The sequence below is a fragment of the Burkholderia sp. 4M9327F10 genome, assembly GCF_005503145.1.
Lineage (GTDB): Bacteria > Pseudomonadota > Gammaproteobacteria > Burkholderiales > Burkholderiaceae > Paraburkholderia.
The window spans coordinates 1-41,761 of sequence record NZ_SCNV01000067.1; the positions used below are offsets into that span (position 1 = coordinate 1).

At 63.8% G+C, this 41,761-nt stretch carries 41 protein-coding genes; 22 read left to right on the top strand and 19 right to left on the bottom strand.

The genetic code is table 11. The features are described 5' to 3' along the window. Positions 1-198 precede the first annotated feature (198 nt). Positions 199-1,605 carry a D-arabinitol 4-dehydrogenase gene (dalD, locus tag FFS45_RS35425; RefSeq protein ID WP_137959289.1) on the bottom strand — a complete coding sequence of 469 codons (1,407 nt, stop codon included), beginning with the start codon at positions 1,603-1,605 and terminating at the stop codon, positions 199-201. 396 nt (positions 1,606-2,001) lie between these two features. Here dalD and FFS45_RS35430 point away from each other — a divergent pair, with 396 nt between their 5' ends. The 7 genes from FFS45_RS35430 to FFS45_RS35460 all read left to right on the top strand — a co-directional run bounded on the left by FFS45_RS35430 (position 2,002) and on the right by FFS45_RS35460 (position 10,136). After that, positions 2,002-2,991 (top strand): AraC family transcriptional regulator, encoded by a 990-nt coding sequence (locus tag FFS45_RS35430; RefSeq protein WP_137959290.1) that lies wholly within the window; start codon positions 2,002-2,004, stop codon positions 2,989-2,991. Positions 2,992-3,078: 87 nt separating this feature from the next. Beyond that, a complete protein-coding gene (locus tag FFS45_RS35435; protein WP_171029842.1) occupies positions 3,079-4,041 on the top strand; it encodes a substrate-binding domain-containing protein in 963 nt (320 codons plus the stop codon). Positions 4,042-4,104: 63 nt separating this feature from the next. After that, positions 4,105-5,628 carry a sugar ABC transporter ATP-binding protein gene (locus tag FFS45_RS35440; RefSeq protein ID WP_137959291.1) on the top strand — a complete coding sequence of 508 codons (1,524 nt, stop codon included), beginning with the start codon at positions 4,105-4,107 and terminating at the stop codon, positions 5,626-5,628. Beyond that, a complete protein-coding gene (locus FFS45_RS35445; protein WP_137959292.1) occupies positions 5,615-6,622 on the top strand; it encodes an ABC transporter permease in 1,008 nt (335 codons plus the stop codon). The genes FFS45_RS35440 and FFS45_RS35445 overlap by 14 nt, the downstream gene beginning before the upstream one ends. 46 nt (positions 6,623-6,668) lie before the next feature. Continuing rightward, entirely contained in the window at positions 6,669-7,757 is a 1,089-nt protein-coding gene (locus FFS45_RS35450) for an alcohol dehydrogenase catalytic domain-containing protein (protein WP_137959293.1), read from the top strand. A gap of 100 nt (positions 7,758-7,857) precedes the next feature. Then, positions 7,858-9,402 (top strand): FGGY-family carbohydrate kinase, encoded by a 1,545-nt coding sequence (locus FFS45_RS35455; protein ID WP_137959294.1) that lies wholly within the window; start codon positions 7,858-7,860, stop codon positions 9,400-9,402. Then, positions 9,399-10,136: an SDR family oxidoreductase gene (locus tag FFS45_RS35460; protein WP_137959295.1), complete on the top strand. Its 738-nt coding sequence runs from the start codon at positions 9,399-9,401 to the stop codon at positions 10,134-10,136. Before FFS45_RS35455 ends, FFS45_RS35460 begins: the two co-directional genes overlap by 4 nt. A gap of 50 nt (positions 10,137-10,186) precedes the next feature. Here the strand turns inward: FFS45_RS35460 and kynA are convergent, their stop codons facing one another. Genes kynA through kynB form a run of 3 tightly spaced genes read right to left on the bottom strand, consistent with a single transcriptional unit; the run spans position 10,187 to position 13,119 of the window. Next, entirely contained in the window at positions 10,187-11,185 is a 999-nt protein-coding gene (kynA, locus tag FFS45_RS35465; protein WP_137959296.1) for a tryptophan 2,3-dioxygenase, read from the bottom strand. A gap of 10 nt (positions 11,186-11,195) precedes the next feature. Beyond that, positions 11,196-12,446, bottom strand: coding sequence for a kynureninase (gene kynU, locus FFS45_RS35470; protein WP_137959297.1), 1,251 nt, complete (start codon positions 12,444-12,446; stop codon positions 11,196-11,198). A 28-nt stretch (positions 12,447-12,474) separates the two neighbouring features. Further along, positions 12,475-13,119 (bottom strand): arylformamidase, encoded by a 645-nt coding sequence (gene kynB, locus FFS45_RS35475; RefSeq protein WP_137959298.1) that lies wholly within the window; start codon positions 13,117-13,119, stop codon positions 12,475-12,477. A 131-nt stretch (positions 13,120-13,250) separates the two neighbouring features. On the opposite strand from kynB, the gene FFS45_RS35480 reads away from it, so the two are divergent. Then, a complete protein-coding gene (locus tag FFS45_RS35480) occupies positions 13,251-13,766 on the top strand; it encodes an Lrp/AsnC family transcriptional regulator (protein ID WP_137959299.1) in 516 nt (171 codons plus the stop codon). Between the two features lie 34 nt (positions 13,767-13,800). On the opposite strand, the gene FFS45_RS35485 is transcribed toward FFS45_RS35480, so the two are convergent. After that, on the bottom strand, positions 13,801-14,310 hold the full coding sequence (locus FFS45_RS35485; protein ID WP_137959300.1) for a flavin reductase family protein: 510 nt from the start codon (positions 14,308-14,310) through the stop codon (positions 13,801-13,803). A 245-nt stretch (positions 14,311-14,555) separates the two neighbouring features. Here FFS45_RS35485 and msrA point away from each other — a divergent pair, with 245 nt between their 5' ends. Continuing rightward, complete coding sequence (gene msrA, locus FFS45_RS35490; RefSeq protein ID WP_137959301.1) at positions 14,556-15,104, top strand: peptide-methionine (S)-S-oxide reductase MsrA; 549 nt, start codon at positions 14,556-14,558, stop codon at positions 15,102-15,104. 61 nt (positions 15,105-15,165) lie between these two features. Here the strand turns inward: msrA and FFS45_RS35495 are convergent, their stop codons facing one another. From FFS45_RS35495 to pdxH, 3 genes are all read right to left on the bottom strand, one after another. Further along, positions 15,166-16,431 carry a DUF72 domain-containing protein gene (locus tag FFS45_RS35495; RefSeq protein ID WP_137959327.1) on the bottom strand — a complete coding sequence of 422 codons (1,266 nt, stop codon included), beginning with the start codon at positions 16,429-16,431 and terminating at the stop codon, positions 15,166-15,168. A gap of 190 nt (positions 16,432-16,621) precedes the next feature. Continuing rightward, complete coding sequence (locus FFS45_RS35500) at positions 16,622-17,836, bottom strand: cyclopropane-fatty-acyl-phospholipid synthase family protein (protein WP_137959302.1); 1,215 nt, start codon at positions 17,834-17,836, stop codon at positions 16,622-16,624. A 150-nt stretch (positions 17,837-17,986) separates the two neighbouring features. Then, positions 17,987-18,628, bottom strand: a complete 642-nt coding sequence (gene pdxH, locus FFS45_RS35505; protein WP_137959303.1) for a pyridoxamine 5'-phosphate oxidase — start codon at positions 18,626-18,628, stop codon at positions 17,987-17,989. A gap of 319 nt (positions 18,629-18,947) precedes the next feature. Between pdxH and FFS45_RS35510 the strand changes: the two genes are divergently transcribed. Next, a complete protein-coding gene (locus tag FFS45_RS35510) occupies positions 18,948-19,820 on the top strand; it encodes a tRNA threonylcarbamoyladenosine dehydratase (RefSeq protein WP_137959304.1) in 873 nt (290 codons plus the stop codon). A gap of 32 nt (positions 19,821-19,852) precedes the next feature. On the opposite strand, the gene trxA is transcribed toward FFS45_RS35510, so the two are convergent. Next, the gene (gene trxA / locus FFS45_RS35515; RefSeq protein WP_137959305.1) at positions 19,853-20,701 is read right to left on the bottom strand and encodes a thioredoxin; all 849 of its coding nucleotides are present in this window, start codon (positions 20,699-20,701) and stop codon (positions 19,853-19,855) included. Between the two features lie 114 nt (positions 20,702-20,815). Next, positions 20,816-21,697: a pirin family protein gene (locus FFS45_RS35520; protein ID WP_137959306.1), complete on the bottom strand. Its 882-nt coding sequence runs from the start codon at positions 21,695-21,697 to the stop codon at positions 20,816-20,818. Between the two features lie 159 nt (positions 21,698-21,856). Here FFS45_RS35520 and vapB point away from each other — a divergent pair, with 159 nt between their 5' ends. From vapB to FFS45_RS35535, 3 genes are all read left to right on the top strand, one after another. Beyond that, positions 21,857-22,093 (top strand): type II toxin-antitoxin system VapB family antitoxin, encoded by a 237-nt coding sequence (vapB, locus tag FFS45_RS35525; protein WP_137959307.1) that lies wholly within the window; start codon positions 21,857-21,859, stop codon positions 22,091-22,093. Further along, positions 22,093-22,494: a type II toxin-antitoxin system VapC family toxin gene (locus tag FFS45_RS35530; protein ID WP_137959308.1), complete on the top strand. Its 402-nt coding sequence runs from the start codon at positions 22,093-22,095 to the stop codon at positions 22,492-22,494. The genes vapB and FFS45_RS35530 overlap by 1 nt, the downstream gene beginning before the upstream one ends. An 80-nt stretch (positions 22,495-22,574) precedes the next feature. Beyond that, entirely contained in the window at positions 22,575-23,456 is an 882-nt protein-coding gene (locus tag FFS45_RS35535; RefSeq protein ID WP_137959309.1) for an EamA family transporter, read from the top strand. 117 nt (positions 23,457-23,573) lie between these two features. Here FFS45_RS35535 and FFS45_RS35540 read toward each other — a convergent pair whose 3' ends face one another. Together FFS45_RS35540 and tsaE are read right to left on the bottom strand one after the other, a co-directional pair. Continuing rightward, positions 23,574-25,148: an N-acetylmuramoyl-L-alanine amidase gene (locus tag FFS45_RS35540; RefSeq protein WP_137959310.1), complete on the bottom strand. Its 1,575-nt coding sequence runs from the start codon at positions 25,146-25,148 to the stop codon at positions 23,574-23,576. Continuing rightward, positions 25,130-25,690: a tRNA (adenosine(37)-N6)-threonylcarbamoyltransferase complex ATPase subunit type 1 TsaE gene (tsaE, locus tag FFS45_RS35545; protein ID WP_137959311.1), complete on the bottom strand. Its 561-nt coding sequence runs from the start codon at positions 25,688-25,690 to the stop codon at positions 25,130-25,132. The genes FFS45_RS35540 and tsaE overlap by 19 nt, the downstream gene beginning before the upstream one ends. Positions 25,691-25,707: 17 nt before the next feature. Between tsaE and queG the strand changes: the two genes are divergently transcribed. The 3 genes from queG (at position 25,708) to xerD (ending at position 28,504) form a co-directional block, all read left to right on the top strand. Beyond that, positions 25,708-26,988, top strand: a complete 1,281-nt coding sequence (gene queG / locus FFS45_RS35550) for a tRNA epoxyqueuosine(34) reductase QueG (RefSeq protein ID WP_137959312.1) — start codon at positions 25,708-25,710, stop codon at positions 26,986-26,988. A 113-nt stretch (positions 26,989-27,101) separates the two neighbouring features. Then, positions 27,102-27,572, top strand: coding sequence for a methylated-DNA--[protein]-cysteine S-methyltransferase (locus tag FFS45_RS35555; protein ID WP_137959313.1), 471 nt, complete (start codon positions 27,102-27,104; stop codon positions 27,570-27,572). Next, positions 27,569-28,504, top strand: a complete 936-nt coding sequence (gene xerD, locus FFS45_RS35560; RefSeq protein ID WP_137959314.1) for a site-specific tyrosine recombinase XerD — start codon at positions 27,569-27,571, stop codon at positions 28,502-28,504. The genes FFS45_RS35555 and xerD overlap by 4 nt, the downstream gene beginning before the upstream one ends. 68 nt (positions 28,505-28,572) lie before the next feature. Here the strand turns inward: xerD and FFS45_RS35565 are convergent, their stop codons facing one another. Next, complete coding sequence (locus FFS45_RS35565; RefSeq protein ID WP_137959315.1) at positions 28,573-30,135, bottom strand: AMP-binding protein; 1,563 nt, start codon at positions 30,133-30,135, stop codon at positions 28,573-28,575. 140 nt (positions 30,136-30,275) lie between these two features. On the opposite strand from FFS45_RS35565, the gene ybaK reads away from it, so the two are divergent. Next, positions 30,276-30,767 carry a Cys-tRNA(Pro) deacylase gene (ybaK, locus tag FFS45_RS35570; protein WP_137959316.1) on the top strand — a complete coding sequence of 164 codons (492 nt, stop codon included), beginning with the start codon at positions 30,276-30,278 and terminating at the stop codon, positions 30,765-30,767. Positions 30,768-31,009: 242 nt separating this feature from the next. Beyond that, a complete protein-coding gene (plsY, locus tag FFS45_RS35575) occupies positions 31,010-31,645 on the top strand; it encodes a glycerol-3-phosphate 1-O-acyltransferase PlsY (RefSeq protein ID WP_137959317.1) in 636 nt (211 codons plus the stop codon). Positions 31,646-31,845: 200 nt separating this feature from the next. Here plsY and FFS45_RS35580 read toward each other — a convergent pair whose 3' ends face one another. Beyond that, positions 31,846-32,331 (bottom strand): YajQ family cyclic di-GMP-binding protein, encoded by a 486-nt coding sequence (locus tag FFS45_RS35580; RefSeq protein WP_137959318.1) that lies wholly within the window; start codon positions 32,329-32,331, stop codon positions 31,846-31,848. A gap of 173 nt (positions 32,332-32,504) precedes the next feature. Between FFS45_RS35580 and murB the strand changes: the two genes are divergently transcribed. After that, positions 32,505-33,545 carry a UDP-N-acetylmuramate dehydrogenase gene (gene murB / locus FFS45_RS35585; protein WP_137959319.1) on the top strand — a complete coding sequence of 347 codons (1,041 nt, stop codon included), beginning with the start codon at positions 32,505-32,507 and terminating at the stop codon, positions 33,543-33,545. 153 nt (positions 33,546-33,698) lie between these two features. Here the strand turns inward: murB and argF are convergent, their stop codons facing one another. Then, a complete protein-coding gene (argF, locus tag FFS45_RS35590) occupies positions 33,699-34,628 on the bottom strand; it encodes an ornithine carbamoyltransferase (RefSeq protein WP_137959328.1) in 930 nt (309 codons plus the stop codon). Positions 34,629-35,057: 429 nt separating this feature from the next. On the opposite strand from argF, the gene FFS45_RS35595 reads away from it, so the two are divergent. Further along, complete coding sequence (locus FFS45_RS35595) at positions 35,058-35,399, top strand: DUF3579 domain-containing protein (RefSeq protein ID WP_137959320.1); 342 nt, start codon at positions 35,058-35,060, stop codon at positions 35,397-35,399. A gap of 235 nt (positions 35,400-35,634) precedes the next feature. Here FFS45_RS35595 and rpsT read toward each other — a convergent pair whose 3' ends face one another. Beyond that, entirely contained in the window at positions 35,635-35,913 is a 279-nt protein-coding gene (rpsT, locus tag FFS45_RS35600) for a 30S ribosomal protein S20 (protein WP_006050052.1), read from the bottom strand. 539 nt (positions 35,914-36,452) lie between these two features. On the opposite strand from rpsT, the gene murJ reads away from it, so the two are divergent. Beyond that, positions 36,453-38,003 carry a murein biosynthesis integral membrane protein MurJ gene (gene murJ, locus FFS45_RS35605; protein ID WP_137959321.1) on the top strand — a complete coding sequence of 517 codons (1,551 nt, stop codon included), beginning with the start codon at positions 36,453-36,455 and terminating at the stop codon, positions 38,001-38,003. Then, a complete protein-coding gene (locus FFS45_RS35610; protein WP_137959322.1) occupies positions 38,000-38,851 on the top strand; it encodes a SirB1 family protein in 852 nt (283 codons plus the stop codon). Before murJ ends, FFS45_RS35610 begins: the two co-directional genes overlap by 4 nt. Before the next feature lie 136 nt (positions 38,852-38,987). Here the strand turns inward: FFS45_RS35610 and FFS45_RS35615 are convergent, their stop codons facing one another. From FFS45_RS35615 to kdsB, 3 genes are all read right to left on the bottom strand, one after another. Beyond that, the gene (locus FFS45_RS35615; RefSeq protein ID WP_137959323.1) at positions 38,988-39,746 is read right to left on the bottom strand and encodes a 3-hydroxyacyl-CoA dehydrogenase; all 759 of its coding nucleotides are present in this window, start codon (positions 39,744-39,746) and stop codon (positions 38,988-38,990) included. Positions 39,747-40,112: 366 nt separating this feature from the next. Beyond that, the gene (adk, locus tag FFS45_RS35620) at positions 40,113-40,778 is read right to left on the bottom strand and encodes an adenylate kinase (protein ID WP_137959324.1); all 666 of its coding nucleotides are present in this window, start codon (positions 40,776-40,778) and stop codon (positions 40,113-40,115) included. 218 nt (positions 40,779-40,996) lie between these two features. Beyond that, the coding region (gene kdsB, locus FFS45_RS35625; protein WP_137959325.1) for a 3-deoxy-manno-octulosonate cytidylyltransferase at positions 40,997-41,761 on the bottom strand (765 nt) is incomplete at its 5' end.

The window sequence follows — 41,761 nt, forward strand, 5'->3', positions numbered from 1 at the left end:
GGGCAACAGCAGGGCAACAGCAGGGCAACAGCAGGGCAACAGCAGGGCAACAGCAGGGCAACAGCAGGGCAACAGCAGGGCAACAGCAGGGCAACAGCAGGGCAACAGCAGGGCAACAGCGGGACAGCCCCGCTGACACGTGGCGCCATTCGAACTGCGGGCGCAGGCAGGGGGCGCGGTGGGCGCGCCCCCCAAACCTCATGCGCGGCTGGCCAGCCACGCATCCACGCGGGCCAATGCACCGCGTAACGCCTTCTCCAAATGCGGCGTCTGCGCCATGCTGCCCCACAGCAGCCGATCGGCGCAGAACGCCTGCAGCGGATCGGGCGCGGCAAAGAAGCCGCGCGCCACATGCTCGTCCATCACGCCATCTTGATACGCATACGGCAATTTGCCGGCCTGCCAGCGCTCGAGAAAGCGGAAGAACAGCGCCGGCAGCACCGCAGTGGCGGCCGGCTCGACGCCGCGCTCGAAGCATTCGGCGAGTGTCGGCGCAATGAAGCCGGGGATCTTCGAAAAGCCGTCGGCTGCGACGCGCTGGTTGGTGTCCTGAATATGGGGATTGCCGAAGCGATCCAGCACGATATCGCGGTAGCGCGCCAGATCGAGCGGGCTCGGCGTGAGGCAGGGGATCACGTCCTGGGTGACGTAATCGAAGGCGAACTGGCGGATTTCCGGGTCGTGCGTGCCTTCGTGGATGTAGTTCAGCCCCACCAGCGTCCCCGCCCACGCGATGCAGCTATGGGTGGCGTTGAGGATGCGGATCTTGGCCTCTTCGTACGGCACGACCGACTCGACCAGTTCCGCGCCGACCCGTTCCCACGCCGGACGTCCGGCACAGAAACGGTCTTCGATCACCCATTGGATAAACGCCTCGCCCATCACCGGCACCGCGTCGTCGAAACCGGTGGCGGCCAGCACGCGTTCGCGCACGTCGGGGGTAGGCCGCGGCGTGATACGGTCGACCATCGAGCTCGGCGAGGTCGTGTTGGCGTCGAACCAGGCGCGCAGCGCGTTGGCGTTGCGCTGCTCCAGAAACTGGCTCATTCCCGCATGAAAGCGTTCGCCGTTGCTGCGCAGGTTGTCGCAGCTTTGCAGCGTCACCGGGCCGGCATTGCGCTGCATGCGCGCTTCGAGAATCGCCGCCAGCGCGCCGTAGATGGTGGTGCGCGCGCCCTTGAGGTCGGCGGCGAGATCGGCAAGGGAGGTGTCGAGCTGGTCGTGCTCGTCGAGGTAGTAGCCGCCTTCGGTCACGGTGAACGCGATGATCTTGCAGGCTGGATCGGCGCCGGCTGCGATCAGGCCGTCAAGGCTCTCGGACCACGGCACGACGCGTTCGATTGAACGCACCGTCTCATACGCCCGCTCACCGGCAGGCGTCACGGTTTCGAGCGTATAGACGCCGTCTTGCGCCGCGAGCGCGTCGAGCACGGGATTCATGTCGCCGCGAATATTGCCCACCGTGAGCGACCAGCGCGCTTCGCCTTCCTTGCGTAGCTCGTTCAACCGGTGCAGATACCACGCCTGATGGGCGCGATGAAACGATCCTGCGCCTATGTGCAAGATCACCTGGGCGTCCGCGACGCCGCCTTGGCCGCTACTCATGTGCGTCTCCTGGAAGTGCTTCGCGCACGGTCTGGGCGTGCGCTTTCTGATTCGGAGCATTTGCTCTGCATGTGAGCGAATGATCGTACCCGGCGAATCGAAAGTCAAGGCGGCAAACGCCTCAATCTGTGGCGCAGCGCCGCGTGGCGGGCCTTGTACGGACTGGGCAGGGAGTGCGCTGCGTTGTGTGGAGCGACTTCGCGGGGCTGCTGCGTTGCATCAAATTTGACCTTCAAAGCGTCCGGACTAACCCGAATGCAAAAAAGTATCGGTCCGCGGTTTCATTTTTAGTGGTGCGCCGCGCCTTTGGGGGTTAACTTTCACTACACAAACCGAAGCCCGGCGGTGCACTCAAAACCAGCGCTGCAGCCAGGCCGCTTCAATGGAGGAAGACACGTGCAACCCGATCTCGAACTCGTGGCTGTGCGCCGCGACGAATCGTTCAAGGCGTGGTACCACGGTTATCCGTACCGTACGGTGCGCTGGCATTTTCACCCCGAATACGAAATCCATCTGATCGTGGCGACCACGGGCAAGATGTTCGTCGGCGATCACATCGGCAGCTTTGCGCCCGGCAATCTGGTGCTGATGGGGCCGAACCTGCCGCACAACTGGGTGAGCGACGTGCCCGAGGGCGAGACCATCGAGCAGCGCAATCTGGTCGTGCAGTTCGGCCAGGAGTTTGTCGCGCATTGCATGGAGAGCTTTCCCGAGTGGCGCCAGGTGGAAGCCTTGCTGGCCGACTCGCGGCGGGGCGTGTCGTTTGGCGCGCAGACCAGCGCGGTGATCCGGCCGCTCTTTCTCGAACTGCTGGAGGCGCGCGGCTTGCGGCGCATCGTGCTGTTTATGTCGATGCTCGAAGCACTGGTGAGCGCTCAGGATACCGAACTGCTGGCGAGTCCGGCGTATCAGGCCGATCCGACCGGGTTCGCTGCGACGCGCATCAATCATGCGCTGTCGTATATCGGCAAGAATCTGTCCTCTGAGTTGCGCGAGTCGGATCTCGCCCAACTGGCGGGCCAGAGCGTCAGCGCGTTCTCGCGCTATTTTCGCCGCCATACCGGCATGCCGTTCGTGCAGTACGTGAACCGCATGCGCATCAATCTCGCCTGCCAGTTGCTGATGGACGCGGAGTTGAGCGTGACCGACATCTGCTACAAGGTCGGCTTCAACAACCTGTCCAATTTCAACCGGCAGTTCCTGATCGCCAAGGGCATGGCGCCCTCGAAATTCCGCCGCTACCAGCAGTTGAACGACGCGAGCCGCGACGCCTCCGAAGAAGCGGCCGCCCGTGGCGCCGGCATCGCCAATGCGCCGGCAATCGTGCCGGCCGTCCAGACCCATAGCCACACGCGGACCGCCCCGGCCGCCTATCCACCGACGTAACGCCTCACCTCACCCGTGTTTCAACACTCATCGCGTGGCTCAAGACCGCGCGAGGGATGTACTCATCCTCAAAATCTGGAGACAGCCATGACGCAAACCACGCTGAAGCAGCTTCCGTTCAATTCCATCGCGCATCGTGCGCGCCTGTCGGCGATGTGCGCGGCGCTCGCGCTTGGCATGTCGCTCGTCGGCGCGAGCGCTGCCCATGCTGCGCCGCTGAAGATCGGCATGACGTTTCAGGAACTGAACAATCCGTACTTCGTGACAATGCAAAAGGCGCTCAACGATGCGGCGGCATCGATCGGCGCGGATGTGGTGGTCACCGACGCGCACCATGACGTGAGCAAGCAGGTGAGCGACGTCGAAGACATGCTGCAGAAGAAGATCGACATCCTGCTGGTGAACCCGACGGATTCGACCGGCATCCAGTCGGCAGTGGTCTCGGCCAAGAAGGCTGGCGTGGTGGTGGTTGCCGTGGATGCGAACGCGAACGGTCCGGTCGATTCGTTCGTCGGCTCGAAGAATTTCGACGCCGGTCAGATGTCCTGCGATTACCTCGCCAAGTCGATTGGCGGCAGCGGTGAAGTGGCGATTCTCGACGGCATTCCGGTGGTGCCGATCCTGGAGCGCGTGCGCGGCTGCAAGGCCGCGCTCGCCAAGTTTCCGAACGTGAAGATCGTCGATACGCAAAACGGCAAGCAGGAGCGTGCCACCGCCCTGACCGTCACCGAGAACATGATCGAGGCGCATCCCAACCTCAAGGGTCTTTTCAGCGTGAACGACGGCGGCTCGATGGGCGCGCTCTCGGCCATCGAATCGTCGGGCAAGGACATCAAGCTGACGAGCGTGGACGGCGCGCCTGAAGCGATTACGGCGATCCAGAAGCCGAACTCGAAGTTCATCGAAACCTCCGCGCAATTTCCGGCCGACCAGGTGCGCACTGCGCTTGGCATTGCGCTCGCCAAGAAGTGGGGCGCCAATGTGCCGAAGGCCATCCCGGTCGACGTGAAGCTGGTCGACAAGAGCAACGCGAAGGGCTTTAGCTGGTAAGCCGTATGCGAGCGGCGCGCCCATGCAGCATGCCGTGCCGCTCGTGCAGCAAAGGAGGACCCGATGGACTCGATACTCAAGCTTGACCGTATTACCAAGAGCTTTCCTGGCGTGAAGGCGCTGCAGGGCATTCACCTCGAGATTGCGCGCGGTGAGATTCATGCGCTGCTCGGCGAGAACGGCGCGGGCAAGTCAACCTTGATGAAGATTTTGTCCGGCATTTATCAGCCCGACGAAGGGACCATCACGCTGGATGGCGAGGAGCGGCACTTCGCCAGCTATCACGATGCGGTGGCCGCCGGCGTGGGCATTGTGTTCCAGGAGTTCAGCCTGATTCCATACCTGAACGCGGTGGAGAACATGTTTCTTGGCCGCGAGTTGCGCAATGGCGTCGGCATGCTCGACCGGGCACGGATGCGGCGCGCCGCGGCGGAGATTTTTGCGCGGCTGGGCGTGACGATCGATCTCTCGGTGCAGATCCGCGAGTTGTCGGTCGCGCAGCAGCAGTTCGTGGAAATCGGCAAGGCGCTCTCGCTCGATGCGCGCATCCTGATCCTCGACGAACCGACGGCGACGCTCACGCCTGCCGAAGCCGGGCATCTGTTCGCGATCATGCGTGAGCTGAAGCAGCAGGGCGTGGCGATGATCTTCATCTCGCACCACCTCGAAGAGATCTTCGAAGTGTGCGACCGCATTACCGTGCTGCGCGACGGGCAATACGTTGGCATGACGGAGGTGGCGCAGACCGACGTGGAGCGGCTCGTCGAAATGATGGTGGGGCGGCGCATCGAAAGCAGTTTTCCGCCCAAGCCGCCGCTGCGCAGCGATGCGAAAGTCGTGCTCGACGTGAATGCATTGCAGTTGCAAAAGGACGGACCGGTGAATCGCTTCTCGCTGCACGAAGGCGAGATTCTCGGCTTCGCCGGACTGGTCGGCTCCGGCCGCACTGAAACCGCGCTGGCGGTGATCGGCGCGGATCCTGCCCACGTCAAGGACATTCGCATCAATGGCGTGGTGGCTAACCTGTCGGACCCGGCCGACGCTTTGCGGGCCGGCGTCGGCATCCTGCCGGAGAGCCGCAAGACCGAAGGGCTCATTACGGACTTCTCGATCAAGCAGAACATCTCGATCAACAATCTAGGCAAATACCGCTCGCTGCGCTTCTTTATCGACCAGCGCAGCGAAGCGCGCGCCACCGCCGACATCATGAAGCGCGTCGGCGTCAAGGCGCCGGGTATGCATACCGAAGTCGCCACGCTCTCTGGCGGCAATCAGCAGAAAGTGGTGATTGCGCGCTGGCTCAACCATCACACCAACATCCTGATCTTCGACGAACCGACGCGCGGCATCGACGTCGGCGCGAAAGCGGAGATCTACCTGCTGATGCGCGAACTCACTGCGCGCGGTTACTCGATCATCATGATCTCGTCCGAGTTGCCGGAAGTGGTCGGCATGTGCGACCGCGTGGCCGTGTTTCGTCAAGGCCGCATCGAAGCGATCCTCGAAGGCGACGAGATCGACTCGAACGCCGTGATGACCTATGCCACAGCCGGCTCTTCTCGTGGAGCAAGCCATGAACACGCCTAATCCTTCTTCATCGCCCAAGACATCCGCCGTTGGCGGCAACACGGCCGGTGCGCCGGTTCGTCTCTCGTGGGCCGTCCTGAAACGCTCGACGGTGTTCTATCCGTTCATCGGTCTGCTGGTGGTGTGCCTCGTTATGGTGTTCGCGAGCAACAGCTTTCTGTCGGCGGCGAATATCGAGAACGTACTGCGCCAGGTGTCGATCAACGCCATCATCGCGGTCGGCATGACCTGCGTGATCCTGACGGGCGGCATCGACCTCTCGGTGGGGTCCGTGATGGCGCTCTCGGGCACGCTCGCAGCGGGCCTGATGGTTGCAGGGATGAATGCGGTGGCGGCGCTGGTGGTGGGCATTGCGGTGGGCCTCGGCTTCGGCGCGGCGAACGGTTTTTTCGTCGCTTATGCCGGTATGCCGCCGATCATCGTCACACTAGCGACCATGGGCATTGCACGCGGCCTCGCGCTGATCTACACGGGCGGCTATCCGATCGACGGCCTGCCCGACTGGGTCGGCTTCTTCGGTAGCGGCAAGGTGCTGGGCGTGCAGGCGCCGGTCGTCATCATGCTGGTGATCTACGCGATTGCGTGGGTGCTGCTCGAACGCATGCCGTTTGGCCGCTACGTCTATGCGATCGGCGGCAATGAGCAGGCCACGCGGCTCTCCGGTGTGCGCGTGGCGCGCGTGAAGCTGATCGTCTACATGCTGGCGGGGCTGACCTCCGCCTTCGCTTCCATCGTGCTGACCGCGCGCCTGATGAGCGGTCAGCCGAACGCCGGCATCGGCTTCGAACTCGATGCGATTGCCGCGGTGGTGATGGGTGGCACATCGATTTCCGGCGGACGCGGCTCGATCATCGGCACGTTGATCGGCGCGCTGCTGCTCGGTGTGCTGAACAACGGCCTGAACATGGTCGGCGTGAACCCGTATGTGCAGAACGTGATCAAGGGCGGAATCATCCTGCTCGCGATTTATATCAGCCGCGATCGCCGCAAGTGATCTCCCGCTTCGACCGATTGATTTTCCTTTCTCGCAGGACAAGGCAATGACGACTCAAGACAATACGCAGAACATGACAGCCATCGTCTGTCATGCACCTAAAGATTATCGCGTCGAACGGGTAGCCAAACCCAGGGCACGCGCGCATGAACTGGTGATCCGCATCGCGGCGTGCGGCATTTGCGCGAGCGACTGCAAGTGCCACTCCGGCGCCAAGATGTTCTGGGGTGGTCCCAGCCCCTGGGTGAAAGCGCCGGTGATTCCGGGGCATGAGTTCTTCGGCTTTGTCGAGGAACTGGGCGAGGACGCGGCCGAACATTTCGACGTGAAGGTGGGCGACCGCGTGATCGCGGAACAGATCGTGCCGTGCGGCAAATGCCGCTATTGCAAATCCGGCCAGTACTGGATGTGCGAAGTGCATAACATCTTCGGCTTTCAGCGCGAGGTCGCGGACGGCGGCATGGCCGAGTACATGCGCATCCCGCCGACCGCGATCGTGCACAAGATTCCTGATGGCATCTCGCTGGAAGACGCGGCAATCATCGAGCCGCTCGCCTGCGCGATTCATACGGTCAACCGCGGCGATCTGCAGCTCGACGATGTGGTCGTCATCGCGGGCGCGGGACCGCTCGGCCTGATGATGACGCAGGTCGCGCATCTGAAGACGCCGAAGAAACTCGTGGTGATCGACCTGGTGGAAGAGCGTCTTGCGCTCGCCCGCGAGTATGGCGCGGACGTCACCATCAATCCGAAGCAGGACGATGCGCTGGTGATTATCCAGTCGTTGACGCAGGGTTATGGTTGCGATGTCTACATCGAAACCACCGGTGTGCCGGCAGGGGTCACTCAGGGCATGGACCTGATTCGCAAGCTCGGACGCTTCGTCGAGTTTTCAGTGTTCGGCAGCGAGACTACAATGGACTGGTCGGTGATCGGCGACCGCAAGGAACTCGACGTGCGCGGCGCGCATCTGGGACCGTACTGCTACCCGATTGCTATCGATCTGCTGGCGCGCGGGCTGGTGACGTCGAAGGGCATTGTGACGCACGGCTTTTCGCTCGAAGAATGGGACGAGGCGATCAAGATCGCGAACTCGCTCGATTCGATCAAGGTGCTGATGAAGCCGCGCGCCTGACCCGATGCCCGGGCGCAGCGCCGGAGCACCCGCCAGTGCACTCTGGCGCGCTCGTGCGGACATAAGCGCACGCAACAGGCGGCACAAGAACGGAGACAGTATGGATTACGTTATCGGCGTCGATATCGGCACCCAGAGCACGAAAGCGCTGCTGGTCGATCAGCACGGCGCGATCGTCGCGCAGCACGCGAGCAGCTACCAGCCGGATACCCCGAAGCCGCTCTGGGCCGAGCAGTGGCCGGCGGTGTGGCTGAAGGCGGTGGTGCTCTGCATTGCGCGCTGCGTCGAACAGGCCAAGGCGAAAGGCGTAGCCGCCGCGTCGATCAAGGCCGTTTGCGTGAGCAGCCTGTACGGCGGCTCGGGCATTCCGGTCGACAGCGAAATCCGCCCGCTTTATCCCTGCCTGATCTGGATGGACCGCCGCGCGACCGATCAGGTCGAATGGGTGCGCAAGCATGTCGACCTCGAACGTCTCTACGCGATTACCGGCAACGGCGTGGACAGCTATTACGGCTATACGAAAATGCTGTGGCTGCGTGAGCACGAGCCGGATGTGTGGTCGAAGACGCGCTACTTCCTGCCGCCCAATGCTTACCTGATCTACCTGCTGACGGGCGAAGTCGCAGTGGATCACAGTTCGGCGGGCAACATCGGCGGCGTCTACGATATTGCGCGGCGCGACTGGTCGGACGAGGCGCTCGACATGCTCGGCATTCCGGCCACCATGATGCCGGAGCGGCTCGTCGACTCATCCGAAGTGGTGGGCAGCCTGCTCTCGCAATGGACCGATCAGCTCGGCCTGAAGGCCGGCACACCTGTGGTCGCGGGCGGAGTCGATGCGGCCATGGCGACCTTTGCAGCGGGCGTCACGCGCGCCGGCCAGCATGTTGCCATGATCGGCACCAGCATGTGCTGGGGCTACATCAACCAGAACGTCGATGCGCACCATGGCCTGATCAGCATGCCGCACGTGTTCAACGGCCAGCACGATATCTACATCTTCGGCGGCGCGATTACGGCGGGCGCATCGGTCACGTGGTATCGCGAGCAGTTCTGCCATGCCGAAACCGAAGCGGCGCGTTCGTCGCCGCACGGCGATCCGCATAAGCTGCTCGAAGAGGCCGCCGAAAAGATTCCCGCGGGTTCGGACGGCGTGCTGTTTCTGCCTTATCTGATGGGCGAGCGCAGTCCCGTATGGGATGCGAAGGCGAGCGGCGCGTTTGTCGGCCTGAGCCTGTTTCATACGCGGGCGCATTTGTATCGTGCCGTGCTGGAAGGCGTGTCGTTTGCGCTCAAGCACAATATCGAAGCGGGACGCAAAGGCGCGCAGTCGCTCGACGACAAGCTGATCGTCGTAGGTGGCGCAGCGCATTCCGACCTGTGGATGCAGATCATTGCCGACATCACCGGCTATACCGTCTTCACCATCGAGCAGGAAGTGGAGGCCGCAATGGGGGCCGCGCTGCTGGCGGCGGTGGGCGTCAAGCTGGTGTCGCACGAGGCGGCGCAAGGCGGATGGGTCACGCTCATCGAGCGGGCCCGGCCGGCCCCCCAGCGTGTCGCTTTGTATGCCGAGCGCTTTGGCGTCTACACTGATTTGTACCCTGCCTTGAAACCGGTCATGCACCGGCTGCAACCCACATGAAAACGACCTTCGATTTTTCCGGGCGCTCGGTGCTGGTGACGGGCGCGTCGAGCGGTATCGGCCGCGCTACCGTCGAGTTGCTGTGCGAGAGCGGCGCAAGCGTTGTGGCGGCGGCGCGTAACGTCAACGAACTGGCGCGCCTCGCGGAGGAGACTGGCTGCGAGCCGCTGGTGCTCGATGTCGGAGATCCGGTCGCGATTGACGATGCCCTCGCCGGTCTCGATGCATTCGATGGTCTGGTGAATTGCGCGGGTATTGCGCTGCTCGAACGGGCGGTCGATACGAGCGCAGCGAGTTTCGATCACGTGATGGCGGTGAACGCGCGCGGTGCGGCGCTGGTGGCGCGGCATGTGGCGCGTGGGATGATCGACGGCAAGCGGCAGGGCAGTATCGTCAACGTGTCGAGCCAGGCGGCGCTTGTTGCGCTCGACGATCACCTTAGTTACTCCGCATCGAAGGCGGCGATGGATGCGATCACGCGGGCGTTGTGCATTGAACTCGGGCCGCATGGGATTCGCGTGAACAGCGTGAATCCGACGGTGACGCTCACGCCGATGGCCGTGCAGGCATGGAGCGATCCGGCTAAACGCGGGCCAGCGTTGCAGGGGATTCCGTTGCGGCGGTTTGCGGAACCGCGTGAGGTGGCGGAACCGATTGTGTTTTTGTTGAGCGATGCGGCGGCGATGATTAGCGGGGTGGCGTTGCCGATTGATGGGGGGTATACGGCGCGCTGAGCAACACGCGCGCCGTATTTGAGACTGGGTGCGATTATCGGGTGGGTGGACTAAAGCATCGTCCTCACATGCCACAACTCCGGAAACAGCACCACATCCAGCATCTTGCGCAGATACACCGCCCCACTCGTGCCACCAGTCCCCTGCTTGAAGCCGATAATCCGCTCAACCGTCGTCACATGCCGAAAGCGCCATTGCCTGAACGCATCTTCGAGATCGACCAGTTCCTCGGCCATCTCATACAGCTCCCAATGCTGTGACGGATTGCGATAAACCTCGAGCCATGCCGCTTCCACCGACGCGTCGTGCGTAGTCGGCTGCGTCCAGTCGCGCTCTAGCCGCTCAGGCGCAATCGCGAAGCCGCGCCGCGACAGCAACCGGATCACTTCGTCATAGAACGAAGGCGCTTCCAGCGTAGCCTTGACTTCGGCAAGTATGTCGGACCGATGCGCATGCGGCTTTAGCATCAGCTCATTCTTGTTGCCCAGCAGGAACTCGATCTGCCGGTACTGATGCGATTGAAACCCGGACGAGCTGCCCAGATACGGCCGCATCGCGGTGTATTCGGAAGGCGTCATTGTCGACAGCACATTCCACGCCTGCACCAGTTGCTCCATGATGCGCGAGACCCGAGCCAGCATCTTGAAGGCGGGCGGCAAGTTGTCCCGATGCACCGCATCGAGCGCGGCACGCAGTTCGTACAACGCGAGCTTCATCCACAGTTCGCTCGTTTGATGCTGGATGATGAACAGCATCTCGTTGTGATCGGGCGAGAGCGGATGCTGGGCGGAGAGGATCGACCCCAGCGACAGGTAATCCCCATAGCTCATCGACTTCGAAAAATCGAGCTGGGCGTTGTGCCAGCCATCGCTGTCGCCATCGCCGGCCGCCGCCGGCGCGTATGGTGCTTGCGGTGCTTGCGGTGCCGAGGCCGCGTGAGCCGCCGCAGCGCCGCTGCCGTGGCCAAAGGGGCATCCACCTTGAATCGGCGCCGCACCGGATGCTTCCGGCGAACCGGGAATCCCCGGCGTCTGGATAGAGTCGGTCATCGCGCGCTCCTCAGGTCACCGCACCGCGAGCGGCAAATTCAGGCGCACGCCAGGCCTCGGTGGCGAGTACCTCATGCAGCGTTTCGACGGCGTCCCACACATCGACAAAGCGCGTGTACAGCGGCGTAAAGCCGAAGCGCAATACACGCGGCTCGCGATAATCGCCGATCGCGCCGCGCGCGATCAGCGCCTGCATGACTTCATAACCGTGCGGATGTTCGAAGCTCGCATGCGAGCCGCGCTGCGCGTGGTCGCGCGGCGTGACAAGCGTGAGCGGAAACTCGGCGCAGCGCGCTTCGACCAACTGGATGAACAGATCGGTCAGCGCCAGCGACTTGCGGCGGATCGCCTGCATATCGGTTTGCAGAAACACATCCAGCCCGCATTCGACGAGCGCCATCGACACCATCGGCTGCGTGCCGCACAAGAAGCGCCCCACGCCGTCGTCCGGTTTGTAGACCGGGTTCATCTCGAACGGCGCGCGGTGGCCCCACCAGCCCGATAGCGGTTGCGCAAACGCATTCTGATGGCGGTGCGGCACCCATACGAAGGCCGGCGAACCAGGGCCGCCGTTCAGATACTTGTAGGTACAGCCCACCGCATAGTCAGCGCCGACGCCGTTCAGGTCCACCGGCACTGCGCCCGCCGAATGCGCGAGGTCCCACAGCGCAAGCGCGCCCTTGTCGTGAATCAGCTTCGTCAGCGCGGCCATGTCGTGCATGTAGCCGGTGCGGTAGTTCACGTGCGTGATCATCGCAATCGCGGTATCGGCGCCGATTGCCGCCGGCAGTTCGGCAGGGTCGTCGACGAGGCGCAACTCGTAACCGCGGTCGAGCTGCTCGATCAGACCTTGGGCGATATACAGGTCGGACGGGAAATTCGAACGCTCGGAGACGATCACGCGCCGCTTCGGATCGCGTTCGTTGGCGACGCGCACGGCGGCCGAGAGCAGCTTGAACAGGTTGATCGAAATCGTATCGGTGACCACCACCTCGTTGTGCGCCGCGCCGATCAGCGGCGCGAGCTTGTTGCCGAGGCGCCGCGGCAGCGCGAACCAGCCCGCGCTGTTCCAGCTACGGATCAGTCCTTCGCCCCACTCGGCGGCGATCACGGAGTGCGCGCGCTGCGCAGCCGCCGAAGGCGGCACGCCGAGCGAGTTGCCGTCGAGATAGATGGTGTTCGCTGGCAGCGCGAACTGCTCGCGCAGCGGACCCAGCGGGTCGGCGCGGTCGAGCGCTACGGCTTCGTCACGGTTTTTCATGGTGGTCCAGAGTAAAAAATCAGCGGGATCAGGTGAGGTCGGCGGCGGGCAGGGCGCGCAACACGGCGCGCACCGGGCTCGCATCGAGCGTGGCGAATTTGAGCGGCAGCGCGATCAGCTCGTAGTCGCCGGGCGCCACGTCATCCAGCACAATGCCTTCGAGAATCGCCATCCGGTGCGCGCGGATGCGGTGATGAGCGTCCATGGTCTTCGATTCCTGCGGGTCCAGCGACGGCGTGTCGATGCCGATCAGCCTGGCCCCGTGCGCCGCCAGCAGGTCGATCGTCTCGGGTGCGACCGCGCAGAACCCGCTGTCCCACGCCGTAGTGGGCGCATGCCGGTACGTGCGCAGCAGCACGCGCGGCGGCAGGCGGTCGAGCGCGCCGCGCACGTGCCCGGGGGTGACGAGCGGCGTGGCGCCGATGCAGTGGATCACACGGCAGCGGCCCAGATAGGCGTCGAGCGGTACCGCGCCGATGGCGGCGCCCTCGGCGTCGTAGTGGAGCGGCGCATCGGTGTGTGCGCCGGTGTGCGGCGAGAGCGTGAGCCGGGCGACGTTGACCGGCGAGCCGGCCTCCATGCGCCAGACCCGCTCGATCGTGACCGGCGTATCGCCCGGCCAGACGGGCGTTGCGGCGTCAATGGCGGGGGTGATGTCCCAGAATGTAGTCATGTCTCCGATGTGCCTTGCAGTCTATGGCAGGAATGATAGGCGGGGCTTCGCGAAATGTGCTTGCGAAAAAATCTCGTTTTTTGGGCTCCCTTGGAACATAATTTGATTTAAATAGGAAAGGGAGACCGAATATGAACGCGATCTCGCTCGACGCCACCGATTGCCGTATCTTGACGGTGCTTCAGCAAGAGGGAAGGATCAGCAATCTCGACCTGGCGGAGCGGATCTCGCTCTCGCCCTCGGCCTGTTTGCGCAGGCTGCGGCTGCTGGAAGAGCAGGGGGTTATCGAACGTTACCGGGCGTGCCTGAACCGCGAGGTGCTGGGCTTCGAACTGGAGGCGTTTGTGCAGGTGTCGATGCGCAACGACCAGCAAAACTGGCACGAGCGCTTCGCCGAGGCGTTGCGGGACTGGCCGGAGGTGGTCGGGGCTTTCGTCGTGACGGGCGAAACCCACTACCTGCTGCGGGTGCTGGCGCACAACCTGAAGCACTATTCGGATTTCGTGCTGCAGCGGCTCTACAAGGCGCCCGGCGTGATGGATATCCGCTCGAACATCGTCCTGCAGACGCTCAAGGAGGATTCGGGCGTGCCGGTGGCGCTGGTGCCCGGGGCGATGGCCAGAACCAGCGTGACGGCGGGCGACTGACGGGAAAGGCGGAGAAAGGGTTGGCTGCGGCCGCCTAGAGCGGCTTCAGGCCGTGGAACTGCCCGTTCTGAAACACCAGCGGCGCGACCTCGCCCGCGTCCTCGCGGATGCCGCAGCGTTCGACTTCGCCCACAAAAATGACGTGGTCGCCTTCTTCATAGCGGCTGCGGTTGTGGCATTCGAACCACGCCAGCGCGCCGTCGAGCACCGGCATGCCCGAGTCGCCCGCGGCGTGCGAGACGCCTTCGAAGCGGTCGCCTTTGACGGTGGCAAAGCGCTTGCACAGATCGAGTTGCGACGCGGCGAGCACGTTGACCACATAATGACTGTTCGCCTGGAACACCGGCATCGACGCCGAGCGGGTCGCGAGGCTCCACAGTACGAGCGGCGGCGCGAGCGATACCGAATTGAACGAGCTGGCGGTGATCCCGATCAACTGTCCCGATTCCGCCCGGGTCGTAATAACCGTGACGCCGGTGGCAAACTGGCCCAGCGCCTTCTTGAAGGCGACCTGGTCGAAATTGGGTGGCGTGGCGCGCTTCATTGGACGCGGGTCCACTGGGCAGGCCGGGCGGCCGCGGGTCGTGCGCGAAGGGAATGGATTGAATCGAAAGTCATGTAGAAAATCGGCGATTTGCCCCAATTTTAACGGAATCGCGGACGAACTGGCCGCGAACCTTGGCCGCTATCGGTACCGCTAGCCGCTGCGACCGGCGTGGCCGGTTGAGCGTGGCCCGGCCAACGTGGCCCGGCCCGAACGCGGGTGGCAATCAACTAGGAGCATGCAGCATGAGTCAGACAGGTGAAGTCGCCACCCTCGGTGGCGGATGTTTCTGGTGTCTCGAAGCAGTGTTTCTCAGCGTCGACGGCGTCAATGCCGTGGAGTCCGGCTACGCCGGCGGCCACGCGGAGCGGCCGACCTATGAGCAGGTGTGCGACGGCAACACCGGCCACGCGGAAGTCGTGAAGGTCGACTTCGATCCGGCGCGCATCAGCTACCGCGAAATTCTCGACATTTTCTTCGCGATCCACGATCCGACCCAGCTTAACCGCCAGGGCAACGACGTCGGCACGCAATACCGCTCGGTGATCTTCACGCATTCGGAAGCGCAACGCGAGACGGCGCTGCAGGCGATCCGCGAGATTGCCGCCGAAGGCATCTACGACGGGCAGATCGTCACCCAGGTGCTGCCGCTCGACGGCAACTACTGGCCGGCCGAGGCTTATCATCAGAACTATTTTGCGCAGCACCCGAATCAGGGCTATTGCTCGTTCGTGGTGGCGCCGAAGGTCGCGAAGTTTCGCCAGAAGTTCGCGCATCGGGTGAAGGCGGACTAAGCATAACGGCGGGGGCGGCTGCGCGCCCCTGACTGTGGGGGCCGCACGGCGCAAACTGTGTCTATGCCGGCTCGTGCGCCGGTGCAGCGTGCGCGCCGCCGCCTGCGCTTTCGTCCTTCAGACGCACGTAGGCTTCGATAATCGCCCGCGCCAGTTTCACACAGGTCAGCGGCGCCGATCCTTCCGCCTTGTTGTTCACCGCAATCACCACCGGCTGCCCGGCGATCGCATAACGGGCGGCCAGTTCGGCCAGCGCCGTGCGCGTGGCCGGATCTTCGTCGACCAGCCGGTCGAACGGCTCGTACTTGGCCTTCGCCTGTTCGTACTTGAAGCCGCCGTGCAGGCTCCAGCGCACGATCAGCGGGCCGGCCGGCTCGCCGTCGAGCAGCGCGAGCGCGGCCGCCTGGCGCAGCGGCTCCGGCATGCGCGCATGAATCCCCACGCAATACCGCACCCCAGCCGCTTTCAGCGTGCGGATGAAGCGCGGCGTCAGCAGGCAGGCGTCGCGAATCTCGACCGCGTAGCGCGTGCCTTCGGGCAAGGGCGGCAGCGCCGCAAGGAAGGCCGCGAGTTGCTCGATAAAGCCCGCCGGGTCGGCCAGCATCTGATCGGGCAGCGGCGAGAACTGGAACACCAGCGCGCCGGCCTTGGCGCCGAGGCCGTCGAGACATGGCCGCACGAACTCGTCGGCGGCCAGTTGGGCGTTCAGGAAGCACGGGTTGAGCGAGACCGGTTCGCCGCGCTCGGCGCGCACCGTGGCGTCCGTGACGAGAGCGGGCGCCTTGATGATGAAGCGGAAGTGTTCCGGCACCTGCTGCGCGTAGCGCAGGTAGTCGGTAACCGTGAGCGGCGCATAGAACGAGCGGTCGATGCTGACCGTGCGCAGCAGCGGATGCAGGCCGTAGGCGCTGAGGCCGTCGCGCGACAGTTTGCTGTTGCTGTAGTCGTCGCCGTAGACAATCCCCTTCCAGCCCGGAAACGACCACGTCGAGGTGCCCAGGTGAATCTGCGGCGGCAACCCGGCGGCGATTTCCAGTATCTCGGCAGAGGGTTCGGCCGCCAGCACTTCGCGGGCGCGGCGCTTTTTGGGGGCGGCGGTGGGCGCTTCGCGCGATTCGGCGTTGGTTTTGGCTTCCGGTTCCGTCTCGGCTTCGGTGGCCTCGGGCTCGTCTTCCTCTTCCCACAGCGAGGCGGCGAACGCATTGCGTGCCTGGCGCGTCCGGTTCGTGCCCGAAGCAATGCCTGAGTTGCTGCCTGAATTGCTGCCTGAGTTGCTACCCGGCGCAGCTTGAGAGGCGGGCGCAAGCACGCTCGCCTCGACCGGCATGCCGAACAGATCCAGTTGCCCGGCGTCGGCCTCCGGCGTGGTCTTCTCTCCGTAAGCGTCAGTGCCCGTTGCCGCATGCGTCACTGACGGAAATTCGCGTGCTCCGCCTTCGTCCATCGATTTCCGGTCTTGCTGTCAAAGGTTGCGCCGGAGCGGCTGCGCGGCGGTGCTGTGCTCCGGCGCAACCGCCTCACAGCGGTTTGTCGTACATGTATCGCCGCGACCACGGCAAGGTCTTTGCGCTGCGGCCGCTCTTGCGGCACACCACCTGGTAGATCGACACGTCGTCGTTCTCGAACGCATACGCGCAGCCGGCCAGATACACGCGCCAGATGCGGAATTTTTCGTCGTCGACGAGCTTGTGCGCCTCTTCCGCGTGGGTTTCGAAATTTTCCGCCCAGATATCGAGCGTGTGCGCATAGTGACGGCGCAGGCTTTCGACGTCAACCGCTTCGAGGCCGCCGCGCTGCATCGATTCGAGTGCGAGACTGATATGCGGCAGTTCGCCGTCCGGGAACACGTAACGGTCAATGAACTCGCCGCCGCCAAGCGCCGTTTCGCCGCTGTCCGAATCGCTCGACGTGATGCCGTGATTCATCGCAATGCCGTCGTCCACCAGCAGATCGTGGATTTTTTGGAAATAGCCCGGCAGATTCTTGCGGCCGACGTGCTCGAACATGCCCACACTCGTGATGCGGTCGAACTGGCCTTCCACGTCGCGGTAGTCCTGCAGACGGATCTCGATCTTGTCTTCGAGACCGGCGGCCTTGACGCGCGCAGTCGCCAGATCGAACTGGTTCTGCGACAACGTGACGCCCAGACACTTCGCACCGAATTTCGACGCCGCCCTCAGGACGAGCGCGCCCCAGCCGCAGCCGATGTCGAGCAGACGCTGACCGGGCTGCAACTGGATCTTGGTGAGGATGTGGTCGATCTTCTTGATCTGCGCCGTGGCGAGATCTTCATCGCCGTTTTCGAAGTACGCACACGAGTACACCATGTTCTCGTCGAGCCACAGCTTGTAGAACTCGTTGGAGACGTCGTAGTGATACTGGATGGCCTTCTTGTCCGACGATTTCGAGTGATTGAAGTAGCGCCGCACGCGCGCCAGCTTGCTCGCACTGGTGACGGTGCTGCGCGCCAGCGAGTAGCCGATGTTGATGATGTCCGACAGCTTGCCTTCGATGTCGATCTTGCCTTTGACGTACGCTTCGCCGAGATTGTCGAGGCTGGGCTCGAGCAGATACGGCAACGCGGTCGCGCTCTTCACATGCAACGTGACCTGAGGCGCGGCAAACTGCCCGAAGTCATGTTGCTGGCCATCCCAAAGCACAAGGCGTGCTGGCAGGTTCGCCTTGGTTTTTACGTCTTCCACCCACTGCGCCAGCTTTTTCTCCCAGAACATGTGATTTCTCCGTGTCCGATGAAATACAAAGCAAAGCTCTTCAGGTTGCTACGTGCCGTGGCCCGATTCCCAGGCCTCGATGGCCGCGCAATCCTGCCGGTGCGCGCGCTACTTCTACGGCAGATCGGGCGCGCCGGCGTTGATTGAGTTTCAGGGCGACAGCCGGGCGATCTGCCACTCGCCGCCTTCTGCCGCACGCGTGTAGAGCAGCCGGTCGTGCAGGCGCGACGGCCTGCCTTGCCAGAATTCTATGGCGTCCGGCGCGAGCCGGTAGCCGCCCCAGTGCGGTGGCCGCGGCGGATGCTCGCCGTATTGCGCGCTGATTTGCTTCTCGCGCGCTTCCAGCACCGCGCGGTTTTCGATCACCTGACTCTGCTCCGACGCCCACGCGCCGATCCGCGAACCGAGCGGACGCGAGTGGAAGTACTGGTCGCTTTCGGCCGGGCTCGTTTTCACGACCGCGCCTTCAATGCGCACCTGGCGCTCCAGTTCGATCCAGTAGAACAGCAGGCTCGCGTGCGGATTGTCCGCGAGCTCGCGGCCCTTGCGGCTATCGTAGTTGGTGAAGAACACAAAGCCGCGTTCGTCGACGCCCTTGATGAGCACGATCCGGGCCGAGGGGCGGCCGCGCGAATCGACCGTCGCGAGCGTCATGGTATTCGGCTCGGGCAGTTTCGCCTCGACGGCCTGGGCAAACCATGTGTCGAATTGGCGAAACGGGTTCGGGTCGACATCCGCGACATCCAGTGAACCCAGCGAATAGTTTTTTCGAAGTTCGGCGAGTGAGGTCATGTTCTTATGCAGACGCTTCAGTTAGGCCAGTATAGCTAAGGTAGGAATTTCCTGCGTGCGCCGCGACAATGGGCAGGGCGCCTCGCAGGCAGGACGTGAGCGTCGGTTATGACGCGTTCAGGCAAAATAGCGGATTCGCGCCGGCGTGTGTTTCTCGCCTGTGTGGCCGGGTGCCGTTTGCTTGCGCTTCGACAGCTTTTGTCTGCTTTTCGGTTTGCTGACTGATGTGCTGTTGTGTCGGTTGGCTCATGCGCTTTCCGGCGCTCATTTCGCCGCTTTTTTGTTTGCTTCCATGTCCGTCCCCGACGAGCCCCAGACCATGTCGACGCCTAGTCCTGCCGTTGTTTCCGATCTTACTACCAGCCCCGGCGGCTTTGAAGCCGCCGACCATGCGCGGCGTTTTGGCGGCATTGCCCGGCTGTATGGCGCACCGGCGCTGGCGGCGTTCGAGCGCGCGAGCGTCGCGGTGATCGGCATCGGCGGGGTGGGCTCGTGGGTGGCGGAGGCGTTGGCGCGCAGCGCGGTGGGTTCTCTGACCCTGATCGATCTGGATAACGTGGCGGAGAGCAACACCAACCGGCAGATCCATGCGCTCGACGGCAACTACGGCAAGCCGAAAGTCGAAGCGATGGCTGAGCGGATCAGGCAGATCAATCCGCTATGCAAGGTGCGCCTCGTCGAGGACTTCATCGAGCCGGACAATTTTGCGGCGCTGCTGGGCGGCGGTTTCGACTACGTGGTCGATGCGATTGACAGCGTGCGCACCAAGACCGCGCTGATTGCATGGTGTGTCGAGCAGGGGCAGCGGTTGATCACGGTGGGCGGTGCGGGCGGCCAGCTCGACCCGACGCGCATCCGTATCGACGATCTGGCGCTGACGATTCAGGACCCGCTGCTTTCGAAAGTGCGTGCGCAACTGCGCAAGCAGCACGGTTTTCCGCGCGGACCGAAGGCGAAATTCAAGGTGAGTGCGGTGTATTCGGACGAGCCGCTGATCTATCCCGAAGCGGCGGTGCCGGCCGGCGCCGATGAGCAAACCGAGGAACTGGCGACGCCGCTGCCGTCCACGCCGGCCGGTCCGGTCGGGCTGAACTGCGCGGGATTTGGCTCTAGCGTATGCGTGACGGCGAGCTTTGGCTTCGCCGCGGCTGCGCATGTGCTGCGCGCGCTGGGGCAGGGCGCGGCAACTTAGGCGGGAGGCCGGGCTAAGCCGGCCCCGTCAGATCAGAACAGCGCTGCGCTCAGCTTGCGCCGCCATTGCGAGACGATTTCCGGCTGGTGCGCCGCCAGATCGAATACGGACAGCATCGTCTTGCGGCCGATGTCGTCGCGGAACGTGCGGTCGCGCTGCACGATGGCGAGCAGATGCTCTAGCGCCCCGGCGTAGTTGCGGCGGGCGATCAGGGCGCTCGCGAGGTCGAAACGCGCTTCCAGGTCGCCGGGCTCGGCAGCCACGCGGGCTTCCAGCGCGTCGGTGGGCGGCAGGTCAGCCACCGCGTCCAGGGCGTCGAGGCGCGTCTTGATCGCGTTGAAGCGGGCGTCGATGCCTTGCGTGGTTTTCGGCGCCAGCAGATCCACCTGGTTGCGCGCTTCGTCGATGTGATTGTCTTCCAGCAGAAGCTCGATCAGATCGAGGCGCGCGTCGTCGTAGCCCGGGTCATACGCGAGGGCGGCTTTGAGTGCGTCGTACGCGTCTTCGCGGCGGCCCTCGGCAATCGCCACCTGCGCTTCGGCGCGCGCGGCGTCGGCGCCCTGCGGCACCAGCCGGTCAAGGAACTCGCGCAACTGACCCTCCGGCAGCACGCCGACGAACTGGTCGACGGGGCGTCCATCAGCAAATGCCATGACATGCGGAATGCTGCGCACCTGAAAATGCGCCGCCAGTTCCTGGTTTTCGTCGACGTTCACCTTCACGAGTTTCCACTTGCCGGCGTACTCGGCCTCGAGTTTCTCCAGCATCGGGCCGAGCGTCTTGCACGGGCCGCACCACGGCGCCCAGAAGTCGACCAGCACGGGGGCAAGCGTCGAGGCGGTGATGACATCCTTCTCGAAAGTGGCCAGGGTTGTTTCCATTGCATCCTCGTCGGTATAACGGTTCGTGCCTGTATATGGGGGCGAATGCCGCGGGTTCAATGTCTGCCCGCCGCAGATTCAGAGCGTGCTGGGCGCGCGATGCGCCGGGCGTGCTTAATGCGCCTTGCGTTCGGGCAGCGGAATCCACTCCGTCTCACCGGGCACCTGGCCCATTTCCTGGTGGGTCCATGCGAGCTTCGCCTGCTCGATTTTCTCACGCGAACTGGCGACGAAATTCCATTCGATAAAGCGTTCGCCGTCCAGTTTTTCGCCGCCGAGCACCATCACGGTGGCGCCGTTGCTGCTGGCGAGCGTGACCGTTTCGTCGAGCGCCAGCACGGCCATCTGGCCGACTTCGAGCGGCGCGCCGTCGATCTCCAGATCGCCGTCCACCAGATAGACGCCGCGCTCCTCGTGCTCCGGCTCAAGTGCGAACGCGCCGCCCGGCGTGAAATAGGCGGCCACATACAGCGTGCCCGAGAAGGTCGTCACCGGCGAGGTCTCGCCGAACGCCGTGCCGGCGATGACGCGCAGCCTGACGCCGTTGCGTTCGATTTCCGGCAGCGTGGCGGCGGGGTGGTGCTCGAAGGACGGCTCGACCTCTTCGTGGTCGAGCGGCAGCGCGACCCAGGTCTGGATGCCGTGCATGGTCTGGCCTTGGGCGCGGTCCTCGGCGGGCGTGCGTTCCGAATGGACGATGCCGCGGCCGGCGGTCATCCAGTTGACGTCGCCGGGGACGATTTTCTGCTCCGAGCCGATGCTGTCGCGATGCATGATGGCCCCTTCGAACAGATAGGTGACGGTGGCGAGGCCGATATGCGGATGCGGCCGCACGTCGAGGCCGACGCCCGGCGCGAGCGTGGCGGGGCCCATGTGGTCGAAGAAGATGAACGGCCCGATCAGGCGCGCGGCCATCGCCGGCAGCACGCGGCGTACCGTCAGGTTGCCGACATCGCGCAGGTGGGGCTTGAGGACTGCTTTGATCGAGGAGGACATGGGGCAGGCTCAGGGTGGGTGGAGGATGCGGTCATTCTACTGGTGTGCGGGGGATGATGCTGTTTGGGAGGACAGATGCACTATGTACACACATGTATTTACATTGCCGGCTTCGAAGCCTATAGTACATCCATGTACATCCGTAGTTGGGAGTTCAATATGCATACGACCAAAGTCTTCAGGAATGGCAATTCGCAGGCCGTGCGCATTCCTGCTGAACTGGCTTACGAGCGTAGCGATCTCGAGGTCGAGATCGAGCGTGTCGGCGACGAACTGCACATCCGTCCAATGCGGCGTCCGCTAGCGGGCGTGTTGAAAAAATTCGCGAAATTCGGGCCGGATTTCATGGTGGATGGGCGCGGTGACCATGAGCAGGCCGAGCGCGAGGATCTGTAATGCCGCGTTACATGCTCGACACCAACATGTGCCTCTACCTGATGAAGAACCAGCCGGAGCAGGTCGCCGAGCGTTTTGCCGAGTGTTTTGTCGGCGATGTGGTGATGTCGGCGATTACGTATGCCGAGCTGGAATTTGGCGTGACCGTCTCGGCGAACCGTGCGCGTGAGCGGCGAAATCTCGCTGCCCTGATCGAAGACATTCCGGTGCAGCCGTTCGACAGCGCCGCGGCAAGCGCCTATGGGCCAATTCGGGAGGCTACCCGTGAGCGCAAGCAGGACCAGCTCGACAAGCTGATTGCGGCGCATGCCTTATCAATGGACGTGGTGCTGGTGACCAACAACGAACGGGATTTCGTCGCCTATCCGGGCGTGAGAATCGAAAACTGGCTCAACGCCTGAAGCCCTTACCCCAGCGTGGGCTATTGGGCCACTGGCTCCGCTAAACTGTCGGTCTTCCGAAAAGAACCAAGGAGACGGCCATGGCGCCGAAGGACTTGCTGCTGGCGCTGGTGGTGGTGATCGCCTGGGGCGTCAACTTCGTGGTGATCAAGGTGGGCCTGCACGGCGTTCCGCCGATGCTGCTCGGGGCGCTGCGCTTCACCCTTGCCGCGGTGCCCGCGGTGTTTTTTGTCAAACGTCCGCAGATGCCGTGGCGCTGGCTCCTCGCCTACGGCGCGACCATCTCGTTCGGCCAGTTCGCGTTTCTCTTTTCCGCCATGTATGTCGGCATGCCGGCGGGGCTCGCCTCGCTGGTGCTGCAGGCGCAGGCTTTCTTTACGCTGATCTTCGCTGCACTGTTTCTGCACGAGCGGTTCCGCGCGCCTAACGTCATCGGCCTCGCCATCGCGTCCGGCGGTCTCGCCGTAATCGGCATGCAGGGCGGTCATGCCATGACGCTCGCCGGCTTTGTGCTCACACTATGCGCGGCCGGCTCGTGGGCGCTCGGCAACATTGTCACCAAGAAGGTCGGCAAGGTCGACCTGGTGGGACTGGTGGTGTGGGGAAGCCTGATTCCGCCTTTGCCGTTCTTTGCGCTCTCCTACGCGTTCGAAGGTCCGCAACGGATCGCCGCTGCGCTGTCGGGTATCGGCGCCGCCTCGGTCTTCGCGGTCGTGTATCTCGCCTTTATCGCGACGCTGCTGGGCTACAGCCTGTGGAGCCGCCTGCTCTCGCGCTACCCGGCAAGCCAGGTGGCCCCGTTTTCGCTGCTCGTGCCGATTATCGGCCTCGCGTCCGCCGCGCTTCTTCTGGACGAGCAGTTGACCTCACCGCAGATCGCGGGCGCCGCGCTCGTGATGGCTGGCCTCGCGGTGAACGTGTTCGGCGGCTGGCTGATGCGGCGCCTCGCGCTGGCGCGCTGAGCTTAGGCGCCGCGTACGGAAGTCTGCGGACGCGAACAGGACCTGGGGTCACACCGCGCCCCTCAAAGACAAGCGGCCGCACGCAGCGGCCGTTTCTACTCATAGGCGCACTTCGCCTCAGGTCATGCGGCTTTTCGCCAGCGGCGGATTCGCCGCGAAATACCGCTTGATGCCCTTCAGGATCGCCGAGGCCATCTGGTCGCGATAGGCGTCGTCGTTCAGACGCCGCTCTTCGTCCGGATTGCTGATGAACGCCGTTTCGACGAGGATCGAAGGAATATCCGGCGCCTTCAGCACGGCAAAGCCGGCTTGCTCTACCGAGCCCTTGTGCAGCTTGTTGATGTCGCCGATCTCGTTGAGCACGAAGTTGCCGTAGCGCATCGAGTCGCGAATCTGCGCGGTGGTCGACATATCGAACAGCGCGCGATTCACCGCGGCGTCATCCGATTTGATATTGATGCCGCCGATCTGATCCGACGAGTTTTCCTTGTTCGCCATCCAGCGGGCCGCCGCGCTCGACGCCCCGTGTTCCGACAACGCGAATACCGACGAGCCGCGTGCGAGCGGCGTCGTGAACGCATCCGCGTGGATCGACACGAACAGGTCCGCGCCGACGCGCCGCGCTTTTTGCACGCGCACGTTCAGCGGCACGAAGAAGTCGTCGTCGCGCGTCATCATGGAGCGCATGTTGGGTTGCGCATCGATCTTCGCGCGCAGCCTCTTGGCGATGTCGAGCGCGATGTGCTTCTCGTAGGTGCCCGCACTGCCGATGGCGCCCGGGTCCTCGCCGCCGTGGCCCGGATCGATGGCCACGGTCAGCAGGCGCACCGTATTGCCCTTGCCCGATTTCGGCGAGGTGAAGGCGTAGGTGTCGTCGGTGCTGTCGTCGCCGCTGCCATTGTTGGCGAGCGCCGCCGACGGCGCCGCAGGTTTGCCGGGGGTGGGAGCCGGTGCCGGTGTCGGGATCTGGGCGAGCGCATGCGGCGCGGGAACGGGCACGGGCGCCGGCGCCGTGTGCACCGGCGAGTGCGGCACGTCGGCTGCGCCGCCGCTGTTTTGCGCGTAACGGTCGAAGAACGCCTCGCTGTTGTCGGCGACCGGCGGGGTGGTGGCCGGGCCGCTCAACGTGCTGGGCGGCGCGCTGTTTTCGTCGAGGCGCTGCTGCTTGTGCTCGCTTTGCGCGATCAGGTCCATCAGCGGATCGGGGGCGACTGCCGGGTACAGGTCGAACACCAGCCGGTACTTATACGAGCCGACCGGCGGTAGCGTGAATACCTGCGGCTTCACCGAACCCTTCAGGTCGAACACCATCCGCACCACATGCGGCTGATACTGCCCAACGCGCACCGCCTGAATCTGCGGATCGTTCGGCGTGATCTTCGAGACCAGATCCTTGAGCGCCTGGTCGAGATCGAGGCCGTTCAGGTCCACCACCAGCCGGTCGGGGCTTTGCAGCAACTGCTGGGTGTTCTGCAGCGGCTGATCGGATTCGATTGTCACGCGGGTGTAGTCGCGGGCCGGCCAGACCCGTACGCCGAGCACCGAACTGGCCCAGGCGAGGCGCGGCGCGACGAGGCCAAGCACCAGCGACGAAGCGCCGGCGCGCAGAATCTGCCGGCGCCGCCAGTTGTGCGACGCGGTAGCCGCAGACTCGATCGAGCGAAATGGCTTGATTAACATCTTTCTAGACATGCTTTTCCTGATTCGCTATACGCCCGGGCGATCAGCAGCCGGCCGTCGCCGTCGACTTCGAGCGAGAAAACAAGATCCGGCACGCCTAGCAGGCCGCCCGCGCGTTGCGGCCATTCGACGAGGCAAACCGCGCCGCTGTCGAAATACTCGCGAAAGCCGGCGTCGGCCCATTCGGCCGGATCGGTGAAACGGTACAGATCGAAGTGATAGAGCTCAAGTTCCCCATCGGGTCTTTCGACCGCGTACGGTTCGACGAGCGTATAGGTGGGGCTGCGCACGCGCCCGGTGTGGCCGAGGCCGCGCAGCGTGGCGCGCACGAGGGTGGTTTTGCCGGCGCCGAGGTCGCCGGTCAGTTGCACCTGCAGACCCTGGAAAGCCGCGTTGCCGTGGGGTGCCCGCTGCGCGGCGAGGCGCACGCTCTCGAGCGCTTGCGCGAAGCGCACACCAAACGCATTGGTGGCGGCTTCGTCTGCGAGCGCAAAGTGACGCTCTAGCAGAACGGCGGCAGGCGGTTGGATCGAGAGATCGGAGTTGTCGGGCATTCTCGTAAAATGGCGTGATGAACCGAAGTCCGGAGTCCCCCGTTTCCTGCACGCCTGCGTCCCATGACGATGCGCGTGCCATGCGTCACCTGGATGAAGCGACGCTGGCGGCGCTTGCCCTGCGCATCAAAACGTGGGGCCGCGAACTAGGTTTCGGGGCGGTCGGCATCAGCGACACCGATCTCTCCGCTGCCGAGGCGGGTCTCGCTGCTTGGCTCGAAGAGGGCTGCCACGGCGAGATGGATTATATGGCCAAACATGGGATGAAACGCGCGCGTCCCGCGGAGCTTGTGGCCCATACGCGACGCGTCATCAGCGCGCGGATGGCCTATTTGCCCGCTGTTTTGCCGGCTCATTTGCCCCCTCATTTGCCGGACGGCGCAGAGGATGGAAAGCCGGGCGAAAGCGCGCTGCAGGAAACGCGCAACTGGCGCGCCGATGAACATGCCCGGCTTGGCGACCCGAGCGCCGCCGTGGTCTCGATCTACGCGCGGGGCCGCGATTACCACAAGGTGATGCGCAACCGCCTGCAGCAGCTTGCCGACAGGATCGAAGCGGAAATCGGCGCATACGGGTACCGCGTGTTCACCGACTCGGCCCCGGTTCTGGAGGTCGAGCTGGCCCAGAAAGCCGGAATCGGCTGGCGCGGCAAGCACACGCTGTTGCTGCAACGCGACGCCGGCTCGCTGTTCTTTCTCGGCGAAATCTACGTGGATGTGCCGCTGCCGACCGATGCCGAAACCGCACCGGCCGAGTCCCCGCAAACGCCGGGCGCGCATTGCGGCAGTTGCACGCGTTGCATCGATGCCTGTCCGACGGGTGCGATCGTCGCGCCCTACAAGGTCGACGCGCGCCGTTGCATCTCCTACCTGACCATCGAACTGAAAGGCAGTATTCCACTGGAATTGCGGCCGCTAATCGGCAACCGTGTGTATGGCTGCGACGATTGCCAGCTTGTTTGTCCGTGGAACAAGTTTGCCAAGGCGGCGCCGGTTGCCGATTTCGACGTGCGGCACGGCCTCGATCGCGCGACGCTGGTCGAACTGTTCGACTGGAGTGCGCAGGAGTTCGATACCCGCATGCAGGGCAGTGCGATTCGCCGCATCGGCTACGAGTCCTGGCTGCGCAATCTCGCGGTCGGCATGGGCAACGCGTTGCGTGCCGATCCGGCGAATCTTGCCGCTGATGCGCGCGCCGCGATTGTCGAGGCCTTGCGACGGCGCGTGGACGATCCGTCGCCGCTGGTGCGCGAGCATGTGGAATGGGCGCTTGAAGCTGCCGCACTTAGCCCGGCTTGAAGCGCGGCGTGAAGCCCGCTTGAAGGTCAGCAAGCAGGCGGCGTACAGTAGGGGAGTTCCGGCGTGGCAAAGGGTCGCGTCTGGAGGGGTTAAGCAAAACGGACCAGCACATCATGTTCAACGCAGTGATCGACGCACCGTTCGGCAAGGTCGGCATTCGTCTCGAAGCCGACGCCGTGCGTGAGATCGTCTATTTGCCGGATTCGGTGGACAGCATCGCACCTGAAACAGCGCTTGCCAAAGAGGCCGCGCAGCAGATCGAGCGTTATCTGGAGCGCGCTTCGGCGGGCTTCGACCTGCCCCTGGCTGCGGTGGGCACCGCGTTTCAGCGGCGCGTGTGGGCGGCAATCAGCGAGATTCCCCCCGGTGTCGTGCTGACGTATGGGCAGCTCGCGAGCCGGGTGGGCAGCGTGCCGCGGGCGGTCGGGCAGGCGTGCGGCTCGAACTATTTTCCGCTGGTGATTCCGTGTCACCGGGTGGTCGCCTCGGGCGGCCTTGGCGGCTTCGCGCATCATGCGGGGGACAACTTCTTTAGCAATGTGAAGCGCTGGCTGCTGGCGCACGAGGGCGTGCCCTACGCATGAGCGACACCATTCTTGCCGACGCCCCCGCGGCGTCTCCATTGTTCGTGGCGAGCAACGCCTCAATCGATGCATTCTGCGACGCGCTCTGGCTCGAGCATGGCCTCTCGCGCAATACGCTCGACGCCTACCGGCGCGATCTGCGCCTCTTCTGCGAGTGGCTCGCGCAGAGCCGCAACGCTTCACTCGATACGGCGAGCGAAGCGGACCTCACCGCCTATAGCGTGGTGCGGCAAAAGGACAAGTCGACTTCGTCGAACCGGCGGCTCTCGGTGTTCCGCCGCTACTACGCGTGGGCCGTGCGCGAGCATCGCGCCCAGCTGGACCCGACGCTGCGCATTCGCTCGGCCAAACAGCCGGCGCGCTTTCCTGCGACGCTGAGCGAAGCGCAGGTCGAAGCGCTGCTAGGCGCGCCCGATATCGATACATCGCTTGGCCTGCGCGACCGCACGATGCTGGAGCTGATGTATGCAAGCGGCCTGCGCGTGACCGAACTGGTCACGCTGAAAACGGTGGAAGTGGGCCTCAACGAAGGCGTGGTGAGGGTGATGGGCAAGGGTTCGAAAGAGCGCCTGATTCCATTTGGAGAGGAGGCGCACGGGTGGATCGAACGCTATCTGCGCGAGGCGCGGCCGGCGCTGCTCGGCGCCCGCGCGGCCGATGCGCTGTTTGTCACCACCCGCGCCGAGGGCATGACGCGCCAGCAGTTCTGGAACATCATCAAGCGCCACGCAGCGGCTGCCGAGGTGCATGCGCCGCTGTCGCCGCATACGCTGCGGCATGCGTTCGCTACCCATCTGCTAAATCACGGCGCGGATCTGCGCGTGGTGCAACTGCTGCTGGGCCACACCGATATTTCGACCACGCAGATTTATACGCACGTCGCGCGGGAGCGGCTGAAGTCGTTGCACGCGGCACATCATCCGCGCGGATGAGGGGTGGCCGAGCGTGTTTGAAAACAGCGAGTGCGTCGTGATTTTCTTTTCATGAGTTGTGCCGCCGTTTAAACCAGCTCGCGCAGCCGGTGCTTGAGAATCTTGCCGGTTGACGCGGCCGGCAGCGCGGCGAGCGGGCGCACTTGCGCAGGACGCTTATAGGGGGCGAGGCGTTCGCCGCACCAGGCAATCAGCTCAGCCGGCGTGACCTTGGCGCCGGCCGTCAATTCGACGAAGGCGATCACTTCCTCGTTGCCTTCCACCGCGCGTCCAATCACCGCCGACTGCACGACTTCCGGGTGAGCGTTGAGCACATGCTCGACTTCTGCCGGATACACGTTAAAGCCCGAGCGGATGATCAGCTCCTTGCTGCGCCCGACGATATGCAGCGCGCCGTCGGCGTCCTGGCGTGCGAGATCGCCGGTCTTGAGCCAGCCGTCCGCGGTGATCGCGGCGTGGGTCTGCTCCGGATTGCGGTAGTAGCCGAGCATGACGTTCGGGCCGCGCACCCACAATTCGCCGACCTCGCCCTGCGCAACATCGACGCCCTCGCTGCTTACGAAGCGCACCTCGATGCCCGGAATCGCGTGGCCTACCGAGCAATCGCTGCGCGGCGCGTCGAGCATGGTTTGCGCGACCGTCGGGCTGCTCTCGGTCATGCCGTAGCCGTTGTGCAGCGTCGTGCCATAGACGCTTTCGACCTGGGCCTTGAGCGCGGCGTCGAGCGGCGAGCCGCCCGAATAGGCGAAGCGCAGATGCGGCGCGGACCACGTATGGGCATGGCTCTGCAGATGTTCGAGCAGCTTGGCGTGCATCGCGGGCACACCCTGGAAGATCGACACGCGTTCTTGCGCCAGCGCGCGGCGCACCGCTTCCGGCGCGAAACGCGGCGCGAGCCGCAGCGTGGCGCCCGCGTACAGGCTGCCGAGGCACACCGAGGCGAAACCGTACACGTGCGATATGGGCAGGACTGCGTACACCACATCGTCCGGGCCGACACGGCGCAGGCCGCTCGAAATCGCCGCGATAAATAGCAGGTTGCGGTGCGACAGCATCACGCCCTTGGGCGCGCCGGTGGTGCCGGTGGTGTAGATCAGCGCGGCGCATTGGCGCTCGCCGGCGTGTTCGACCGGCTCCGCGCTGACGGAGGCGTCTGTGGTGTAAGCCCATGCGCCGATATCCGGCGTGAGCGCGGGCGCGGCCACTGCGCCGTGGCGCTGCGCATGCTGCTGTGCGTCGGGCGAGCTTTCCGCGGCATAGGCCACGAGGCGCGGCTGGGCGTGCGCGCGGATTGCGTCCAGTTCTGCCGCGGACAGGCGCGCGTTCGACACGAGCGCCCAGGCGTCGAGCTGCGCGGTAGCGAACAGCAGCACAATCTGGGCGATGCTGTTCTCCGCGACGATCATCACCCGGTCGCCGCTTCGCACACCCCGTTCGCGCAGCTGTTGCGCGGTCGCGTTCACGGCCTCGAGCAGTTGTGCGCTCGTCAGCCGGCGCGCGTCTTCGATCAGCGCGACATGCTGCGGATCGCGCGCCGCCGCCAGCGCCGGAATCTCGGCAATGCGGCGCGGTAACGCGGCGAGCAAGGCAGGCACGTGAATGGCGCTGTGCGCGGGCGAATCGTGGGTCAACGCTGTCTCCTTGAAACGATAGGGTGCCCGGGGTACGCTGCGCCCGGTGATTCTCGAACGATCGTGCCACAGCCACGGGGGGCGCACAATTGGCCGTTCGGCAAATAGCCGTTGCGGGAAGTCGCCATTACAATGCGCCGATGAGCAAATCCAGACACGTCTCCGAAACGCCCGCGACGCAGTTTCTGCGCCGTCATGGCGTCGCCTTCGGGGAGCACCCTTACGATTATGTCGAGCACGGCGGCACCGCGGAATCGGCGCGCCAGCTCGGCGTGGACGAGCATCAGGTCGTCAAGACGCTGGTCATGGAAGACGAGCACGCCAAGCCGCTGATCGTGCTGATGCACGGCGACCGCACCGTCTCCACCAAGAACCTCGCGCGCCAGATTGGCGCCAAGCGCGTCGAACCGTGCAAGCCCGAGGTGGCGAACCGGCATTCGGGCTACCTGATCGGCGGCACCTCGCCATTCGGCACCCGCAAGGCGATGCCGGTGTATGTGGAGTCCAGTATTCTCGAGATTGAGAAGATCTGGCTGAACGGCGGGCGGCGCGGGTTTCTCGTCAGCATCGCGCCGGCTGTGCTCACCGAACTGCTGGAAGCCAAGCCGGTGCAATGCGCGAGCGTGGACTGAGCGGCTTGCGAGCGCTGGCCGTGGCGGTGGCCGCTGTGCGGTGGGCTCGCCAGCCAGGTGAGGGCAAACCCGAGGCGGCCGGGTGTTTTGCTGGCAGCACTCTATAAAAGTGAATGGCCGCAGCGGTCCGGTTCGGTAAAATGTTCGCCGTTCCGTTCGCGCCGCGGGGGCATGTTGGGCCCGTTGCACCTGTTGAGCCTGTCGCACCTGTTGCGCTTCCCGATACCTATAAGAGTCCCCAGATGGAAAACCTGATTGTCGCCGTCGTCGCCTATCTGATTGGTTCGGTGTCGTTTGCCGTGATCGTCAGTTCCGTGATGGGGCTGGCCGACCCGCGCTCGTACGGCTCGAAGAATCCCGGCGCCACCAACGTTCTGCGAAGCGGCAACAAGACAGCCGCGGTTCTTACGCTGATCGGCGATGCGTTCAAGGGATGGCTCGCCGTCTGGCTCGTGAGCCACTTCGGCGCGCACTACGGCCTCGACGATACGGCGATTGCACTGGCCGCAATTGCCGTGTTTCTCGGCCATCTGTATCCGGTATTTTTCCGTTTCAAGGGCGGCAAGGGCGTCGCAACCGCGGCTGGCGTGCTGCTCGCCATCAACCCGGTGCTCGGTTTTGCCACCTTGCTGACCTGGCTGATCGTCGCGTTCTTCTTCCGCTATTCGTCGCTCGCGGCGCTGGCGGCGGCGGTGTTCGCTCCGCTCTTCGACGGCTTCCTGTTCGGCGCGAACATTATTGCGCTGGCGATCGTCGCCATGAGCGCGCTGCTGATCTGGCGGCATCGCGGCAACATCGCCAAGCTGATCGCCGGGCAGGAAAGCCGCATTGGCGGCAAGAAGAGCGCAGAGGCGCAAACCACCGCCAAGCGGCACTGAATTTGCCAAAGCCAGGGTGAGGCTGTAGCGGCTGCGCGGCCGGAGAAAGCGCAGAGCCAGTCGGATACGCTCCGATGGCTACGGGCTCGCGGCTCACTCCGGGGTAGGGGCTCGACGTGCCCTGCGTCTTGCGCAAGAGAAATGCCCCCGGCATGGCGCAGGGCTTCGGGCGCTCCGCCTGACCGCCCCGCCTGACCGCTTTAGTCGCGGAAGTTGTTGAAGTCGAGCGGCGTATCCGTGACATCCTTGCGCAGCAGCGCAATCACGCTCTGCAGATCGTCCCGCTTGGTGCCCGACACACGTACGGCGTCGCCCTGAATGCTCGCCTGGACCTTGATCTTGCTGTCTTTCACGAGCCTGACGATCTTTTTCGCCAGATCGCCCGATACGCCTTTCTTCACGGTGACGACCTGCTTGACCTTGTCGCCGCCGATCTTTTCAATCTTGCCGTAGTCGAGGAAGCGCACATCCACATTGCGCTTGGCCATTTTCGACACCATCACGTCCTTGACCTGACCCAGCTTGAAGTCGTCGTCCGCGTACAGCGTCAGTTCATGCTCCTTATGCTCGACGCGTGCGTCCGACCCCTTGAAGTCGAAGCGGGTGGAAATTTCCTTGTTGGACTGCTCGATCGCGTTCTTGACTTCGATCATGTTGGCTTCGCACACGACGTCAAACGATGGCATTGCTCTCTCCCAATAGTGCTGCGGTGCCTGGCGCCGCCGGACGGCTGCGCGCGATGCACTCGCTATAATCACGAACCGGACGTCATTTTACCGACGCCTTACTCTTTTGCCCAAGGCCGCCGCGCACCAACGCCGGGACGGCCGCAGACGGCCCTCACATTTCGATGTCCCTGATGTCCCAGTCCGACTCCACTGTTTTACTCAGCGGCTACCCGCTCAAGGCCCACAACACCTTTGGCTTCGATGTTCGCGCGCGGTTCGCGTGCCGCATCGAGCGCGAGGAGCAACTGCTCGCCGCCGTGCGCGATCCGCGAGTGGCGGGCTTGCCTCGCCTGGTGCTGGGCGGAGGCAGCAACGTCGTGCTGACGGGCGACTTCGAGGGCCTCGTGCTGCTGGTGGCGCTGGGCGGCCGGCGTCTCGTGCGTGAAGACGGCGAAGCGTGGTACGTCGAAGCTGCCGCCGGCGAAAACTGGCACGACTTTGTGAGCTGGACTCTCGCGCAGGAAATGCCGGGTTTGGAAAATCTCGCGCTGATCCCGGGGACGGTGGGCGCTGCGCCGATCCAGAATATCGGCGCCTACGGCCTGGAAATGTGCGAACGCTTTGCGTCGCTGCGCGCCGTGGAGCTGGCGACCGGCGAGGTGCACGAACTCGACGCGGCGGCTTGCCGCTTCGGCTATCGCGACAGTTTTTTCAAGCGCGAAGGGCGCGACCGCTTTGTGATTACGTCGGTCACCTTCCGTTTGCCGAAGGCGTGGGTGCCGCGTGCGAGCTATGCGGACATCGCACGCGAACTGGCCGCCGAGGGGCATGGCGACGCCTCGCCAAGCGCGCAGGCGATTTTCGACGCAGTCGTGGCGGTGCGGCGCGCGAAGCTGCCCGACCCGGTGCAACTGGGCAACGCGGGCAGCTTCTTCAAGAATCCGGTGATCGATGCGGCGCGCTTCGAAGCGTTGCGGCAGCGAGAGCCGGAGGTGGTGTCATACCGCCAGCCCGATGGTGCGGTGAAGCTTGCAGCAGGCTGGCTAATCGACCGGTGCGGCTGGAAGGGCCGCGGGATGGGCGCGGCGGCCGTGCATGAGCGCCAGGCGCTGGTGCTGGTGAATCGCGGCGGCGCGAGCGGGGCCGAGGTGCTGGCACTGGCGCAGGCGATTCAGCGTGACGTGCGCGAGCGGTTTGGCGTCGAGCTGGAGGCGGAGCCGGTTTGCTTGTAAGGGAGCTCCCGGGCGAGCAGAGCGTTTGTTGCGAGAGACTAAAAAGGCGCCACGATCATCGATCCTGGCGCCTTTTTGCTGGCTGCTAGTGTGCAGAGATTGGGCCGCCTCGTAAGCGGACCTCAACGCGCCTAACCTCGCGAAGGCGTCCGCTCAGTGGTTCAGCTTGCCGAGCAACAAAAATTCCATCAATGCCTTTTGCACGTGCAGGCGATTTTCCGCCTCGTCCCACACGACGCTCTGCGGTCCGTCGATCACCTCCGCGCTGACTTCCTCGCCACGGTGGGCCGGCAGGCAGTGCATGAAGAGCGCATCCGGGTTGGCGCGGGCCATCATCTCGGCGTCCACGCACCAGTCGGCGAATGCTGCCTTGCGCGCTTCGTTTTCAGCCTCGAAGCCCATGCTGGTCCAGACGTCGGTGGTGACGAGATCGGCGCCGGCGCAAGCCTCGTGCGGATCGTCAAACTCTTCGACGAACGGCGCGCTTTCCGCCGCCACCATGGCGCGGTCGAGCTTGTAGCCCGGCGGGGTGGACAGGCGCAGCTTGAAGCCGAGAATCTGCGCCGCTTCGATCCACGTGTACAGCATGTTGTTGGCGTCGCCGACCCATGCCACGGTCTTGCCGCGAATCGGGCCGCGGTGCTCGAAATACGTGAAGATGTCCGCCAGCACCTGGCAAGGGTGATATTCGTTGGTCAGGCCGTTGATGACCGGCACGCGCGAATTTTCGGCAAAACGCTTGAGGATGTCCTGGCCGAAGGTCCGGATCATGATGATGTCCACCATCCGCGAGATGACCTGCGCGGCGTCTTCGATCGGCTCGCCGCGACCCAGTTGCGTATCTCGCGTGCTCATGAATACCGCATGGCCGCCTAACTGGAAGATGCCCGCTTCGAACGACAGGCGCGTGCGCGTGGAGTTCTTCTCGAAGATCATCGCGAGCGTGCGGTCGTGCAGCGGGTGGTAGGTCTCGTAGTTCTTGAACTTACGCTTCAGAATGCGCGCGCGCTCGAGCACATACTCGTAGTCTTCCAGCGAGAAATCGTTGAACTGCAGGTAGTGGCGAATTTTCTTGGCGGTCATAAAACAAATATGGCGGTCTCCCCCGGCGAAATTGCCGGACGTCGCCGCCATCGTTTGTGGTAACTCTAACCAGCATAAAGGATTTTTGCGTGTTTGACGAGTTAGCCGGAAAGGCTCTGCGGTCATTCCTACACGGGTGTACGAGTGCTCGGAGGATTCTTGTGTGCAGTGCGGAAAAAGGTCCGCTGCGCTATAATCTTGGGGTTTCCAAAAGCCCGGCAGGCAGGCTCCACGCCTGCGGGACACGGCTCGCGCGTATGGAAAGCTTTCCTGGCGGCGCGCCGTCATGACAATTGCCGAAGTGGCCCTGGTTGGCGCTGCGGCGCCTGTGGCGTGTCGCCTGGGGTCGTGCACGGCGGGTCGAGTGAGCCAGTCAGGCAGCCGCGTATTCGCTGGCATTTTGCTGGGCAGTCACACAGGTACTCCTACATGGCCGAAGCAGCTCCAACCGAATATTTCATTCAGGGCATTACCAAGAGCGGAAAGAAGTTTCGGCCGAGCGACTGGTCGGAGCGCCTCGCCGGGGTCATGTCCATGTTCGGACCGGGCTCGAAAAAAGGGCCGAACGCCTACATGCAGTACTCGCTTTATGTCCGTCCTACGATGCTCGACGATCTCAAGTGCGTGATCCTCGACTCACGGTTGCGCGATATCGAGCCGATGGCATTTGATTTCGTCATGAACTTCGCGAAGGACAACGACCTTGTGGTGACCGAGGCGTGCGAACTGCCTCCCGATCACGGTATCCAGCAAGCGCTGAAGGCCAGGTAATCTGGAGCTTGCCACACCGGCAAACTGCGACAACAGGACGAATGGAAAAGATGAAACCCGCGCAAGCGGGTTTTTTTGTGCCTGTCACCGGGCCGCGGGTCTGGGAGTGCCAAGCCCTGCACTGACAACGCATGAGCGGTAGTGAAGGGCGGAACCAAACAAAAAAGCCCGCCTAGGCGGGCTTTCATGACGCAGCGGAAACAGGAGGTAGCCCACCGAAGCGGGCTGGCCGGATTTACTGCGCTGCGGGCGCTTGCAGACCCTTGATGGCTGCAGCGAGGCGGCTCTTATGGCGAGCTGCCTTGTTCTTGTGAACGATTTTCTTGTCGGCGATGATGTCGATCGTCTTCGACGACGCCTGGAAGATCTCAGCGGCCTTAGCCTTGTCGCCGGCGTCGATCGCCTTGCGGACAGCCTTGATTGCCGTGCGGAACTTCGAGCGCAGCGCCGAGTTGTGCGAGTTTGCTTTGGCGGCCTGACGGGCGCGCTTGCGTGCTTGTGCGGAGTTAGCCATGACGGTTCCTTATCCTGTTCCTGTTTCCAGTACCTGACCTTCAAGTGGCCGGGCGCTGCTTTTAGATCGAACTCTTGGAAGCGATTGCCCAAGAGCGCAAAAAATGTCGAAGTGACTGACGAATCTGCCGATGCGTCTATTGACGCATCATCGACGCATCTATTGATTCAACTACGCGAAATCAGGCTCGTTTCAGCAGGCATTGACAGGGCGCTCAGGGCGAACCCAAGGCACATCGAGACGCTGTCCGAAAGCTGAGCAAGCTTCGAAACGGGCGATTATAGCAACAAAATCAGGCACGTGGCAAACGGAAATGCGTGGTTCGGCGGGGCAGCCGCCTTGCCAGGCAGGTGTGGTGGCGCCCGTTCAGTGCTTGGCCTGCGGGGCGGAGAGTCGTCCCGGCAGCGCAAAAACGCGTCGAAACCCCATTTTCGCAGCGCCTGGAATGCACGTCGAAGCGAACGTCTGCGCCGGAAATCGGTCCGACTCGCGTCCCGGCTCGTCGACCGCGTCTGCGGCACCCGTATAATAAGCGCCCCATGAATCTATTCCGAGCCCTGCTGACGGTCAGCGGCTTCACGCTGCTGTCGCGCGTGACCGGACTGGCCCGCGAAACGCTGATCGCCCGTGCGTTCGGCGCCAGCCAATTCACCGACGCGTTCTACGTCGCTTTTCGCATTCCCAATCTGCTGCGCCGGATCTCTGCGGAAGGTGCGTTCTCGCAGGCGTTCGTGCCGATTCTTGCCGAGTTCAAGAACCAGCAGGGGCATGACGCCACCAAGGCGCTTGTCGACGCCACCTCTACCGTGCTGGCCTGGGCGCTGGCCTTCCTCTCGCTGCTCGGCGTGGTGGGGGCCTCCGGGGTCGTGTTCGTGGTCGCGTCGGGTCTGGCCCATGACGGTCAGGCGTATCCGCTTGCCGTCACGATGACGCGCATCATGTTCCCCTACATCGTATTCATCTCGCTGACCTCACTGGCCTCGGGCGTGCTGAATACTTACAAGAACTTTTCGCTGCCGGCTTTTGCGCCCGTGCTGCTGAACGTCTCGTTCATCGTCGCGGCCGTGTTCGCCGCGCCGCATATGAAGACGCCGGTCTACGCACTCGCCTGGGCGGTGATCGCCGGCGGCGTGCTGCAGTTCCTCGTGCAGTTGCCCGGCCTCAAGAAGATCGACATGGTGCCGCGCATCGGCTGGAACCCGGTGCGCGCGCTGGCGCATCGCGGCGTCAAGCGCGTGCTGGTGAAGATGGTGCCGGCCATGTTCGCGGTCTCGGTCGCGCAGATCAGCCTCATTATCAATACGAACATTGCCTCGCGGATCGGGCCGGGTGCGGTTTCGTGGATCAACTACGCCGACCGCCTGATGGAATTCCCGACCGCGCTGCTCGGCGTCGCGCTCGGCACGATCTTGCTGCCCAGCCTTTCCAAGGCGCACGTCGATGCCGATCCGCACGAGTACTCGTCGCTGCTCGACTGGGGGCTGCGCGTGACCTTCCTGCTCGCCGCGCCGAGCGCGATCGCGCTGTTTTTCTTTGCCGAGCCGCTCACCGCCACGCTGTTCCACTACGGCAAATTCGACGCCCACTCGGTCGTGATGGTGGGGCGTGCGCTGGCGGCATACGGGGTTGGGCTGATCGGGCTCATCCTCATCAAGATTCTCGCGCCGGGCTTCTACGCGAAGCAGGACATCAAGACACCGGTGAAGATCGGGGTTGGCGTGCTGGTCGTCACGCAGTTGAGCAACTATGTTTTTGTGCCGATCTTCGCGCACGCAGGGTTGACCCTTAGCGTCGGGCTCGGCGCCTGCATGAATGCGATGCTGCTGTTCATCGGTTTGCGCCGGCGCGGCATCTATACGCCGTCGAGCGGCTGGCTGGTTTTCTTCGTGCAGATGATCGGCGCGTGCCTGGTGCTGGCGGGCGTGATGCACTGGTTCTCCATCAACTTCGACTGGATTGGCCTGCATGCGCGGCCGCTCGCACGCATCGTGCTGCTGGCTGCGTGCCTCGTGCTGTTTGCTGCGCTATATTTCGGTATGCTCTGGCTGATGGGCTTCAAGTACGCGTATTTCAGAAGGCGAGTGAAGTGATCACGACGACGCGGGTTCTCGACTATTTCAGTACGCTGGTCGCCGAAGACGAAAGTCTGCCCCTGACCGAGGCAGCGCTCTCGCTTGCACAGGACGCCTATCCCGATCTCGATCTGCAAGGCGCGCTCGCCGAGATCGACGAACTGGTGGTGCGCCTGCAGCGCCGCATGCCGGCCGATGCCGATATCAAGCAGAAAGTCGGCATTCTCAATCGCTTTTTCTTCCGCGAGCTGGGCTTCGGCAGCAACCTCAACGATTACTACGACCCCGACAACAGCCATCTGAACGTGGTGCTGAAACGGCGCCGCGGCATTCCGATTTCGCTTGCCGTGCTGTATCTGGAAATGGCCGAGCAGATTGGCATTCCGGTGCGCGGCGTGTCGTTCCCCGGCCATTTCCTGCTGCGCGTGACGACGCCTGACGGCGACGTGATGCTCGACCCGACCACGGGGCACTCGCTGTCGGAGTCCGAGATGGTCGAGATGCTGGAGCCGTATGTGGCCTCGGCGGGCGAGTCGGTCAGCCGCGCCTTGCGCATGCTGCTGCAACCGGCCACGCGCCGCGAGATCATTGCGCGCATGCTGCGTAACCTGAAGGCGACCTATCTTCAGACGGAACGCTGGCAGCGGCTGCTAGGCGTGCAGCAGCGTCTGGTGATTCTGTTGCCCGAGAGCATCGAGGAAGTGCGCGACCGTGGCTTCGCTTATGCGCGGCTCGACTATCTGCGCCCGGCGCTCGAAGACCTGGAGCGCTACCTGGGCGACCGGCCCGATGCCGACGACGCGACGGTCGTCGAGTCGCAGTTGCACGAGTTGCGCCAGCGCACGCAGCATAACGACCGGGATTAAGTCAGCTACAGAAAGCACAACGCCTGCGATGCGCATCGAGCGCACCGCAGGCGTTTTCATTTGTCTGCCCTCAAAACTTCATCGCGCATCGTGCTTCGGACGGTGCGCTGCATGACCCGAGGCACGGCACGCCCGATTACTTCGGTTGCATGCGGATCGCACCGTCGAGGCGGATCACTTCGCCGTTGAGCATCGGATTGTCGAAGATCTGCTTGGCGAGCATGGCGTATTCCACCGGCTTGCCCAGACGCGGCGGGAACGGAACCATGGCGCCGAGCGCATCCTGCACTTCTTGCGGCATGCCGAGCAGCATCGGTGTTTCGAAGATGCCCGGTGCAATCGTCATCACACGGATCGCGTTGCGTGACAGGTCGCGTGCGATCGGCAGCGTCATGCCGACTACGCCGCTTTTCGATGCCGCATAGGCTGCCTGGCCGATCTGGCCATCGAACGCGGCCACCGACGCGGTATTGATAATCACGCCGCGCTCGCCATTCGCATTCGGCTCGTTCTTCGCCATTGCCGCAGCGGCGAGGCGAATCATGTTGAAGGTGCCGATCAGGTTGATCGAGATGGTCCGCGTGAACGAATCGAGCGGATGCGGGCCGTCCTTGCCGACCGTCTTGATGGCCGGCGCCACGCCCGCGCAGTTGATCAGCCCGCGCAACGTGCCGAGCTTCGTCGCGGCCTCAACTGCCTGGGTGGCGTCATCCTCACGGCTCACATCGCACTTCACGAATACACCGCCCAGTTCCTGCGCGAGCGCAGTGCCGGCGTCGTGATTCAGGTCGGCGACCACGATCTTGCCGCCTTCTGCCGCGAACAGGCGCGCCGTGGCGGCGCCCAGGCCCGATGCACCGCCGGTGATCAGGAATACGTTGTCACGAATCTCCATGTCTTCTCCTTGAATTCAGTTCAGTCATCGTCAGGATCGAATATCTTTTCGATGGTCGATTGTAACGGCTGTGCTGCAGCGCGGAAAGCAAAAGGGCGGGTTGTTGCACCGGAGTGGTGCGCTGGTGAGGGGTGGGGTTTGTTTTGGATAACTGAGCAAATAGGTGTGGCACAGGCAGCGAGAAGCAGTGACATCTTTGGACGGCGCATTGAACGAATCAGGTGGCGGTGTTGCGCCGTGACCCAACTGGCATTGTGAGGCATCAATAAAAAACCCGCCCATTTGGGCGGGTTCTCGTGAAGCGGGGTCTTGCGTCTCGCTGAGCGGAGCAGTGTCGAGGGCGCGAACGCTGCCCGGCCCACCTGCTTACTTCAACGCCTCGAAGACGCGGGCACGGATTTCATCCACGCTGCCGAGGCCGGAAATAGCGCGGTACTGCGGCGCCTTCAGGCTGCTCGTTGCATCGCCGTGCTTCGCCCACGTGTTGTAGTACTCAATGAGCGGCTTGGTCTGTGCGACGTACACGTCCAGGCGCTTCTTGACCGTTTCTTCCTTGTCGTCGTCGCGCTGGATCAGCGGCTCGCCGGTGACGTCGTCGACGTTTTCGACCTTCGGCGGGTTGAACTTGACGTGATAGGTACGGCCCGACGCAGCGTGGACGCGGCGGCCGCTCATGCGCACGATGATCTCGTCGAACGGCACGTCGATTTCCAGCACGTAGTCGATCGCGACGCCCGCCTGCTTCATGGCTTCCGCCTGCGGCAGCGTGCGCGGGAAGCCGTCGAACAGATAGCCGTTCGCGCAGTCCGCTTCCTTCAGACGCTCCTTGACGAGGTTGATGATCAGCTCGTCCGGCACCAGTTCGCCGGCGTCCATGAAACGCTTCGCTTCAACGCCGAGCGGCGAGCCGGCCTTGACGGCCGCACGCAGCATGTCGCCGGTGGAAATTTGCGGAATGCCGAACTTTTCCTTGATGAAGGTTGCCTGAGTGCCCTTGCCCGCTCCGGGAGCACCCAACAGGATTAAACGCATGTGATATCTCCAGATCTATGTGAATTCTTTCGTGGCGCGACGCTTGAGGTTATCTGCGCGTTGGCTTCAGGGGGCCCGCATCGAGCCGGCCGCAATGCGCCTCGCGCTGCACGTCTATGACGACGGCGCTGCAAGGGGGACAGCGGGACGACCGGACAAACCCTGACGAACGATCATTGCAGATGGTGCGCACAACCGTTTGATTATGCCATGGGTTTTTACGCGGACGGATCGAATAACGACCTTACGCGGGCGAGGTCGGCGGGGGTATCGACGCCTGGCAGCGGCACGTCGTCAGTGACGAGGACGGCAATCCGCTCGCCATGCCACATCGCGCGCAGTTGTTCGAGCGCCTCGACCTGCTCGATCGGCGAATGCGCGAGCGTGGGATAGGAGCGCAGAAACTTTGCACGATATGCATACAGTCCGATATGCCGGTAAACCGTCGCAGGGGCCGGCGGGGCAGGCATGGCGGCGATTTCGGGCCAGTGCGGCTGCCAGGCGTCGCGCGCCCAGGGGATCGGCGCGCGGGAGAAGTACAGCGCTATGCCGCGTGCGTCGAGGACGACCTTGACGACGTTCGGAGTGAAGATTTCGGCGGGGTCGCTGATCGGGTGAGCCGCCGTCGCAATGGCGCAGCCGGGATTGGCGGCGAGGTGCGACGCAACGCCGCACACCAGCGCGGGATCGATCAGCGGTTCGTCGCCCTGCACGTTGACGACGAGCGTGTCGTCGCTCCAGCCGAAATGGGCCGCCACTTCCGCGAGACGGTCGGTGCCCGACGGATGGTCGGCGCGCGTCAGCATGGCTTCAATGCCGTGTTCGCGTGCGACATCGAGGACCGCTTGCGCATCCGAGGCGATCAGCACCTGCTGGGCACCGGAGGCCAGTGCGCGTTCCGCGACGCGCACGACCATCGGCTTGCCGCCAATGTCGGCGAGCGGTTTGTTGGGCAGGCGGGTCGAGGCGAGCCGTGCCGGAAC

Excerpts from the sequence above, each read along its gene's own strand:
- FFS45_RS35540 (WP_137959310.1), bottom strand. The coding sequence starts at position 25,148 with ATGTCTAGAAAGATGTTAATCAAGCCATTTCGCTCGATCGAGTCTGCG.
- FFS45_RS35530 (WP_137959308.1), top strand. The coding sequence starts at position 22,093 with ATGCCGCGTTACATGCTCGACACCAACATGTGCCTCTACCTGATGAAG.
- FFS45_RS35450 (WP_137959293.1), top strand. The coding sequence starts at position 6,669 with ATGACGACTCAAGACAATACGCAGAACATGACAGCCATCGTCTGTCAT.
- pdxH (WP_137959303.1), bottom strand. The coding sequence starts at position 18,628 with ATGACCTCACTCGCCGAACTTCGAAAAAACTATTCGCTGGGTTCACTG.
- kynA (WP_137959296.1), bottom strand. The coding sequence starts at position 11,185 with ATGACCGACTCTATCCAGACGCCGGGGATTCCCGGTTCGCCGGAAGCA.
- FFS45_RS35520 (WP_137959306.1), bottom strand. The coding sequence starts at position 21,697 with ATGTCCTCCTCGATCAAAGCAGTCCTCAAGCCCCACCTGCGCGATGTC.
- msrA (WP_137959301.1), top strand. The coding sequence starts at position 14,556 with ATGAGTCAGACAGGTGAAGTCGCCACCCTCGGTGGCGGATGTTTCTGG.
- FFS45_RS35485 (WP_137959300.1), bottom strand. The coding sequence starts at position 14,310 with ATGAAGCGCGCCACGCCACCCAATTTCGACCAGGTCGCCTTCAAGAAG.
- FFS45_RS35615 (WP_137959323.1), bottom strand. The coding sequence starts at position 39,746 with ATGGAGATTCGTGACAACGTATTCCTGATCACCGGCGGTGCATCGGGC.
- xerD (WP_137959314.1), top strand. The coding sequence starts at position 27,569 with ATGAGCGACACCATTCTTGCCGACGCCCCCGCGGCGTCTCCATTGTTC.
- queG (WP_137959312.1), top strand. The coding sequence starts at position 25,708 with ATGAACCGAAGTCCGGAGTCCCCCGTTTCCTGCACGCCTGCGTCCCAT.
- kynU (WP_137959297.1), bottom strand. The coding sequence starts at position 12,446 with ATGAAAAACCGTGACGAAGCCGTAGCGCTCGACCGCGCCGACCCGCTG.
- FFS45_RS35510 (WP_137959304.1), top strand. The coding sequence starts at position 18,948 with ATGTCGACGCCTAGTCCTGCCGTTGTTTCCGATCTTACTACCAGCCCC.
- murB (WP_137959319.1), top strand. The coding sequence starts at position 32,505 with ATGTCCCAGTCCGACTCCACTGTTTTACTCAGCGGCTACCCGCTCAAG.
- dalD (WP_137959289.1), bottom strand. The coding sequence starts at position 1,605 with ATGAGTAGCGGCCAAGGCGGCGTCGCGGACGCCCAGGTGATCTTGCAC.
- FFS45_RS35480 (WP_137959299.1), top strand. The coding sequence starts at position 13,251 with ATGAACGCGATCTCGCTCGACGCCACCGATTGCCGTATCTTGACGGTG.
- FFS45_RS35535 (WP_137959309.1), top strand. The coding sequence starts at position 22,575 with ATGGCGCCGAAGGACTTGCTGCTGGCGCTGGTGGTGGTGATCGCCTGG.
- argF (WP_137959328.1), bottom strand. The coding sequence starts at position 34,628 with ATGACCGCCAAGAAAATTCGCCACTACCTGCAGTTCAACGATTTCTCG.
- FFS45_RS35435 (WP_171029842.1), top strand. The coding sequence starts at position 3,079 with ATGACGCAAACCACGCTGAAGCAGCTTCCGTTCAATTCCATCGCGCAT.
- tsaE (WP_137959311.1), bottom strand. The coding sequence starts at position 25,690 with ATGCCCGACAACTCCGATCTCTCGATCCAACCGCCTGCCGCCGTTCTG.
- FFS45_RS35440 (WP_137959291.1), top strand. The coding sequence starts at position 4,105 with ATGGACTCGATACTCAAGCTTGACCGTATTACCAAGAGCTTTCCTGGC.
- trxA (WP_137959305.1), bottom strand. The coding sequence starts at position 20,701 with ATGGAAACAACCCTGGCCACTTTCGAGAAGGATGTCATCACCGCCTCG.
- ybaK (WP_137959316.1), top strand. The coding sequence starts at position 30,276 with ATGAGCAAATCCAGACACGTCTCCGAAACGCCCGCGACGCAGTTTCTG.
- plsY (WP_137959317.1), top strand. The coding sequence starts at position 31,010 with ATGGAAAACCTGATTGTCGCCGTCGTCGCCTATCTGATTGGTTCGGTG.
- FFS45_RS35595 (WP_137959320.1), top strand. The coding sequence starts at position 35,058 with ATGGCCGAAGCAGCTCCAACCGAATATTTCATTCAGGGCATTACCAAG.
- FFS45_RS35555 (WP_137959313.1), top strand. The coding sequence starts at position 27,102 with ATGTTCAACGCAGTGATCGACGCACCGTTCGGCAAGGTCGGCATTCGT.
- vapB (WP_137959307.1), top strand. The coding sequence starts at position 21,857 with ATGCATACGACCAAAGTCTTCAGGAATGGCAATTCGCAGGCCGTGCGC.
- FFS45_RS35445 (WP_137959292.1), top strand. The coding sequence starts at position 5,615 with ATGAACACGCCTAATCCTTCTTCATCGCCCAAGACATCCGCCGTTGGC.
- FFS45_RS35500 (WP_137959302.1), bottom strand. The coding sequence starts at position 17,836 with ATGTTCTGGGAGAAAAAGCTGGCGCAGTGGGTGGAAGACGTAAAAACC.
- FFS45_RS35580 (WP_137959318.1), bottom strand. The coding sequence starts at position 32,331 with ATGCCATCGTTTGACGTCGTGTGCGAAGCCAACATGATCGAAGTCAAG.
- FFS45_RS35495 (WP_137959327.1), bottom strand. The coding sequence starts at position 16,431 with ATGCCGGTCGAGGCGAGCGTGCTTGCGCCCGCCTCTCAAGCTGCGCCG.
- kynB (WP_137959298.1), bottom strand. The coding sequence starts at position 13,119 with ATGACTACATTCTGGGACATCACCCCCGCCATTGACGCCGCAACGCCC.
- murJ (WP_137959321.1), top strand. The coding sequence starts at position 36,453 with ATGAATCTATTCCGAGCCCTGCTGACGGTCAGCGGCTTCACGCTGCTG.
- rpsT (WP_006050052.1), bottom strand. The coding sequence starts at position 35,913 with ATGGCTAACTCCGCACAAGCACGCAAGCGCGCCCGTCAGGCCGCCAAA.
- FFS45_RS35455 (WP_137959294.1), top strand. The coding sequence starts at position 7,858 with ATGGATTACGTTATCGGCGTCGATATCGGCACCCAGAGCACGAAAGCG.
- adk (WP_137959324.1), bottom strand. The coding sequence starts at position 40,778 with ATGCGTTTAATCCTGTTGGGTGCTCCCGGAGCGGGCAAGGGCACTCAG.
- FFS45_RS35460 (WP_137959295.1), top strand. The coding sequence starts at position 9,399 with ATGAAAACGACCTTCGATTTTTCCGGGCGCTCGGTGCTGGTGACGGGC.